This window comes from Pandoraea soli (assembly GCF_902459595.1).
GTDB lineage: Bacteria > Pseudomonadota > Gammaproteobacteria > Burkholderiales > Burkholderiaceae > Pandoraea > Pandoraea cepalis.
The window spans coordinates 1-57,671 of sequence record NZ_CABPSG010000016.1 but is presented as its reverse complement, the minus strand read 5'-3'; the positions used below and the strand labels follow the sequence as shown (position 1 = coordinate 57,671).

General features: G+C 62.0%; 52 protein-coding genes, 1 tRNA gene and 1 pseudogene. 37 read left to right on the top strand and 17 right to left on the bottom strand.

The genetic code is table 11. From position 1 onward, the window contains the following. The first annotated feature begins 16 nt into the window (after positions 1-16). Positions 17-607, top strand: coding sequence for a MarR family winged helix-turn-helix transcriptional regulator (locus PSO31014_RS19980; RefSeq protein WP_026131495.1), 591 nt, complete (start codon positions 17-19; stop codon positions 605-607). Positions 608-739: 132 nt separating this feature from the next. Next, positions 740-1,585: a carboxylating nicotinate-nucleotide diphosphorylase gene (nadC, locus tag PSO31014_RS19975; RefSeq protein ID WP_150553210.1), complete on the top strand. Its 846-nt coding sequence runs from the start codon at positions 740-742 to the stop codon at positions 1,583-1,585. 171 nt (positions 1,586-1,756) lie between these two features. Here the strand turns inward: nadC and PSO31014_RS19970 are convergent, their stop codons facing one another. Both PSO31014_RS19970 and PSO31014_RS19965 read right to left on the bottom strand, forming a co-directional pair. Next, positions 1,757-2,932, bottom strand: a complete 1,176-nt coding sequence (locus PSO31014_RS19970) for a Gfo/Idh/MocA family protein (RefSeq protein ID WP_150553209.1) — start codon at positions 2,930-2,932, stop codon at positions 1,757-1,759. A 16-nt stretch (positions 2,933-2,948) separates the two neighbouring features. After that, the gene (locus tag PSO31014_RS19965; protein WP_150553208.1) at positions 2,949-4,280 is read right to left on the bottom strand and encodes a Rieske 2Fe-2S domain-containing protein; all 1,332 of its coding nucleotides are present in this window, start codon (positions 4,278-4,280) and stop codon (positions 2,949-2,951) included. A 411-nt stretch (positions 4,281-4,691) separates the two neighbouring features. Here PSO31014_RS19965 and PSO31014_RS19960 point away from each other — a divergent pair, with 411 nt between their 5' ends. From PSO31014_RS19960 to PSO31014_RS19945, 4 genes are all read left to right on the top strand, one after another. Next, on the top strand, positions 4,692-5,495 hold the full coding sequence (locus PSO31014_RS19960; protein ID WP_150553207.1) for a transporter substrate-binding domain-containing protein: 804 nt from the start codon (positions 4,692-4,694) through the stop codon (positions 5,493-5,495). 70 nt (positions 5,496-5,565) lie between these two features. Beyond that, on the top strand, positions 5,566-6,225 hold the full coding sequence (locus PSO31014_RS19955) for an amino acid ABC transporter permease (RefSeq protein ID WP_017231447.1): 660 nt from the start codon (positions 5,566-5,568) through the stop codon (positions 6,223-6,225). A 35-nt stretch (positions 6,226-6,260) separates the two neighbouring features. Further along, positions 6,261-6,986: an amino acid ABC transporter ATP-binding protein gene (locus tag PSO31014_RS19950; protein WP_150553206.1), complete on the top strand. Its 726-nt coding sequence runs from the start codon at positions 6,261-6,263 to the stop codon at positions 6,984-6,986. Between the two features lie 58 nt (positions 6,987-7,044). Beyond that, positions 7,045-8,061 carry a D-cysteine desulfhydrase gene (locus PSO31014_RS19945; RefSeq protein ID WP_150553205.1) on the top strand — a complete coding sequence of 339 codons (1,017 nt, stop codon included), beginning with the start codon at positions 7,045-7,047 and terminating at the stop codon, positions 8,059-8,061. 93 nt (positions 8,062-8,154) lie between these two features. Here the strand turns inward: PSO31014_RS19945 and PSO31014_RS19940 are convergent, their stop codons facing one another. After that, positions 8,155-8,622 (bottom strand): Lrp/AsnC family transcriptional regulator, encoded by a 468-nt coding sequence (locus PSO31014_RS19940; protein WP_150553204.1) that lies wholly within the window; start codon positions 8,620-8,622, stop codon positions 8,155-8,157. Positions 8,623-8,790: 168 nt separating this feature from the next. Here PSO31014_RS19940 and metC (PSO31014_RS19935) point away from each other — a divergent pair, with 168 nt between their 5' ends. Beyond that, positions 8,791-9,978, top strand: a complete 1,188-nt coding sequence (gene metC, locus PSO31014_RS19935; protein ID WP_150553203.1) for a cystathionine beta-lyase — start codon at positions 8,791-8,793, stop codon at positions 9,976-9,978. A gap of 126 nt (positions 9,979-10,104) precedes the next feature. Then, the gene (locus PSO31014_RS19930) at positions 10,105-10,449 is read left to right on the top strand and encodes a DUF3088 domain-containing protein (RefSeq protein ID WP_150553202.1); all 345 of its coding nucleotides are present in this window, start codon (positions 10,105-10,107) and stop codon (positions 10,447-10,449) included. A 350-nt stretch (positions 10,450-10,799) separates the two neighbouring features. Here PSO31014_RS19930 and PSO31014_RS19925 read toward each other — a convergent pair whose 3' ends face one another. After that, positions 10,800-11,663 carry an alpha/beta fold hydrolase gene (locus PSO31014_RS19925; protein ID WP_150553201.1) on the bottom strand — a complete coding sequence of 288 codons (864 nt, stop codon included), beginning with the start codon at positions 11,661-11,663 and terminating at the stop codon, positions 10,800-10,802. 122 nt (positions 11,664-11,785) lie between these two features. Between PSO31014_RS19925 and PSO31014_RS19920 the strand changes: the two genes are divergently transcribed. Continuing rightward, positions 11,786-12,637 (top strand): LysR substrate-binding domain-containing protein, encoded by an 852-nt coding sequence (locus tag PSO31014_RS19920; RefSeq protein ID WP_174976594.1) that lies wholly within the window; start codon positions 11,786-11,788, stop codon positions 12,635-12,637. A gap of 262 nt (positions 12,638-12,899) precedes the next feature. On the opposite strand, the gene PSO31014_RS19915 is transcribed toward PSO31014_RS19920, so the two are convergent. After that, complete coding sequence (locus PSO31014_RS19915; RefSeq protein WP_150553199.1) at positions 12,900-14,024, bottom strand: porin; 1,125 nt, start codon at positions 14,022-14,024, stop codon at positions 12,900-12,902. A gap of 404 nt (positions 14,025-14,428) precedes the next feature. Beyond that, a complete protein-coding gene (locus PSO31014_RS19910; RefSeq protein WP_150553198.1) occupies positions 14,429-15,355 on the bottom strand; it encodes a LysR substrate-binding domain-containing protein in 927 nt (308 codons plus the stop codon). Between the two features lie 111 nt (positions 15,356-15,466). On the opposite strand from PSO31014_RS19910, the gene PSO31014_RS19905 reads away from it, so the two are divergent. The 9 genes and pseudogenes from PSO31014_RS19905 (at position 15,467) to PSO31014_RS22755 (ending at position 24,473) form a co-directional block, all read left to right on the top strand. Further along, on the top strand, positions 15,467-16,078 hold the full coding sequence (locus PSO31014_RS19905) for a cysteine dioxygenase family protein (RefSeq protein ID WP_150553197.1): 612 nt from the start codon (positions 15,467-15,469) through the stop codon (positions 16,076-16,078). 73 nt (positions 16,079-16,151) lie between these two features. After that, on the top strand, positions 16,152-16,760 hold the full coding sequence (locus PSO31014_RS19900) for a glutathione S-transferase family protein (protein ID WP_150553196.1): 609 nt from the start codon (positions 16,152-16,154) through the stop codon (positions 16,758-16,760). A 147-nt stretch (positions 16,761-16,907) separates the two neighbouring features. Further along, positions 16,908-18,074, top strand: a complete 1,167-nt coding sequence (gene metC / locus PSO31014_RS19895; protein ID WP_150553195.1) for a cystathionine beta-lyase — start codon at positions 16,908-16,910, stop codon at positions 18,072-18,074. Positions 18,075-18,106: 32 nt separating this feature from the next. Beyond that, positions 18,107-18,943: a transporter substrate-binding domain-containing protein gene (locus PSO31014_RS19890; RefSeq protein WP_150553194.1), complete on the top strand. Its 837-nt coding sequence runs from the start codon at positions 18,107-18,109 to the stop codon at positions 18,941-18,943. A gap of 17 nt (positions 18,944-18,960) precedes the next feature. Then, complete coding sequence (locus PSO31014_RS19885) at positions 18,961-19,656, top strand: amino acid ABC transporter permease (protein ID WP_150553193.1); 696 nt, start codon at positions 18,961-18,963, stop codon at positions 19,654-19,656. A gap of 83 nt (positions 19,657-19,739) precedes the next feature. Beyond that, complete coding sequence (locus PSO31014_RS19880) at positions 19,740-20,351, top strand: amino acid ABC transporter permease (RefSeq protein ID WP_343039591.1); 612 nt, start codon at positions 19,740-19,742, stop codon at positions 20,349-20,351. 40 nt (positions 20,352-20,391) lie between these two features. Next, the gene (locus PSO31014_RS19875) at positions 20,392-21,168 is read left to right on the top strand and encodes an amino acid ABC transporter ATP-binding protein (RefSeq protein ID WP_150553220.1); all 777 of its coding nucleotides are present in this window, start codon (positions 20,392-20,394) and stop codon (positions 21,166-21,168) included. 44 nt (positions 21,169-21,212) lie between these two features. Continuing rightward, positions 21,213-22,265, top strand: a pseudogene (locus PSO31014_RS22885) (rhodanese-like domain-containing protein); the annotation flags it as partial. Positions 22,266-22,859: 594 nt separating this feature from the next. Then, positions 22,860-24,473: a rhodanese-like domain-containing protein gene (locus PSO31014_RS22755; RefSeq protein ID WP_246176885.1), complete on the top strand. Its 1,614-nt coding sequence runs from the start codon at positions 22,860-22,862 to the stop codon at positions 24,471-24,473. Positions 24,474-24,673: 200 nt separating this feature from the next. Here PSO31014_RS22755 and acnB read toward each other — a convergent pair whose 3' ends face one another. The 5 genes from acnB to PSO31014_RS19845 form a co-directional block, all read right to left on the bottom strand. Then, positions 24,674-27,259 (bottom strand): bifunctional aconitate hydratase 2/2-methylisocitrate dehydratase, encoded by a 2,586-nt coding sequence (gene acnB / locus PSO31014_RS19865; RefSeq protein WP_150553219.1) that lies wholly within the window; start codon positions 27,257-27,259, stop codon positions 24,674-24,676. A 398-nt stretch (positions 27,260-27,657) separates the two neighbouring features. Continuing rightward, positions 27,658-28,656, bottom strand: coding sequence for a methyltransferase (locus tag PSO31014_RS19860; RefSeq protein WP_150553190.1), 999 nt, complete (start codon positions 28,654-28,656; stop codon positions 27,658-27,660). 286 nt (positions 28,657-28,942) lie between these two features. Then, positions 28,943-29,593 (bottom strand): Crp/Fnr family transcriptional regulator, encoded by a 651-nt coding sequence (locus tag PSO31014_RS19855; RefSeq protein WP_150553189.1) that lies wholly within the window; start codon positions 29,591-29,593, stop codon positions 28,943-28,945. Between the two features lie 25 nt (positions 29,594-29,618). Then, on the bottom strand, positions 29,619-30,167 hold the full coding sequence (locus tag PSO31014_RS19850; protein WP_150553188.1) for an aspartate carbamoyltransferase: 549 nt from the start codon (positions 30,165-30,167) through the stop codon (positions 29,619-29,621). 134 nt (positions 30,168-30,301) lie between these two features. After that, positions 30,302-31,210: a LysR family transcriptional regulator gene (locus tag PSO31014_RS19845; RefSeq protein WP_150553187.1), complete on the bottom strand. Its 909-nt coding sequence runs from the start codon at positions 31,208-31,210 to the stop codon at positions 30,302-30,304. Positions 31,211-31,354: 144 nt separating this feature from the next. On the opposite strand from PSO31014_RS19845, the gene PSO31014_RS19840 reads away from it, so the two are divergent. The 12 genes from PSO31014_RS19840 to PSO31014_RS19785 all read left to right on the top strand — a co-directional run bounded on the left by PSO31014_RS19840 (position 31,355) and on the right by PSO31014_RS19785 (position 43,958). Further along, a complete protein-coding gene (locus PSO31014_RS19840) occupies positions 31,355-32,305 on the top strand; it encodes a hydroxymethylglutaryl-CoA lyase (RefSeq protein ID WP_150553186.1) in 951 nt (316 codons plus the stop codon). Between the two features lie 11 nt (positions 32,306-32,316). Continuing rightward, on the top strand, positions 32,317-33,468 hold the full coding sequence (locus PSO31014_RS19835; RefSeq protein WP_150553218.1) for a CaiB/BaiF CoA transferase family protein: 1,152 nt from the start codon (positions 32,317-32,319) through the stop codon (positions 33,466-33,468). 125 nt (positions 33,469-33,593) lie between these two features. Then, entirely contained in the window at positions 33,594-35,033 is a 1,440-nt protein-coding gene (locus PSO31014_RS19830) for an MFS transporter (RefSeq protein ID WP_150553185.1), read from the top strand. A 144-nt stretch (positions 35,034-35,177) separates the two neighbouring features. Further along, the gene (locus PSO31014_RS19825; RefSeq protein WP_150553217.1) at positions 35,178-37,550 is read left to right on the top strand and encodes a plasma-membrane proton-efflux P-type ATPase; all 2,373 of its coding nucleotides are present in this window, start codon (positions 35,178-35,180) and stop codon (positions 37,548-37,550) included. A 177-nt stretch (positions 37,551-37,727) separates the two neighbouring features. Further along, on the top strand, positions 37,728-38,138 hold the full coding sequence (locus PSO31014_RS19820; protein WP_150553184.1) for a DUF4148 domain-containing protein: 411 nt from the start codon (positions 37,728-37,730) through the stop codon (positions 38,136-38,138). Between the two features lie 165 nt (positions 38,139-38,303). Then, on the top strand, positions 38,304-38,864 hold the full coding sequence (locus tag PSO31014_RS19815) for a cytochrome b (protein WP_150553183.1): 561 nt from the start codon (positions 38,304-38,306) through the stop codon (positions 38,862-38,864). Positions 38,865-39,132: 268 nt separating this feature from the next. Then, on the top strand, positions 39,133-39,729 hold the full coding sequence (locus tag PSO31014_RS19810; RefSeq protein WP_150553182.1) for an undecaprenyl-diphosphatase: 597 nt from the start codon (positions 39,133-39,135) through the stop codon (positions 39,727-39,729). Positions 39,730-39,813: 84 nt separating this feature from the next. Further along, the gene (locus tag PSO31014_RS19805; protein ID WP_150553181.1) at positions 39,814-40,590 is read left to right on the top strand and encodes a COG4705 family protein; all 777 of its coding nucleotides are present in this window, start codon (positions 39,814-39,816) and stop codon (positions 40,588-40,590) included. Positions 40,591-40,613: 23 nt separating this feature from the next. Then, complete coding sequence (locus PSO31014_RS19800) at positions 40,614-41,372, top strand: COG4705 family protein (protein ID WP_026131502.1); 759 nt, start codon at positions 40,614-40,616, stop codon at positions 41,370-41,372. A 23-nt stretch (positions 41,373-41,395) separates the two neighbouring features. Further along, positions 41,396-42,061 (top strand): response regulator transcription factor, encoded by a 666-nt coding sequence (locus tag PSO31014_RS19795; protein ID WP_017231474.1) that lies wholly within the window; start codon positions 41,396-41,398, stop codon positions 42,059-42,061. Further along, entirely contained in the window at positions 42,037-43,434 is a 1,398-nt protein-coding gene (locus PSO31014_RS19790; protein WP_150553180.1) for an ATP-binding protein, read from the top strand. The genes PSO31014_RS19795 and PSO31014_RS19790 overlap by 25 nt, the downstream gene beginning before the upstream one ends. After that, on the top strand, positions 43,434-43,958 hold the full coding sequence (locus tag PSO31014_RS19785; protein WP_150553216.1) for a DUF2127 domain-containing protein: 525 nt from the start codon (positions 43,434-43,436) through the stop codon (positions 43,956-43,958). Before PSO31014_RS19790 ends, PSO31014_RS19785 begins: the two co-directional genes overlap by 1 nt. A gap of 78 nt (positions 43,959-44,036) precedes the next feature. Here PSO31014_RS19785 and PSO31014_RS19780 read toward each other — a convergent pair. The 5 genes from PSO31014_RS19780 to PSO31014_RS19760 form a co-directional block, all read right to left on the bottom strand. Further along, positions 44,037-44,121, bottom strand: a tRNA-Leu gene (locus tag PSO31014_RS19780). A gap of 56 nt (positions 44,122-44,177) precedes the next feature. Then, positions 44,178-46,046, bottom strand: a complete 1,869-nt coding sequence (locus PSO31014_RS19775; RefSeq protein ID WP_150553179.1) for a methyl-accepting chemotaxis protein — start codon at positions 46,044-46,046, stop codon at positions 44,178-44,180. A 199-nt stretch (positions 46,047-46,245) separates the two neighbouring features. Further along, positions 46,246-46,875 (bottom strand): ABC transporter ATP-binding protein, encoded by a 630-nt coding sequence (locus PSO31014_RS19770; RefSeq protein ID WP_150553178.1) that lies wholly within the window; start codon positions 46,873-46,875, stop codon positions 46,246-46,248. 13 nt (positions 46,876-46,888) lie between these two features. After that, a complete protein-coding gene (locus PSO31014_RS19765) occupies positions 46,889-47,158 on the bottom strand; it encodes a metal/formaldehyde-sensitive transcriptional repressor (protein ID WP_150553177.1) in 270 nt (89 codons plus the stop codon). 114 nt (positions 47,159-47,272) lie between these two features. After that, positions 47,273-48,151: a LysR substrate-binding domain-containing protein gene (locus PSO31014_RS19760; protein ID WP_017231480.1), complete on the bottom strand. Its 879-nt coding sequence runs from the start codon at positions 48,149-48,151 to the stop codon at positions 47,273-47,275. Between the two features lie 187 nt (positions 48,152-48,338). Here PSO31014_RS19760 and PSO31014_RS19755 point away from each other — a divergent pair, with 187 nt between their 5' ends. The 7 genes from PSO31014_RS19755 to metC (PSO31014_RS19725) all read left to right on the top strand — a co-directional run bounded on the left by PSO31014_RS19755 (position 48,339) and on the right by metC (PSO31014_RS19725) (position 55,132). Next, positions 48,339-49,163, top strand: a complete 825-nt coding sequence (locus PSO31014_RS19755) for a transporter substrate-binding domain-containing protein (RefSeq protein ID WP_150553176.1) — start codon at positions 48,339-48,341, stop codon at positions 49,161-49,163. 15 nt (positions 49,164-49,178) lie between these two features. Beyond that, the gene (locus tag PSO31014_RS19750) at positions 49,179-49,871 is read left to right on the top strand and encodes an amino acid ABC transporter permease (RefSeq protein WP_150553175.1); all 693 of its coding nucleotides are present in this window, start codon (positions 49,179-49,181) and stop codon (positions 49,869-49,871) included. A gap of 4 nt (positions 49,872-49,875) precedes the next feature. Next, entirely contained in the window at positions 49,876-50,568 is a 693-nt protein-coding gene (locus PSO31014_RS19745) for an amino acid ABC transporter permease (protein ID WP_017231483.1), read from the top strand. Positions 50,569-50,603: 35 nt separating this feature from the next. After that, positions 50,604-51,371, top strand: a complete 768-nt coding sequence (locus tag PSO31014_RS19740) for an amino acid ABC transporter ATP-binding protein (protein ID WP_150553215.1) — start codon at positions 50,604-50,606, stop codon at positions 51,369-51,371. Positions 51,372-51,479: 108 nt separating this feature from the next. After that, positions 51,480-52,076: a cysteine dioxygenase family protein gene (locus PSO31014_RS19735; RefSeq protein ID WP_150553174.1), complete on the top strand. Its 597-nt coding sequence runs from the start codon at positions 51,480-51,482 to the stop codon at positions 52,074-52,076. 158 nt (positions 52,077-52,234) lie between these two features. Beyond that, on the top strand, positions 52,235-53,836 hold the full coding sequence (locus PSO31014_RS19730; RefSeq protein ID WP_150553173.1) for a rhodanese-like domain-containing protein: 1,602 nt from the start codon (positions 52,235-52,237) through the stop codon (positions 53,834-53,836). Positions 53,837-53,941: 105 nt separating this feature from the next. Further along, on the top strand, positions 53,942-55,132 hold the full coding sequence (metC, locus tag PSO31014_RS19725) for a cystathionine beta-lyase (RefSeq protein WP_150553172.1): 1,191 nt from the start codon (positions 53,942-53,944) through the stop codon (positions 55,130-55,132). Between the two features lie 155 nt (positions 55,133-55,287). Here the strand turns inward: metC (PSO31014_RS19725) and blaPNC are convergent, their stop codons facing one another. Beyond that, positions 55,288-56,514: a PNC family class C beta-lactamase gene (gene blaPNC, locus PSO31014_RS19720; protein ID WP_150553171.1), complete on the bottom strand. Its 1,227-nt coding sequence runs from the start codon at positions 56,512-56,514 to the stop codon at positions 55,288-55,290. Positions 56,515-57,671: the final 1,157 nt, after the last annotated feature.

Sequence of the window (57,671 nt, the reverse complement as noted above, 5' to 3'; positions counted from 1 at the left end):
ACGGGATGAGGAAGGTATGGCAACAGCACGCTCCCTTGGCAAATCCGGGGCACAAAGCACAGATCCCATTCTCCGGCACTGGCGCGAGGCGGTGCCCGACGATCGTCTCGCCCACCTGATCAAGGATGCCGCCCGCGCGATGGTGCGCGGACTGCAAATGCGCCTCGCGCAACATGAGGTGTCGTTTGGCCACTGGGCTTTCCTGCGCGTTCTCTGGGTCAACGACGGGCTCACGCAAAAGGAACTCAGCGACGAGACCGGAACCACGACGCCCACCACCTTCAGCGCGGTGCAGGCGATGGAAAAGCTCGGTTATGTCGAGCGCCGTTATGCGCCCGGCAACCGCAAGAACACGCACGTCTACCTCACGCCACGCGGCCGGAACCTCAAGAAAAAGCTCGTTCCGCTTGCAGAAGAAGTCAATGAGATCAGTGTTGACGGTTTAAAGGCGACCGAGATTAACGTCGCGCGCAAGGTTCTGCTGACGATCATCGAGAACATGGCACGCGACGAATCCGAGTCTAACGATCCGTCGCGTCGCATTCCGTCGACGCGCGAGGTAGGTAATCTCATCGCGGCACGCGCCGAAGCGTCCGAACACGATTGACGCGCAGCGCGACACTTCAGACCATTCCCAGCTGGCCATATTATTATAGATCTAATAATATTGGTGACCGTGCCCACGCACGATGGCAGGCCACTGCATGCTGCTTTCCCGCTCAAGAATACGGATACTGGAATGGATGAAATGACCCGCGCGGCGATGTTGCGCAACGTCCGCGATGCGCTTGCGGAAGATGTCGGAAACGCCGACTGGACGTCGCAGCTGATCAACCCCGACGCCTCAGCCGAGGCTGTCCTGACCGTGCGGGAGCCCGCACGGCTGTGTGGCAGGCCGTGGTTTGACGAAACCCTCCGGCAGGTGGACCCGCGTATTGCGATTGAGTGGTTTGTCGGCGAAGGCGAAGGAATGCACGAAGGGCAGATCGTTTGCCGGATCACCGGTCCAGCCCGAGGCATGCTCGTTGCCGAGCGCACGGCGCTCAACTTCCTTCAGTTGCTTTCGGGTGTCGCCACCGAGACGAGTGCGATGGTGCGCATCGTCGAGGGCATGGCGGCGCGCATCCTCGACACCAGAAAAACGCTTCCGGGCTTGCGCCTCGCGCAAAAATACGCGGTGCGAATCGGCGGTGGCGAAAACCATCGTCGTGGACTGTACGACGGCATCCTGATCAAGGAAAACCATATCGCGGCCGGGGGCGGCATTGCCTCCACGATTCGGGCGGCGCAGGCTCTGGGGGCGGGCGTACCGGTGCAGGTCGAGGTGGAAACGCTCGCTGAGTTAAACGAAGCGTTGGCCGCGGGCGCCACCGCGATTCTGCTCGACAATTTCTCGCTCGACGCGATGCGCGAGGCCGTGGATGTCACCGCGGGGCGCGCAGAGCTGGAAGTGTCGGGTGGCGTTACGGAGGACACCCTGCGCGCCATTGCGGAGACCGGCGTGGACCGAATTTCGTTAGGCAAGCTGACGAAGAACGTCGCGGCGACCGATTTTTCGTTGCGCTTTGCGGCGTTCGCCGGATAGCGCAGTCGGGCGCACATAGACGCCCCGCAGAAGTCGCGGGGCCGTTTTGAGCTTTCCAGTTTTCCAACTGTCGGGCTTGCCGGAAGCGCCGATAAAAAACCCCTCATTTTAACTGTACTTGGCTCAGTTCAAAACGAGGGTAACAAGGGATCTTGCGCTTTCCTCGAGCGATCAAAGGGTTACATCTGCGCCCGTTTCGCTCGACTTCAGAATCGCGATGCAGATTTCCAGCGTGCCTTTCGCCCATTCGCCATCGTGCAGCGGTCTGCGTCCGTCGACGACCGCGCCATACAACTCGTCGATGACCTCGGCGCGCGGCACGGCGGGCGCAGGCAGCGGCAGCGTTTGGCGCTGTTCGTCGCCGTAGATGACGATCGAATCGGGCAGCGGGCGCAGGTCCGCATGCTCGCACGACACGATGATCGGGCCGAAATGCTGATGGAATCGTTGTGGCTCGTCCGCGGCGGCGGTGGGTGGTTTGTATGCCGACCCGCCGTAGGTGCCGGCAGCTTTGAGGTCGGCCTCGTCATCCGAGGACGCAAGCGTCTTCAGACGGCGGCGGGCGCTACCGTACGTGTCCGGGCTCGTACGATCGCCCATTTCGCCGATCCAGCCGCTCCACTCTTCGGTGTTGAAGTGGCCGTACCCGTTGTATGAGAGCGCGGCATAGGCGCCGTTTTCGAACCAGATCATCGCCGAATAGGCACCTTCGGTCGGGCGTGACGGATCCCACCGTCCCACGCTTGCGCGCAGACGCGTCGCGCGTGAGCCGGCCAGCATGCGCACGATGTCGATCTGGTGCGCCGCCTGGCTGAAGACGGCGCCGCCGCCTTCAGTCGTCGCCAGCTCCTCGGGCCGGCGTGGGCGGTACAGGTAGTCGGTGTAGTTGATGGCCTGGATCATCTTCACCGCGCCGAATTCGCCGAGACGGATCAACTCTCGCGTGCGCAGGTACGGTGTATCGAAGCTGTGGCAATGGCCGACGATCAGATGCACGCCTGCGGCACGGCATGCGGCGATCATGCGGTCGCAATCGGCAGCGCCGAGCGCCATGGGTTTCTCGACCAGTACGTGTTTGCCTTTTGCCGCGGCAATTTCCGTGTGCTGCGCGTGGAACTGGTGCGGACTCGCAACGTAGATGATCTCGACGTTATCGTCATCCGCCAACTCCGCCACGTCCGCATAGGTGGGCGCCGAGAAGTCGGCGGCGAACTGCCGCCGCGCTTCGTCACGCGGATCGCACGCAGCGACGAGCTGGACTCTGGGGTCGCGCAGGAAGGTCGGCAGCATCAGCGAGAATGCCCGCCCCAGTCCTGCAACCCCGATGCGCAAACGGCGCTGCTCCATAACCGTGTGCCTCCCGTTATTGCTTGACCTGGTAGTCCGTTGCGAGCGCGGCCGGCTGGTCGGCGAGTTCCGGGTTCCGCTTGCTGACGTAACGCGCGGCATACGTGCGCCAGTCGATTTCCTTCGGCACGACGGCTTGGTACGAGCATGTGTCCTGGGGAATCGCCTTCGCACCGGTGCCAATGGCGTTGCCGTCCTTCTCGAATTCAGCGAGGGCGTCGAGCATGCGGCGCCGGAATTCGACGATCGCGAGATCGCTTGCCCCAAGACGCTCGTCTGAGCGGTCAGCGATTGGACCCATCGTGACCCACATGGCGATGTCCTGGTTGGGGAAGCCCGAAATGCCTGTGAAATTGCCGGCCTTCATCGCCTGGCGGTCCTGCCAGAAGCGGTTGTCGTGATTGCGCAGCGAGCGATAGTGCTGGTCGAGATCGATGCCGACCTGCTGACGCAGGAACTTGCGCCAGGTTTCAGTTTCCGGTGTCGTCTCCGGATCGCCCCAGGCGATGAAGTAGAACGCCGTGTTCGTATCGTCCATCGGCACGTTGATGTTCGCGACGTTGTAGAGATTGTTTGGCGGAATCAGCACCGTGCCCGGCGCCACGAACACCGTCGAGCGCACGTAGTCGTGCGTGCCGGCGTTGAAGATTGGGCGGCGCAGCGCGGCATAACGGAAGCCGTAGTCGGTACGCTCGACCTGCAGGCGCGGGGCCTTGTCGGTGGAGGGGCGCAGCCAGTTCTTGTCGGTCGCCTCGGCGCCGCCGACGCGTGCCGGCACGAAGTCGGACGAATGCAGGCTGGAGCTATGTGCGGAGTCGATCGCGCCTTCGAGGATCTGCGCCCAGTTGCACGGCAACAGTGCTTTCGCGATGCTTACGCGGGTATTAGCGGTCGGTGCCCAGGCCGGCGGCAGGAAGTCGGGGATGGCGTCCTGCGGGCCCATGTACGCCCACACCATGCCGCCCCATTCCCGCACCGGGTAGGCCTTGTGCTTGACCTTGTTGGCCATGCAGCTCGTTGCCGGCTCGGACACCATTTCGAGCACGTTGCCCCCGATGTCGAACTTCCAGCCGTGATACAGGCAGCGCAGGCCGGCGTCTTCATTGCGGCCGTAGACGAGCGATGCGCGACGGTGCGGGCAGTACTCGTCCAGCACCCCAACGCGGCCTTCCGAGTCACGGAATACGACGAGATCCTCGCCAAATACGCGCGCTTTGACCGGCGCGCCATCCGGCTCGGCGACTTCTTCGATCAGGCAAACCGGCGTCCAGTGTCGGCGCATCAGTTGGCCCATCGGGGCATCGCCCTCGACGCGGCATAGCAATTCGTTCTCTTGGTGGGTCAGCATGTCATGTCTCCCGGCGATTGGTCGCCTTCATCAGCAAGTTTTGCTAACTATATTAGATATCTAGTTAAATTGGCAAGAGACTTGCTGGCGCACCCGGGAAAGTACGCATGGCGGATAGCGCTGCTCAACGGTGACACCCGACGTCATTTCGTTGCAACCGCAGCAGAGGGGTTTTGCAACATTGTCCGGCGCTAGAAAATATTCCTCACGAAGCGCGCGAAGTCCGCATGTTTTTGGAAACACTTTCCATTTTGACAGAATTAAGCTTGTCTTCAGTCGATCGACATTTGCGATTGCCGAATGGACTGACCGCCGCGCCGGCTTGACTGTGTCTCTGCTCCTCACGAACACGGCTGTTGACGCAATGCCGCTCGCCGAACAATTAAACAAACTACATCAACGGAGACAAAAATGAAGGGACTCAAGTCGCGGTTCAAGCCAGCGCTTGCCGCCACGCTTCTCTGCTGCGTCGTGGCCACCTCCGCCCATGCAACCGATCTGCTCGATACCGTCAAGCATGCTGGCGTCTTGCGGATCGCAATGGAAGGCACCTACCCACCTTTCGACTACCGCAACAACGATGGGCAACTTGAGGGATTCGACGTCGAGGTGGCGAAGGCAGTCGCGGCTCGCCTCGGCGTCAAGCCCGAATTCATCACGACGGAATGGAGCGGGATACTCGCTGGTCTGCAGGCCGGTAAGTTCGATGTGATTGTCAACCAGGTCGGGATTACCCCGGCTCGCAAGCAGGTGCTCGACTTCAGTGAGCCGTACATCTACTCGGCGGCAACGCTCCTGCAGCGGCGAAACGATACGCGCCAGTTCAAATCGCTTGAGGACCTGAAAGGTCTCAAAGTCGGCGTAACGATGGGTAGCAATTACGTCGACCTCGTGAAGACCAATCGCGCGGTCAATCTGCAGGTCTACCCGGGTACACCCGAAAATCTCAGCGATCTGGCTGCCGGTCGAATCGACGCGGCGCTCAACGACCGCCTGATGATCAAATACCTGATCAAGAATTCTCATCTGCCATTGCGTCCAGGCGAAAGCATTCCCGGAGGCGAGACTGAGATGGGCATTCCGTTCCGCAAGGGCAATCCAAAATTTGCGAAAGCGGTCAACGACGCAATCAGCACGATGCGCCAGGATGGCACGCTGAAGAAGCTTTCCATGCAGTGGTTCGGCACCGACACATCGACTCCGACGCCGCAATAACCCATCAGATATGTACGCGCATCTGCACGTGCCATGCAGATGCGTCTAACAATGGCCAGGAGACAAATTCATGGATGCCTTCCATCTGATCGTGCATATGCTCCCCGTTATGGCGATGGGCGCTGTACTCACGTTGAAGTTCGCCGTCGCTTCGATGGTGCTGGGATTGATCGTAGGACTCGTGGTCGCCATCATGCGGATCGGTAACAGTCGGACCTTGTCCGGCATCGCACAAGGCTACGTCAGCTTGATGCGCGGCACGCCGCTGCTCGTGCAGATTTTCGTCGTGTACTACGGCCTTCCCGATATCGGTATTTCGCTCGACCCAACCACGGCCGGCATCCTTACGCTAACGCTCAATACCGGCGCCTATCTGTCCGAGAGCATGCGTGGCGCGATCCTCGGGATCGGCCGCGGCCAGTGGGCCGCGTCGCACAGCCTCGGCCTCACCCACCTGCAGACGCTGCGCCACGTGGTGTGCCCGCAGGCGCTACGCCTTGCCGTGCCGAGCCTCGGCAATACGCTCATCAGCCTGATCAAGGATACGTCGCTCGTCTCGGTCATCACGGTAACGGAATTGCTGCGCTCGACCCAGGAAGCCATCGCGTCGACGTTCCAGCCGCTGCCGCTCTATTTGACTGCCGCTGCGATTTACTGGGTACTGAGTACGGTGCTTGCCCGGCTGCAAGGCGTGGTCGAAGCGCGCTGCGCGCTACCTTCAAGCCACTGAATCCGTAAGTTCAGCCAATGACTAAGAGTTCGAACATGATTTCTCTCGACAGCGTATCCAAGTGGTATGGCAAGCATCAGGTCCTCGAAGATTGCAGCGCCGAGGTCTCGAAAGGCGAAGTTGTCGTCGTCTGCGGCCCGTCTGGGTCGGGCAAGTCGACGCTCATCAAAACCATCAATGGCCTCGAACCATTCCAGAAGGGCTGCATCACCGTCGACGGTGTGCGTCTCGACGATCCGGCGGTCAAACTGTCGAAGCTGAGAGCGCGGGTCGGCATGGTGTTTCAGCATTTCGAGTTGTTTCCGCACCTGTCCGTGCTCGACAATCTCACGCTCGCCCAGACCAAGGTGCTGCGCCGGTCGCGAGATGAGGCCCACAGCACCGGACTATCGCTGCTAGAGCGCGTCGGACTTAAGGCACACGCGCAGAAATACCCGGGCCAACTGTCGGGTGGCCAACAACAGCGCGTGGCAATTGCTCGCGCGTTGTCGATGAATCCGGTGGCGATGCTGTTCGATGAACCGACGTCTGCACTCGATCCGGAAATGATCAACGAGGTGCTCGACGTGATGGTCGAGCTCGCACGCGACGGGATGACGATGATATGCGTCACACACGAGATGGGCTTCGCCCGCAAGGTCGCGCACCGCGTGCTCTTCATGGATCGCGGCGTAATCGTCGAAGATGCGACGAGCGATGCGTTCTTCAATACGCCGCGTGCCGAGCGGGCGCGGGACTTTCTGGACAAGATTCTGCATTGACTCGCCGAACGCCGTCGGCCGCCAGCCCGCGTCACCCCCACACCGTGCCGTTCCCCGTATGAAAACGACAAATCTTTCCGCCAGACTCGATACCTTTGCCCGCTTGAACCTGATCGAAACGGCAACGCCTCTCCAGCGGCTATCGCGTCTCTCAGCCCGCTTGGGTCGCGACATCTACGTCAAGCGCGATGACTTCACGTCGCTCGCCATGGGCGGCAACAAACTGCGCAAGCTTGAGTTTCTCGCGGCTGATGCGATCCGGCGGAAGGCCGATGTGTTGGTGACCGCCGGGGCCATCCAATCGAACCACGTCAGGCAGACCGCGGCGCTTGCCGCACAGCTCGGCCTCGATTGCGTCGCACTATTGGAGAATCCGATCGGGACCGATCGCGACGACTACTTGCGCAGCGGTAATCGCCTGCTGCTCGATCTGTTTCGCGTTCGCGTCATCGACGTTGACGGCCTCGACGACGCGGACCGACTGCTCGAAGCGACGGCACAGCGCCTGCGGGATGAAGGTCGCCGTCCGTACGTGATTCCGATCGGAGGGTCGAATGCGCTCGGCGCACTCGGCTACGTGCGCGCAGGTCTCGAACTCGAGCAACAGATAACCGCAACCGGGCTCACGTTCTCGAGCGTCGTGCTGGCGTCTGGCAGTGCCGGCACGCACGCGGGCCTCGCGGTTGCGCTCGCGCATGCGCTTCCGGCGACACCCGTGGTCGGTGTCACCGTGTCGCGCACGGACGCAGCACAGCGTCCGAAGGTGCAAAATCTCATCGAGCGCACGAGCGAATTGCTCGACGTCGAGACGCCGCCCGACACGCGTATCAATCTATGGGACGAGTACTTCGCGCCACGCTACGGCGAACCGAACGATGCCTGCATCGACGCGGTCAGACTGCTCGCCGAAACGGAAGGACTACTACTCGACCCCGTCTACACTGGCAAGGCAATGGCCGGCCTGATCGACGGAATCGCGCGCGGCCGTTTTGACGGAAGCGATCCGGTGCTGTTCCTGCATACCGGCGGCGCACCAGCGCTGTTCGCCTATCGCGACGCCTTGCGAGCAGGCTGACGCGCAGTATTCTTGACACATACCCGGCAGCCTCACGGCCATCGTGGGGGGGGCGCCGTCTGTCGACAAACATCGACAGACGGCGCGTTCGTGTCAGGCCCCCGGAACGTAACTGAGCGGAAGCGCGGTCGTCCGTTTAATGACCTCCATCGCGAACGCCGAGCTCACGTCCATCATTTCGACGCACTTGATCAGCCGCTTGTAGACGCTGTCATATCCGGCGATATCCGGCACGACAACCTTCAGCAGGTAATCCACATCGCCGCTCATCCGATAGATCTCGACGATCTCCGGAATCGAGCACACGCCTTCGACGAAACGCCTTGTCCACGCGTCGCCATGCTGGTTGGAGCGTACGGTCACAAACGCGGTCAGTCCCAGATTCAGCTTTGCCGGATCGCACAGCACGACCTGCTGCTGAATTACACCTTCATCGCGAAGCTTTTGCAGCCGACGCCAGCATGGCGTTGGCGACAGGCTCACTGCCTTGGCCAAGTCATTCAGACCAATCGTCGCGTCTTTCTGAAGCATCGTGAGAATTTGAACATCGCGTTTGTCCATGTTGTCCCCTATCTAGAAATAATTTCCAATCATAGCGACATTGACGACATTTTTTAAAAACAATTTCCGTCTGCGCGCAATTAACATGGCTTCAAGAGCAGCGGTGGCGGCGATGCGCTTTCACCACGCCGTTTTCCCCGACCGAACAGATGAACAGAGGATGGCGCCTTGAACACCCAGCACTCAACCGACACAATCCTGGCCCACGAAGGCCGCGCGCACAGCCAACTAGGCGCACCGGTGAATCCGCCCGTCTACCGGCAGTCGACGTTGCTCTTTGAGAGCATCGAAGCGCTGAAGGTGGCAAGCGGTACGCCGAACGCTTATGGGCGCGGTGGCAGCCCGACTACGCGCTCGCTCGAGCGCACGCTCGCCCGCCTCGAAGGGGCGCACCGCGCCCTGCTCACGCCGAGCGGACTCAGCGCAATCACGACGGCGCTGCTTGCCGTGCTCAATCCCGGCGATCATCTGCTGATGACGGACTCGGTCTATGATCCAACCCGCTCGTTCTGTGCGGGGACGCTCGCCCGCCTTGGTATCGAGACGACGTACTACGATCCAGCGATTGGCGCGAACATTGACGCTTTGATGCGTCCGAACACGCGTGCGGTATTCGTCGAGTCGCCAGGCTCGCTGACGTTCGAGGTACAGGACATCCCGGCGATCAGCCAGATCGCGCATCGGCACGACGCGATCGTGATGATGGACAACACTTGGGCCACGCCGCTGCATTTCCGCTCGTTCGAGCACGGCGTTGACGTCTCTATTCATGCAGCGACCAAGTACATCAGCGGACACTCCGACGTGATGATGGGCGCGATTCTTACAACCGAAGCGCTGTATCCGAAGATCAACCATCTCTACCGGCAGCTCGGCATGACCGTGAGCGGCGATGACGCATATCTCGCGTTGCGCGGCCTGCGCACGTTGTCCGTCCGGCTCGAGCGGCACCAGCGCAACGCGCACGCGGTGACCGAGTGGCTTGCAAAGCAACCGGAAGTCGCCGAGATCCTTTATCCCGCCCGACCGGGCTCGCCTGGGCATGCCCTATGGCGACGCGACTTCACGGGGGCGTGTGGCCTGTTCGGCGTCGTGCTGCATCCGCAATCCGATGAATCGATTCGGTCGATGCTCGATGGCATGACCTGTTTCGGCATGGGCTATAGCTGGGGCGGCTTCGAAAGCCTGATCCTTCGTTCCAGCCCGTCGAGCTATCGCACGGCGACAACGTGGCCGTGGAAGGGGCCACTGCTGCGGATTCACGCAGGCCTCGAAGATCCCGACGACATGATTGCCGACCTGGCGGCCGGATTCGAGAGGCTGCGCGTCGCCACCCTGACACAAATGGATGCCTGAACTGTCGCGATACCGCTCGGGCGCCGGGGAATGTGCGTATCGATTCTTCCGTTTGTGACACGGCATGCGGGCGCATCGCTTCACCCATGACTGCAATTTTTTACATCCACCTACAGCGAGACAACCATGAAAGACAAACTGTTCATTCTTCGTCCGGGCTTTTTCAAGGAGGCTGAGGGCCCGTTCTATTGCGGCGACTCGGTATCTGTCGAGGGTTTGTTGAGTTTCTGTCCCCAGCTGCGCGAGTCGGTTGATGTGGAGTACATCGATGCGCCGCGCCCGCGCAAGGCGATCATCGAACTGATCGGCGCAGACAACCAATCGGCTCCCGTGATCGTGCTTGGCGAAGGGCGGGCTCCGAAGGACGGGGGCGTCGCCGTTCAGGATTACAACGGGACACGCTTCATCAATGCGCCTGACGATATCCGGCGTTACCTGTCCTCACAGTATGACGTCGCTCAAGCATCGTGACAGTTGACGAGCCGCCTGATTCATCAGGCAGGCGCGTCTGACCGCGTTGCTCCGCGAGTGCGCTGCGCGACCCAGAGAATTCCTCTGCCGGTGCACAAGCTCACAATTTATTAACGCGCCGCTGGCCAATGGGGGACACGCCCGCGGCGCGATTGAGGATTCGCGAGGCGAGGATAACGAGGAACGGCGAAAGAATTCTCTGGGCGGATTAACGCACACAATCTATGTCCAGAGATATCTAGCCCAAGGCGCTTTTCTAAGCGCGGGGAAGCCCCGCCACGACGCACACCAGGTGCTCAGCAAGCCGGCCTGTCGGCCGTGCATGCCGCTGATAGCTATGCTTGGGATCACTACCCCGCCAATTGCACAAGCGCCCGATTAAACGCGCCAGGGTTAGCGATGTTCATGCCGTGCGAGGCGCCAGCGATGGTTTGACGCTCGGCGTGTCCGATCCACTGCTGAAGTCGCTCGACGGTGTTCCGGAACATGCGCGGGCTCTTCTGCCCATCGATCAACAGTGTCCGGCACTGGATTTCGCGGGCCGCTTCAGGGGTATAGGCGGGCAGTGGATCACGCAACTGCTTCGGCAGCGTTACCGCATTGTCCAACGCCATCCTGCGGAAGCTCTGGGTGCTCTTGCTCCAGAAGCCCGGCATGGTGACCGAGTCCACAAACAGGTTCAGGCCGGCGTCGAATTTGCCTTGCTCGATCAACTCGGCGGCCGTGGCTCTCAGCAATTGCGTCGCGGGCGGCAATTTACCGGTCTCCGCGTTCGGCGTCATCTGCAACGGACCGCCGGGGTCGGCCAGCGTGAGCGTCTTCACCAGATGCGGGTATTGTCGGGCCAGATGAAACGCCACGCAGCCGCCACGCGAGTGGCCAACCAGATGCACGGCGCCAAGGCCCAACGCCTTGATGAACTCCGCCATTTCCATCACGTGCGCGTCCCAACTGAAGTCGCCGTGCCCGAACGCGTGCGTTTCCGGCCAATAGTGCCCCAGGCTCGGCGCGAAACAGTGGAAGTGCGCCGACAACGCGGCAAGCTGAGGATCCCAGTAGCGGTAATCGCACAACGATCCGTGCACAAAGACCATCGGCTCGCCGCTTCCGGCTTCCACGTAGGGCACCGAGGCGCCTGACGCAATGGCCGCAAAATTGGGTTGCGGCTGCACACCGGCAAGGGCCAGCGTCGTCAGGGGCGTGTGGGCATTCATGGTCAAGACTCCGTTTTCCCAAACTTTGCGCCAATGCGATGGAAAAGAAAATCGCATAATATTGATGCAATCTTTCAGTTTTTCTGATGCATCTACGCGAGCCAATACCCATGAGTACCGAGATGAAAGCCCTCGATGTTGGCGTGCTCACCATGATCGTTGCCGTTGCCGATACGGGCACGATCAGCCGAGCGGCCGATCTGGTTCACCGCTCGCAATCGGCGGTGAGCATGCAGATCAAGGCGCTGGAGTCGGCGCTTGGCAAAGCGCTCTTCGTGCGTAAGCCGCGCAGTGTGGTGCCGACGCAGGACGGCGAGGTGCTGCTGGCATACGCGCGACGGATCATTGCGCTGCGCGACGAGGCCTGGGCCGCGGTTGTGCGGCCGGACGTGACGGGCCGCGTGGTGATCGGCGTGCCGGACGATTACGCGTCGTCGCTCTTCCCGCCGATTCTCAAGAAATTCTCGGCGAGCTTCCCCAAGGTCGAAATCCAGGTGATTGGCCTGCCCAGCGTTGCGCTGGCGCCGATGCTGCGCGACGGCACGGTGGACCTCGTGTGTGCAACGCGAGTCAAAGGACTGACCGGCGAATTCTTGCGGCACGAGCCGATGGTATGGGCCGCCGCCCCGGGCGCGACGGACATTTGGCGAGAGCGGCCACTGCCCATCGCGGTGTTCTTGCCGGGCAGCGTGGCACGCGAGAAGGCGATTCGGAGTCTGGAGCGCGCAAAGATCGCCTATCGAACGTCGTATGAGAGTCCGAGCCTGCTGGGCCTGCTGACGATGGCCCGAGCCGGCCTCGCCATTACGCCGCTGGCGCGATGTGCCGTGCCGTCCGATTTCACGTTGCTCGGAGCGGCGCATGGCCTGCCCGAGATCGGCACGCTCGAGATCGTGCTCGCGCGAAGTGTGACGTCCAACCGACAACCCTGCGATTTTCTCGCGGAGCGCATCATCGCCGAATTGAATGCGTGAGTGCGCTGAGTTGAGCCCCGCCTGCCTTTGTCCGCGGCAGCGACGTGACCGAAAGTGCTGCCTCGAGACGGATAATCTGCTGACTAAGCGCGGAGGTCCCAACGCCTAGTTCGGAGGCGCCCCGGGCCATCTGAGAGCGAATGGCGCACGCGACCTGCGAGCGTGCGCCGCCACGCGCATTTTTGATGGACGCTATGTGGCTGCCCATTCTTGTTTTCGCGCGCTTGTACCGGCATGACGCCGGTTACCCGTTTCGATGCAATTAAAACCGGTGGCGAAGGCCGACGGTCACGGCCGTCTGATTGTTTGTGGACGACGCCGTCAGTCCGTCGATGTCGGCCGTAATGCCAGATCGCCCGGTGCCGCTGACATGCTGATAGATGGTCTGCAGATAGACGTCGGTTCGCTTTGACAGCAGATGATCCAGCTCGACGTTCACTTGGTTGAACTTCGGCGACACACCATTGAAATTTGCGTCAGTGAACGTGTACGAACTAAGCAGCAGCCATGCTGGTGTTATGTTGTAACGCACGTTGACTTCGTAGTTCGTGAAGCGCGCGCTGCTTCCCGCGAGTGCGAGATTGCCGGAACGTCCAGACGCCGAGCCGCTGATGGAGACTGGGTTGTCAAGGCGCGTTTGCGTAAACACCAGGCCGACGGTCGTCTTGCCGAACGCGTAATTGAGCCCGGCACCATAGGTGCGCTGACGTTCCGCAGTAAAAGGAGCATCGTCGCTCACAGCGCCGCTGGGATTGACGGAGGTTCCGCCGTGATTGACGAACAAATACGAAGTAGCAAATCTCAGCGATCCATACGCGTAATCCACACCAAGATTCCACGTGCGATTCGCGCTGAAACCTCCTGCTTGGTTCGAGAAGCCATAAATGCCGCCGAATCGTAATCCGCCATACGTCGGGCTCTGATACTTCACAGAGTTATTGACGCGGAAAGAGTTGTTGAGATTGTCGTTGTCGTATGGGTGATTGGACCAGGAGCCAGCGGGAAGCGACATCGGACCGAGGTAGTCGACGATGTTGCTTGTCTGCCGCCCTACCGTTACGGTGCCGTATTGCGTGCTCGCCAGACCGACGAACGCTTGGCGTCCGAATTGTCTGCCACCCTGTTTTAGCTTGCCATCGAGAATGCCGTACCCGCTCTCTATTGTGAACAGCGCAGACAATCCCCCGCCGAGATCTTCGACACCTTTCAAGCCCCAGCGGTTGCCGTTGAGGCTGCCCGCGGACGTCTGCACATTGTGCGAACCCCCTTGATTGCTGACGAAGGTAATTCCGGTGTCGATGAGGCCATAAAGCGTCACTGCACTTTGCGCATGGGCGAGCGATGTCGTTGCGGACAGAATGCCCGCAAAAAGGAGTTCTTTTCTCAAGATTCAATTCCCTGTAGATGTGAGGGTATTCGACACGAATCAGCAAGCATCGTTGACATGCAAAAATGCCTGATTTGCCGAATGCCAAACGCTATTTCATCGCCATTGGCCAGATGGGTATTGAGTAACTCGTGCCGAAAATTACCAAGTCAATTTCGGATTTGAAATTAATTTTTTCTTATGCTGCATAACTGCGACGAATTGTTCACGCGTGAGCGCGCGACATGTCGACACTTATCTCTGAGGGGGGAGTGATGCAGCAATGCGACGGCGATGACGAGCCGCTCGCTATCGAGCCGTCGATCCGATCTGGGGGAGTCGATGTGGTAACGCGAAGGCCAGGCGAGGACCTGTATCCCAGCCATCACATGGCGAAGGAGCGCTGTCCTTCTTTGTCATGACGCTTATATGCTCGACGGCGTGCATGCCTTCTGAACGATATCGCGGCACAGTTGAGGGGCGAGCATCGTGATGAACGCGTAAGTGTATGGCCGCAGGTAATGCTTGCTGTTCAGTACGAGGTAGGTGGTGCTCTCTGGGAACAAATGATCGACGTTGATTGCGCGCAAGCCGAAATCACGGTGCGGATCGAACGCGATGTCGGGTAACACGGTAACGCCGAGTCCATGTTCAACATACGCTTTGACGACGTCTGCATTGGTGCCCTGCAGCAGCGTCGGTGACCTGAGCTGCAGTCGATCAAGCTCGCGCAGCAGTGTCGTGCGCGAGTTCGACGGCTCGAAAACCACGATCGGATAGCGTGCGATGTCTTCGAGGGTAGGTCGCGCCACGTCGAGGAGTGCATGCCCGACGGGAACCAGCAACACCCGCCGGTACGTGTGGAAGGGAAGCGCCACGAGACCCACGGGCAGCGAGTCGAATGTACTGAGCACGCCAATGTCCGCGCGACCGGTTATGATCGCGTCGAGAATTGCTTTGCCACTCTCGGGCCGGATGGTAATTTGCACCTTCGGGTATTCCCGAGTGAATGTGCTGAGTACCGTGGGCAGACGAAAGCGCGCCTGAGTGTGACTCGCTGCAATGGCGAGAGTCCCGTTCTCATCGGTGCGATGCGCCCGCCCAAGTTGTCGGATGTCGTCGATCTCCATCAACGCGCGCTGGGCTCGCTCGATTACCAGTGCACCATCACTACTGATCGCAACGAGGCGGCTGCGCTGCCGGACGAAGATTGCGAAGCCGAGTTCCTCTTCCAACTGTCGGATCTGCGTGCTTACACCAGGTTGCGACGTATTCAACGTCTCGGCGGCTTTGGAAACATTGAGATCCTGGCGGGCCACCTCGCAAATGCAGCGTAGTTGCTGAACGTTCATGGTGGACCTCCCCCTGCATGTATAAAAAAATCGTATAGCACATTATAGAGAGTTACTTCCTCTGCAAAAAATGAATTGGTAACGTTTCTCCATCAAACAGGAGAAATAGATATGGATCGTCGCACCAAACGCCACGCCCTTGTGCAGGAAACAATGGCGCAGATCATCGAACGAGTTGGGCAGCGCACTCCTGATCGCGCGTTACTGAGCGAAGTGAGCCGGATCCTGCAACGCCTCACCGCAGCGCAGGACCTATTCCCATTAGAAGATTTTCCGGCCCCGGAGATCGGTGCTCCGCAGACATCGCTGCGTTATCTGCTGAACGAGTCGCAGGATCATGGCTTTGCGCTGTACGTGAATTCGATCGTGCCGGGCAAGCGCACTGCGCCGCATAACCACGGCACTTGGGCCGTTATCGTCGCCTTGGCGGGAGAAGAGCTGAACCGCATCTACCGGCGCGTCGACGACGGTAGCGACCCGGAGCGCGCGCAGCTCGAACTGGATCGGGAATACGTCGTGCGACCGGGTGCACCCATCGAGTTCATGCCGGACGATATCCACAGCATCCACGTTGACGGCGCCAGCACCGTGCGACATCTGCACTTGTATGGCCGTGCTCTCGAAACATTGAGTGATCGAATTGGCTTTGATCTGGAGACCGGTCGGGTCCTCAACTACAACCAGAATTTCATGCGGCCGACCGTCGGCAAGGATTTCGCGTGATCCACGCGAAGTCAATGGAGCGCTCGCGCAACGGTAAGCGCGGGCGACACGGATATTCGCACGGGGGTCGTCAATGATTGAAGTATGGGGACGCAACACGTCATCCAATGTCGCGAAGGTGGTATGGGCGCTGAAGGAGCTCGATGTGCCGTTCGAACTTCACCTTGCGGGTGGAGACTTCGGGTCGCTGCGCTCTGAAGAATACGTGTCGCTCAATCCCAACGCTCGAATTCCGACGCTGCGCGATGGCGCGTTGGTGTTGTGGGAATCGAACGCGATCGTCCGCTATCTTGCCGCGCGCTATGGTGACGGCGCGCTGTGGCCGGTTGATCCTGGTGCGCGCGCGGCCAGCGACAAATGGATGGATTGGGCGTCGCTAAATCTCGTCCCGGCGTTGCGGGCGCTTCGTGAGGCTCTGAAGCAGTCGGCCCCGATCGATCATCGACGTGCGCTGGGCAATCGCGTTGTCGCGACAGCGAAGATCCTGGATGCGAGCCTGGGCGAAGGGCCGTTCATAGCCGGCGCCCGGCTCACGATTGGGGACATCGCACTCGCGCCGCACGTTCACCGGCTATCGCTCGTTGACGATGTGCTCGCCGAACTGCCATCGGTTGAGCGTTATCGCGCGGCGCTGAGCGCAAACATTGGCTATCGCGAATGCGTCGAAGCGCATATCACATGAGTTGAGGCAAGGTCAGCGCGCGCCGAGCATCGCCAGGAACGAACGTATGAATCGTCTGGATCGCTCGTCTCGCGTTTGCGCAACCGACCTCGTTGAGGCGGCGCATCGCCCGTCATTGAGCCATAACGTAAACGGACAAACTATTTCATGAAACGAGCAGATACGGTATTGACCCATGCCGGTCGTAGCCCCGCCGACCACGCGGGGACGGTCAACCCGCCCGTATATCGAACATCGACGGTGATCTTTCCGACGCTGGCATCGTATGAAAAGCGGCACGAATTGGGTGACCACGGCGTGCGCTACGGTCGGCATGGCACGCCCACGACATTTGCTTTCGAGCGCGCTGTCGCCGAGCTGGAGGGTGGCTACCGCTCTGTGGCGCTACCCAATGGTCTGGCTGCTATCGCATCAACGCTTCTGGCCCTTGCCGCGCCGGGCAGCCATGTATTGGTGCCTGATACGGTGTACGCGCCCGCGCGCAAATTTTGCATGCGGCGACTCATGCCGCTCGGCATCGATGTGCAGTTTTACGACCCAGGGATCGGTGCCGGCATCGCAGCGTTGATTCGCCCGGAGACGGCCGTTGTGTACTGCGAATCGCCTGGATCGATGACGTTCGAGATGCAGGACATTCCGGCGATTGCGAAGGCGGCGCGGGCCGCAGGCTGCGCGGTCGTCGCCGATAACACATGGGCTACCCCCTACTTCTACTCGCCGTTCGAACATGGCGTCGACGTATCGATACACGCCGCCACCAAGTATATCGGTGGTCATTCCGATTTGATGATGGGCGTGATCACGACCAATGAACGCTACTGGCGTGTGGTGCGCGATGCGGTGAGCGATTTTGGCTATGGCGTGAGTCCCGACGACTGCTACCTCGCGCTGCGAGGACTGCGCACGATGGGAGTGCGATTGAAGCAGCAAATGGAGAGTGCACTGGCCGTTGCGCGCTGGTTGCAGGCGCGACCGGAAGTCAGCCGCGTGCTTTATCCCGCGCTACCCGAAGACCCGGGACACGCGCTGTGGAAGCGCGATTTTCGCGGGGCGGCGTCGTTGTTCGCCATCGTGGTGCGCGAAGAGTGCACAAACGTACGAGGCTTCGTAGACGCGCTTCGGCTATTCGGGATTGGGTCGAGCTGGGGCGGCTACGAAAGCCTGGTCAACGTCGTCCACGCCGAAGCGGTGCGGACCGTGAACGCGTGGCGGCCGGAGGGGGCAGTGATCCGTCTTCACGTTGGTTTGGAGGACGTTGCGGATCTGATCGGCGATCTGGAGCAAGCAATGCCTGCGCTGCAGAGCGCGTGTTGACATGCAATTTTGACGAAGAGAAGGGGACAAATATGAGTAAAGGCATCGTCTGGAAAATCGCGGCTTTGTTCGCAGTACTGACGTCATCGGTGCTGATGACGGGCGCGCACGCCGCCACGCTCGCGGAAATCAAAGCGCGCGGCAAGTTGATTTGCGGCACGCAGAACGCGACCGCTCCGTATGCGTATCAGGATCCAAAGACCCGCACTTTCGTTGGCTACGACGTCGATATGTGTCACGCGCTCGCCACCGGGCTCGGCGTTGCACTGGAACACAAACCAATGTCGACCGAGGCGAGAATTGCGGAGTTGGACATGGGGCGCGTTGACGTGGTCGCGGGCTCGATGACTTATCTGCCACAACGCGCGCAACAAGTCGACTATAGCCTGCAGTACCTCCAGGACGCGATCCGTGTCCTGGTCAAGAAGAAGTCCGGCGTCACCGACATTTCGCAGCTCAAGGGTGCTCGCGTGTGCGCGACCAGCGGATCTGGTTCCGCCGCCGTTGCAGGCCGGGTGCTCAAGCAGGCAAAAATCATTACGTTTAACGACATCGCCGCATGTTATCTCGCGCTGCAGGACGAGAAGGTGGATGGTGTGGTGGGCGGTGAATTGGGTTTGATCCGCTTTGAGAACAGTGCCAAAAACGGGGACGACCCGACCGTGCTGCTGCCGCAACCCGTATTCATCGAACATATGGGAATCGTAGTGAAGAAGGGCAATACCTCGCTCCTGGCGGCGATTAACCAAGTGATTACTCAAATGGATCGCAGCGGTGCGCTCAGTGCGACATACGACAAGTGGCTGGGGTCGCAGTCGATCTACAAGCTGACTCGCACCTTCAAGGTCGAACCCGTCGATCAGCCCTGATTTGGCCCAATTGAACGATGCAATTTAATCTTTCGTTCCTCCTGACAAACGGTTTTGCCGACATGCTCCTCTCTGGCGCGCGCACCACTTTGTCGCTGTTCGCGTGCGCGTGGGTCGGAAGCTTCATCGTTGCGCTGGTGATCGTCGTGCTGCGGGTGGTGCCCGCCAGGCCGGTCACCGCGTTGATGAGCGCGTTCGTCGTATACCACCGCAACGTGCCAACCGTCGTGCAAATCATGGTTTGGTATTTCGGTATGCCACAGATGCTGCCTCGTGCCATCCAGATCTGGATCAACCACCACGACAGCGAGTTCCTGTTGGCTGCCATTGCACTGTCTCTTAACGCCGCCGCGTATTTCTCGGAGGACATTCGCTCGGGGCTGCGCTCGGTCCCGTACGGGCAAATTGAAGCGGCGCGCTCAATCGGCCTGAGTGCTGGCGGGTCGATGCGATACGTGCTGTTGCCGCAGGCGCTGCGCATCGGTTTGCCTTCGCTGCTCAACCGCTCGCTGATCCTGTTCAAGGACACGAGCCTTTCGATGGTGATCGGAGTGGCGGAAATGACGTATCAAGTGCATGCCATCGAAAACCAAACGTTTCGCGCGTTCGAAGTGTTCGCGGTATCGACGGTGTTTTATCTAGTGTCCTGTTGGCTTTTGATGGGCCTGGGCGCGTGGTTGTCCCGGCGCTACGCGCCGGCGCCTAGGGGGTGAGCGCGATGTTCGACATTCTGCATCGATACCTGCTGGTCTTTCTGGTGGGCGGCTGGCCGAGCGGGCCGATCGGCGGCTTCGCGTTGACGCTGATCCTTGCGGTCCTCGGCTTGGGGCTGGCGTTTCCGGTCGCACTTGTGCTCGGGCTGGCCCGAATGAGTCCTTGGCGCGTACTACGTTGGCCCGCATTTGCCTGGGTTTACACGCTGCGTGGGATCCCGCTACTGATGATTGTGTTTTGGGCTTACTACGTGATTCCGCTTGCCACCGGGCGGACGATTTCAGCGTTTCACACAGCGCTTGCAGCAATCGTCGCCTACGAGGCGGCGTTTCTCAGCGAGATCGTGCGGGCCGGATTACTCGCATTGCCGCGCGGACAAGCCGAGGCAGCCCGCGCGTCAGGTTTGTCGTACCTGCAGTCACTACGGCACGTGTTGTTGCCGCAGGCGCTGGTGAACATGATTCCTTCGTTCGTCAATCAGTTCGTGTCGACGATCAAGGCAACCTCGATCGTGTATGTGATCGGCGTGCAGGAAGTGACGTTTTCGGCGCAACAGGTGAACAGCATGGAAACGACGAATGCGCTGCAGGTTTTTCTGGTGTTGGCCGGGTTTTACCTGTTGGCCTGTGCATCGCTTTCGGCGCTCGCGAGAACGCTGGACAGACGTATCCAGCGACGACGCGCGGCGCAATGAGCATTCGGCAAGAGATGAGAAAGGATTGGAGATGGACGCGATGATCGAGTTCGACAACGTACAGAAATGGTATGGCAAGTATCACGCGCTGAACGGCGTCAGCGGGAGCGTGAACAAAGGTGAAGTGGTCGTCGTCTGCGGGCCATCTGGCTCCGGCAAGTCGACATTGATCCGCACGGTGAATCGCTTGGAAGACATCGGCGGGGGCAAGATCTACGTTGACGGCAACGATATCCACGCCACGGGGCGGCGTCTGAACGCACTGCGCGCCGGAATTGGCTTCGTATTTCAGCAGTTTAATTTGTTCCCGCACTTGTCGGCACTCCAGAACGTCATGCTGGCGCAGATCAAGGTGGCCGGAATGCCGCGGCGGGACGCCGAGCAGCGTGCAATGGCGCTGCTGGAACGGGTTGGACTCGGCCATCGCGCGGACGCGATGCCGAGCATGTTGTCGGGAGGGCAGCAGCAGCGCGTTGCGATCGCGCGCGCGTTGGCGCTGCAACCCCCGCTGATCCTGTTTGACGAGCCAACCAGTGCACTGGACCCTGAGATGGTGAGCGAGGTGCTGGGCGTCATGAAGACACTCGCGGCGGACGGCATGACCATGGTGGTTGTCACACATGAGATGGGCTTCGCGGCTGATGTGGCTGACCGGATTTGGTTCATGGATGCCGGCACGCTCCTCGAAGATGCGACGCCGCAACAATTCTTTTCGGCGCCGCGCCACCCGCGTGCACGCCAATTTCTATCAGACGTGGTACGGCCTCAGCCGTTGGCTGATTCCCTTCCTGTTTTGCACCCGGCCGCGGGCGCATGAGTGCGTCTTCGTAGCGCCACCGTATCGACATTGGAGAAAGGTAGATGATGCATCTCGACGACGTCTCGATCGAGCAATTGAAGCAATGGTTGGCGGGTAGCGACGAGTTCGCGCTCATCGACGTCGGCGAGGAGGGCGAATTCGGACTCGGCCATTTGCTGCGGGCGATTAACGTCCCATATAGCCGGCTCGAACTGCTGGTGCCGCCGCTTGTACCGCGTCGCACTTGTCCGATCCTGCTGATCGATCACGGAAACGACATTGCGTCGCGCGCGCGTGAACGACTGCATGCGCTCGACTATACGCAGGTAGGCGTAGTGCGGGGCGGCGTACCTGCGTGGCGTGCGGCCGGCAATCAGGTGTTTCAAGGCATTTATGTTCCCAGCAAGGCCTTTGGCGAGTGGGTTGAGCATACTTTCGGCACGCCGTCGATCGATGCAGGTCAGTTGGCGGAATTGTTGGATGCGAACGCCGAGGTGATCGTGCTTGACCCGCGCACGGAAGCGGAGCACGCCGCCCGCCATGTACCGTCCGCCGTGTCTTGCCCGGGCGGGGAACTGGTCTATCGATTCGACGATCTCGTGTCGTCGCCTGATACGCTGGTTGTCGTTGCGTGTGGTGGACGCACGCGTGGCATCGTCGGTGCTCAGACGCTGATCAACTCCGGCGTGCCTAATCGTGTCGTTGCGCTTGCGGATGGCAACCACGGTTGGCGCCTTGCGGGTTTCGAGCTGGAAGTCGGTATGCACCGCCGCTTCCCTTCAGTGAGCGAGGCGGGTAGCGCACGCGCGGCCGAGCGCGCGCGGGAAGTCGCTCGCCGTTTTGACATCGCAAGCATTGATCGCTCGACGTTCGACGACTGGATGTCCGAAGCACAACAGGCGTGTCGCACGACGTACGCGTTCGACGTCCGCACGCCGCAGGAATTCGCAAGCGGCCGCCTTCCCTGCACGCGGTCGGCACCGGGTGGACAGTTGATTCAGGCGACCGATCAATGGCTCGGCACTTTGAACGCTCGTGTCGTGCTGATCGATTCAGACAACGCGCGTGCGACGATGACCGCGCACTGGCTCAAGCATATGGGCTGGGACGTCTATGTGCTGACGGACGCCTTCGGCGTAGATGCGCCGTCTTCGAACGCGGCTCAGGTTAACGGCTACGCCGTTGGTGCCGACGCGGCAGATCAAGCTGCGCGAGTTGAGCGCGAATGGAGCACTGGCGTTCGGGGGGCTCCTGAAATTTCGCCGGCGGATGCGATGGATCGAATTCGAGACGGCGCACTCGCGGTTTCGTTCGATTCGAGTGCGGACTATCTCGCCGCACATCCACCCGGCGCGGTGTGGGCGAATCGTGCGCGGCTGGAGGCGATCAAGACGCATGTTCGAGATGGCCGGCCGCTCGTGCTTTTTTCGAGCGATGCGGCTACCGCCCATCTGGCCGCGCTCGATCTGGCCGAAATCGCGGGCGAAGGCGTATCGATTGCCGTTGTGGCCGGCGGGCTGCGCGCCTGGCGTGACCAAGACCTTCCAATCGAGATATCTCCCGAAAACGCATTGTCGCAAGCCGCGCGTGTCGATGTGCTGTACTGGGCGAACGATCGTCGCCAAGGTAATGCTGACGCGATGCGCGCGTATCTCGATTGGGAGAAGCATCTGCTTGCGCAAGTTGCCGCGGACGGCCATTCCTTCGGCATGGGTGCAAGATCGATCGACGCGCCAACGCTGAAGCGGTGGCTGCACGACGGTGACGAAATTGCGCTGTTCGACGTTCGCGAGCATGGTCAATATGGCGAAGGACATCCGCTCTTCGCAGTGTCGCTGCCATACAGCCGGCTCGAAACCGACGTCGAACGGCTCGCACCGAAAAAGGACGTCAGGCTGGTTGTATTCGACAGCGGTAGTGAGAGCGGCGACGACGGCGCGCCGCCGATCGCTGCGCGGGCCTCGCAAAGGCTGACCGCGCTCGGATACACGCAAGTTCATGTCCTCAGCGGAGGCATGCGTGCGTGGCGAGACGCCGGGCTCAACGTGTTTAGCGGCGTGAACGTCCCGTCGAAGGTCTTCGGGGAACTGATCGAGCATGCATACAACACGCCGCGCGTCGGTCCGGACGAGCTCGTGGCTTGGCGTGCTGGTGGGCGCAATGTGCTGCTGCTCGATGGACGTCCCATCGACGAACACCGAAAGATGTCGGTACCCGGGTCAATTTGCGTGCCAAACGGCGAATTGGCGCTGCGTGTCGATGATTTGCCGGGCAGTAACGATGCGATCCTCGTTGTCCACTGCGCAGGACGTACCCGCAGCATTGTGGGTGCCCAAACCTTGATCAATCTGGGCTGGCCCAAGGACCGCGTTTTAGCGCTCGAGAACGGAACGCAGGGCTGGTATTTGGCCGACCACGCGCTTGAACACGGAGACGAACAGCGTTATTCGGACACCGTGTCGCCTGCCGCGCTTGCCGCGGCGCAAGTTGCAAGCGCGGCGCTCGCGGAGCGCTTCGAGGTGCCGAGCATCGATGCTGACGCCGTCGTGCGATGGCAGGCAGAAGGCGAACATTCCCTATTTCTATTCGACGTGCGGACGGCGGACGAATACGCCGCTGGCAGTCTTCCCGGCGCGCGCCACGCGCCAGGCGGGCAGCTGGTGCACGCAACGGACCGCTACGTCGGTGTGCGCCATGCGAAGGTGATCGTGTTTGACGACGACGGCGTTCGGGCACCCGTCATCGCTAGTTGGCTGCGGCAACTTGGCCACGACGCCTACATTCTGTCGGCCGGCTTGCGTAGCGGGCTGTCGCTGCCGCGCCCGGACGGGTGGCGAGCACAGGCGCTGCCCGCCATTGACGCGAGCGAGCTATCGGCGCGGCGGTACGATGCGAAGGTCTGCGTGATTGATGTCCGCTCGAGCATGGCGTTCAGGCGCGCGCACGTGGCGGGAGCCATTTGGTCGATTCGACCGCGTCTCGCGACGGTCCCGTTACCGTCCGATCGCACGGATGTTGTGCTCGTTGCTGGCGATGACGCGGTTGCCGCGCTAGCGGCGGCCGAATTGCTGGCGCGTTGCGATGTCTCGAGTGTTTCCGTGCTGACGGGCGGTTTCACGGCCTGGGCGGCCGCCGGGCTGCCTTGCGAAAGCTCACCGGATCGGCCGTCAGATCAGGCCTGCATCGATTTCTTATTCTTTGTGCACGACCGGCACGAAGGTAACCGAGACGCGGCGCGGCGCTATCTGGAATGGGAAACCGGACTCATCGCGCAGCTTGACGACGACGAGTTGGCCGAGTTCGACATGCGCGGTGGGCAGTGATCCACCGAGTTCGTCCCTGCCCGTCCCATAGTCCGCCGACCGCTTCATTCATGAACCGGTCGGCGGACTAGCGAATGCCGGCGACTCATCCGCACCGACGAACATAAAAAAATGGCGCCGCGAACCTCCAGTTCGCGGCGCCATTTCACTGTGCTTCCCGCATTACGGCCCAACCAACGTACCGTAACGCGCCATCAAACTTACATCTGCACCGTGTCGGCGACTTCCTTGAAGTCTTCGATTTGGTCGAAGTTCATGTACTTGTAGATCTTGTCGCCGTTGGTGGCGAGCACACCCATGTCGGCCATGTACTCTTCCTTGCTCGGAATCTTGCCCAGACGCGAGCAGATCGCCGCCAGTTCCGCCGAGCCGAGATACACGTTCGTGTTCTTGCCAAGACGGTTCGGGAAGTTGCGGGTCGACGTCGACATGACCGTTGCACCTTCGCGCACCTGTGCCTGGTTACCCATGCACAGCGAGCAGCCCGGCATTTCCGTACGCGCACCCGCCGTACCGAACACGCCGTAGTGACCTTCTTCGGTCAACTGCTTCTGGTCCATCTTCGTCGGCGGCGCCACCCACAGCTTGACCGGAATGTCGCGCTTGCCTTCGAGCAGCTTGGAGGCCGCACGGAAGTGACCGATGTTGGTCATGCACGAACCGATGAACACTTCGTCGATCTTCGCGCCGGCCACGTCCGACAGGGTCTTCACGTCGTCCGGATCGTTCGGGCAGGCCACGATCGGTTCGTGGATGTCGGCCAGATCGATCTCGATGACCGCGGCGTACTCGGCATCGGCGTCCGGCGACAGCAGTTGCGGATCGGCTAGCCACTGCTCCATGGCCGCGATACGGCGCTGCAGGCTGCGCGGATCCTGGTAGCCCTGCGCAATCATCCACTTCAGCAGCGTGACGTTGCTGTTGAGGTACTCGATGATCGGTTCCTTGTTCAGGTGCACCGTGCAACCGGCGGCCGAACGTTCTGCTGAGGCATCCGAGAGTTCGAACGCTTGCTCGACCTTCAGATCGGGCAGGCCTTCGATTTCGAGCACGCGGCCGGAGAAGATGTTCTTCTTGCCCTGCTTGGCCACCGTCAGCATGCCTTGTTTGATGGCGTACAGCGGAATCGCGTTGACGAGATCGCGCAACGTGACGCCCGGCTGCATCTTGCCCTTGAAGCGCACGAGCACCGATTCCGGCATGTCCAGCGGCATCGTGCCGGTGGCAGCGGCGAAGGCGACCAATCCCGAGCCTGCCGGGAAGCTGATGCCGATCGGGAAGCGCGTATGCGAGTCGCCGCCGGTACCGACGGTGTCCGGCAGCAGCATGCGGTTGAGCCACGAGTGGATCACGCCGTCGCCCGGACGCAGCGCAATGCCGCCGCGCGTGCTGATGAAGTTCGGCAGGGTCTGGTGCGTCTTCACGTCCACCGGCTTCGGATAGGCGGCGGTGTGGCAGAACGACTGCATGACGAGATCGGCCGAGAAGCCGAGGCAGGCCAGATCCTTGAGTTCGTCACGGGTCATCGGACCGGTGGTGTCCTGCGAGCCGACCGAGGTCATCTTCGGTTCGCAGTACGTGCCCGGGCGGATCCCCTGGCCTTCGGGCAGACCGCAGGCACGGCCGACCATCTTTTGCGCCAGCGAGAAGCCGCGGCCGTTGTCGACCGGTTGCTGCGGCAGACGGAACAGAGTCGACGCGGGCAAGCCCAGCGCTTCACGTGCCTTGGCCGTGAGGCCGCGGCCGATGATCAGCGGAATACGGCCGCCGGCGCGCACTTCGTCGAACAGCACGTCCGACTTGACCTGGAATTCGGCGATCACTTCACCGTTCTTGAGGGCCTTGCCTTCGTACGGGCGCAGTTCGACCACATCGCCCATTTCCATCTTCGACACATCGAGTTCGATCGGCAGCGCGCCGGCATCTTCCATCGTGTTGTAGAAGATCGGAGCAATCTTGCTGCCCAGGCACACGCCGCCGAAGCGCTTGTTCGGGATGAAGGGGATGTCTTCGCCCGTGAACCACAGCACCGAGTTGGTGGCCGACTTGCGCGAGGAGCCGGTGCCGACCACGTCGCCCACATAGGCGACGAGATGGCCCTTTTCCTTGAGCGACTCGATGAACTTGATCGGGCCGCGCTTGCCGTCTTCTTCCGGGGTGATGCCGGGGCGCGCGTTCTTGAGCATCGCCAGCGCGTGCATCGGAATATCCGGGCGGGTGGTGGCGTCCGGTGCCGGCGACAAGTCGTCGGTGTTGGTTTCGCCCGTCACCTTGAATACGGTGATGGTCAGGCTCTGCGGCACTTCCGGACGGCTCGTGAACCATTCGGCGTCGGCCCAGCTTTGCAACACAGCGCGGGCGTTGGCGTTGCCCTTGTCGGCCAGTTCCTTGACATCGTGGAACTGATCGAACATCAGGAGCGTTTTCTTGAGGGCGTCGGCGGCGACGGTGCCGACTTCGGCGTCGGCCAGCAGCTCGATGAGCGGCTGGATGTTGTAACCACCCAGCATGGTGCCGAGCAGTTCGGTCGCACGGGCGCGCGAGATGAGCGAGCAGGCGGTCTCACCCTTGGCGACGGCGGCGAGGAAGCCCGCCTTCACGCGAGCGGCTTCGTCCACCCCGGCCGGAACACGGTTCGTGATGAGGTCGACCAGCGTTTCGGCTTCACCCGCCGGCGGATTGATCAGCAGCTCGACCAGTTCAGCGGTCTGCTGTGCCGTCAGCGGCAGGGGCGGAATACCAAGCGCGGCGCGGGCGGCCACGTGAACACGATAGTTTTCGAGCATGAGAAGACCTGCTGGCATTGCGTTTCGGGGGAGGGTTTCGGCCCTCCGAGGCTTGTTCCAATACTGCGTCTAGCGCGATTTTAGTCCCTATATCGGGCAAGGTCAAACGTCTTATGTCTTATGTCTTATATAAGACTTTGCGAGATGCGCAAATAAGCGGTTCCGCCGCGATATCAGCGCGGCGAGTTTTCGGTATGGCAAGGGCGATACGGAAGACGTCTCTTCCGCCCGAAGGAGGGGCAACGGGCTATGGCGTACGGTGCAACGTACCGTGAAGGGAAGCGCTGACGGTCAGACGTCGACCTCGCAATCGAGAGAGGCGGCATTCCCTTCCTTGGCCTGGGCACTGCCGGCGGCTGCGCAAATCCTGGCGCCAGCGACGACAGGTAATCAGGCCATCACTCAAATACGACGAGGCTCTCAGGCGAAGGCGGGAGGGGCGCTACGCGCATCTTTGAAAAACCAGCGTCGCGGCCCATCTCCTCGAGTTCACGTGCGGTGTAAGCATCGCCTCGCGGCGTTGATCCGAGCATCATGAAGGAGAATGCCGCGGCGAAGGGCGGCGAGACGCGATCGTCGTCGGGCACGAACTCCACCGCGAGCACTCGCCCTCCGGCCCTGAGGCTCTTGCGTACTTTCGAGAGCAGTCCCACACAGGTGGGCGGATCGAAGTGGTGCAGGAAATTCGAGATCAGAACAAGATCGAAGTCCGTTCCCCAATCGACGTCAAACGCGCTGCCCTCGATCGTCCGATAGCGCGCGCTTACGCCGGCCGCCACAGCGTTCTCCTTCGCGACCTCCAATACCGCCCGCCAGTCGGTTGCCACAACGTCCGCCGCGGGAAAGGCGTTAGCGATCGCAATGCCAAAGACGCCGTGCCCGGCGGCAATGTCGAGCACGCGTTTCGGTGCTTCAGGCCATGTGCCGACGTGCTCGGCCACCGCCCGCGCGGTTGGCGCCACAAAGGGCACCATTGCGCGCGCGAATTTCACCCAGACGGGGTTGTCAGGCGACATGTTGCCTAGCCCTACGGAGCCGCCGTTTCGAACGAACGCAACGGGATCCTCCAGCCATAGCGCCGTCATTTCGGGGGCCGCAAGAAAATCAGTAACGCTTCCCATCCAAGCCGGCGAGGACGTCGTGAGGAACGTCGCGGTCGACGGCGTCAACAGATACCGCCCCATCTGCTTCTGCAGCAGCCCCAGCACGGTCAGGTAATCGCACAGAATGCGAACGCCGCGCACGGAGGCATGCACGCGCTTCGCTATGGGCTCAAGTTCGCCTTTTTCGTTCTCGATCGCGGTGAACAGATCGAGCGCGACGGCGGCTTTCACCGCAGCGGTCTTCTGATATCCGAGTAAGGCATCTACGAAGGCTTGCGGAGAGATGTCGTCCATGAACAAAGTCCTTTCGAGAAATACCGCTGCAAGCGGCCTTGCCGATGAGGACGGGCGGTCATGCCCCACAGGGCGACGGGCTGACGGCTCCGGGAATCTGTTCGAGTATAGGAAATTCGCCGCCAGGTACCAGCGTTTTAATTCCACCTACGTCGCCTCGCCATTGCGTGGGCGGGGCGAGTGTGTGGGTGCGCCGTTTTCGTACCGATGTCGCGACATGCGGTAGCCGGAGGCGGAGCCAACGAGACGCCGGTGTCGACCACAAAGCACGGCACGCAGCACCCGCTTATGTCTTCGAGCCGTTGCTCCGATGCGAGACCTCTCGAATCTCGATCCCGTCACGCACGATCGTTCCGTCGTGTTCCAGTTGGGCCAACGTGCGATAGAGGGTTTCATGGGCGATGCCTAGGGTGGCGGCCCACTGCATGAGCGTTCCGGGCGGTTTGAACCGTCCCTGGTCGTCGCACTCCAGGCGCAGGCAATGGAGCACACGCTCGCGAGGCGAGCGTAGTGTCAGACGTTCCGCGCGGGCACGGCTGCGCACGAGTTGCCGCGACAGCAGCCGGATCCAATCGATGGCAAACCCGGCATCGCGCTGCAGACACAACAGCAGGGTCTTCGCTGGAAAGGCCAGCAATTCGCTCGCACTGCCGCTAAACGCGTCACAGTGATAGTACGAGCTGAACAGGCTCGCCTCGGCCAGGAAATCGCCAGGCCCTCCGGTTTGCAGCGTGATGGATTCGCCGTGCGCTTCGTCACGTCGCAACAGCACCTGCCCCGTTTGAATCAGATACACCGACTCGACGCGCTGTCCGCGCTTGAACACGTAAGTGTTCGCCTCGTACCGGCACAACCGGGCCGATTCACGCAGTGCGTCCGGCCACGTTGGCGGACACGAGACCGATCCAGGGGCGAGGGCATCGGAGAGATCGGCCATGCGTGTCCCGGTGGGTATGCGCGACTTACTTCGCCATCGAAGCGTTCATCGGATGGTGGCGCATCATGCCGGGATCGTGTCCCGCCATGGCGTCATGACCATGATCGGACACCTGCGCGTCAAACCATGTGTGCAGCGCGTCGACCAGACGCGGCTCGTTTGCGCGATAGACGATTTCACCGCCATTTGGCAAGTCGCGATAGCTGACCTTCAGTTCGCCCGGCGGCGCGTCTTGCAACGTCTGCAGACCCGGCATGTCGCTGCCGTGAATCGTCTCGGGCGCCCCGAAGTTGCCCGCCGCGAATTGTCGCGCGATGACGGTCATATGTTCGCGGATCAGCGCGACCTGCTTCGGGTCGCGATGCTTCGTGACAACCTTCTGCACGCCGCCCGTGGTCGTTTTCGTAAAGACATGGCTCGTCGCGGCCAACGAGAACGGCATCACCTCCGCCCCGTGCTGCGCCACCGTCGCCTGGCGCGCGGTGAGGTCGGCCAAGGCGACCGATGAGAAAACTACGCCACCGAACAGGGCGGCGGTCGCGGCCCCAACTAACAACACTGAAGGGCGTTTCATGGATCACTCCAATCGAAAGTGCATTCGAAGTCTACCGGCGGCAAGCCACGCTGACCATGACTGAAATCATACGTCGCGCCATACCACTCAAACCGGTCAATACTGTGCGATGCCTCGGAAATACCGTCGCGTAGTCACGATTGGGTGCGAGCCCGTTCCACCAGGTGTTCGACCATTCGCTGCGCTGCGGGCGGTAACGCTTCGAAGTCGCGATAGCAGATGATGAAGCGTCGGCGGGCCCAGCTGTCTGTCAGCGGGATCGTCTTGATCTTCATGCTGGATTGGTAGATCTCTCCGACTTCGGCGGGAATCACGCTGATGCCCAGGTTGGCGGCAACGACGCGCAAAGCGGCGTCGAAGCTTGACACCACCGCGCGATAGGTCACGGTGCGCCCGACGCTCGCGGCGGCTCGCTGCAGCAACGTATGCACCGCCGTCGCCGGGGGCATGCCTACGTGGTCGTAGTCCAGCGATTGGTGAAACGACAGCGAGCGGCGCTCGGCCAACGGGTGCGCCGGATGCACCGCCAAGGCCAGCGAATCCTCGCGGTACGGCACCGCCTGCAAGCCGTCCAGCGCAACGTTGTCCCAACAGACGCCGACTGACGCGGCGCCCTCGCGAATGCGCCGGACCAGATCGACCGATAACCGCTCCTCGACATCCACCCGGATGTCGGCGTGGGCCGGGATCGACATGAAGTCGGAGATATCGTCCAACAGCGATTCCGCAATGGCCGACGCGGACGCACACAGGCTCACCCGCCCCTTCAAGCCACCCCCGAACGACGCCGCGTCGGACGCGATTCGCTCCATCGTGAACAGCACGCTGCGCGCATTTTCCAGCACCGCCAGCCCGGCGGCCGTGGGCTGTACCCCACGGCGCGTGCGGGTCAACAGCGTCACGCCGAGATCCGACTCCATCTGCGCAATTCGCTTGCTGATCGCCGACGGCTCGATATGCGCCTCGCTCGCCGCCCGTCCGATGTTGTTGTGGTCGCACACGGCCACAAACAAGCGCAAGGTCTTCAAATCAATGTCGCGCACAACGCCTCCTCGGTCCGCCTGATTCTGACATTCCTGAATGGAACGCCAAAGCTGCCTTTTCTTCTCTTTATTTCCATTCAGGAATGACTAAAGTTAGCACAAAAGCCGGAGGTTCAGACCGGCACCGATAACTCTGGAGATGCCATGTCCCTGTATCCACCGCGCGTCATGCTGCGCGAGGTCGGTATGCGCGACGGGCTGCAAAGCCTGTCCAGCGTGCTGCCCACCGAACGCAAGATCGAGTGGATCGACGCCGCCTACGCCGCCGGTTTGCGCGAAATCGAGGTCGGCTCGTTCGTGCCGCCCGAGCGGTTGCCGCAACTCGCCGACACGCCCGCACTCGTAGCGCACGCCCGCACCCTTCCCGGCTTGTCCGTCAGCGCGCTGGTGCCGAACCTGAAAGGTGCAGAACGCGCATTGGCCTGCGGCGTCGACCGCTTGCTCGTCCCCCTCTCGGCGAGCCACGCACACAGTCTCGCCAACCTGCGCAAAACGCCCGATGACGTTATCGCGGAGGTCGGGCGCATTCGTGCCGCACGCGACGCCGCTGGCGTCAAAACAAAGATCGAAGGCGGCGTGGGCACGGCCTTCGGCTGCACGCTGCAGGGGGTCGTGCCGGAAGCCGAGGTAATGCGCTGTCTCGCCGCGTTGCTCGACGTTGGCGCCGACGACGTCAGCCTGGCGGATACGGTGGGTTACGCCGGCCCCGGCGCGGTGAGCCGGCTGTTCACGCAAGCGCGCAAGCTGGCCGGTGAGCGCCTGTGGTGCGGTCACTTCCATGACACGCGCGGATTGGCGCTGGCCAACGTCATCGCGGCACTCGGCACCGGTGTCGATCGCTTCGATACGTCCCTTGGCGGCATCGGCGGATGTCCGCACGCGCCGGGCGCAAGCGGCAACGCCGCCACAGAAGATCTGGCCTTTATGCTGGACGACATGCAAATCGCGACGGGGCTCGATATCGACGCGCTCCTCTCCCTCCGCGCACGCCTGACCACATGGCTGCCCGGCGAAACGTTCCACGGTGCGCTCGCGCGCGTCGGACGCCCCCTATTGACCGGCACGTCGTGCACGACGCTGCCGACCGCTGCCTGAGGATCGACATGATGTCCCAAGAAAATCGTTTGCCGCTCGACGGTGTGCGAGTCGTTGAGTTCACCCACATGGTGATGGGCCCGACCTGCGGGATGATTCTCGCGGACCTGGGCGCCGAGGTCATCAAGGTCGAACCACCCGGCGGCGACAAGACACGCAAGTTGCCGGGATTGGGCATCGGATTCTTCCGCGCCTTCAATCGCAACAAGAAAAGCGTCGTCATCGACATCAATACCGCTGAGGGCCGCGAGACGGCGGCCGACCTCATCGGCGCGTGCGACATCGTGATAGAGAACTTCCGCCCCGGCCTGATGGCGGCGTGCGGCCTCGATTACGCGACACTGTCCCGTGAACACCCGCGCCTCATCTACGTGTCGCACAAGGGCTTCCTGCCTGGGCCGTACGAGAAGCGTCTGGCGCTGGATGAAGTGGTGCAGATGATGGGCGGACTCTCCTACATGACGGGCCCTGTAGGCCGCCCGCTTCGCGCCGGCACATCGGTCAACGACATCATGGGCGGCATGTTCGGCGCGATCGGCGTGCTGGCCGCCCTGCGCGAGCGCGATGCGACAGGCCGGGGCCAGGAGGTGCAGAGCGCGTTGTTCGAGAACTGCGTTTTCCTCAGCTCACAGCACATGCAACAGTACTCGATGACGGGCGAAGCCCCGCCGCCGATGCCCGCCCGCGTGTCGGCCTGGAGCGTCTACGACGTGTTCACGCTCGCCCACGACGAGCAGCTCTTCATCGGCGCGGTCAGCGACAAGCAGTTCCTCAAGCTTTGCGATGTGCTCGGCTGCCCCGAGTTCGCCGCCGAACCGCAATTCGCCACGAACGCCGACCGCGTCGCCGTGCGACCGCATCTGCTGGAGCGACTCGGCACCGTGCTTCGCCATCACGACATGCAGGCGCTGATGCCTCAACTCGAAGCGGCGGGCATTCCGTTCGCGCCGATCGTGCGTCCCGAACAGTTGCTCGACGATCCCCATCTTCGCGCCAGCGGCGGCATTGCGCCGATGGAGACCGACGACGGCACCGTCACCGATGTCGTGCTCCTGCCGATCACGTTGGGTGGGCGCCGTCCCGGCGTCAGGCAGGCGCTCGCAAAAGTCGGTGAGCACACGCAGCAAATCCTCGGACGCCTGACTCGCAAGGTCGGCGCCTGACATAAGCGCACCCTCGCACCCCCGCGTCATCGCACCTCTGGCGAAGTCCGCCAGCGATACGCGCTTAAACGATGTCGCGGTGCCATAACAAAACCCATGCCGCGATGGACACTCTGGAGACAAGCATGACAACAGGTCTGACCGCGGGCGCACCGCCCACTGCAGAAAATCACGTTCCCGCCGACATTCACCCAGCCGCCGAAATTGCGGCCCGAATGGACCGGCTGCCCGTCACCGGTTATCTCTGGAAGCTCGTTCTGCTGATTTCGCTGGGCGGCTTCTTCGAAATCTACGACCTGATTTTCACCGGGTACATTGCGCCCGGCATGGCGAAGAGCGGACTGCTGAGCGCCACTACACATTCGCTGTTCGGATTGCATGGCATCGCGGGCTTCATCGCCGCGACATTCGCCGGCTTGTTCGTCGGCACATTCTGTTTCGGCGGGTTGCCGGATCGCTTCGGCCGCCGTGCCGTATTCACGTATTCACTGCTGTGGTACTCGGTTTGCTCGGCCATCATGGCGCTGTCGAACTCACCGGAGACGCTGATTATCTGGCGCTTCATCGCCGGGATCGGCGTCGGTGTGGAAATCGTCACGATCGACAGTTACGTGACCGAACTGATGCCACAACACATGCGCGGACGTGCGATGGCGTTCAACCAGATGGTCATGTTCGCGGCTGCGCCGGTCGCGGCACTGCTGTCCTACTGGTTGGTGCCGACCACTCTGTTCGGACTCGACGGATGGCGTTGGGTGGTGCTCGCGGGTTCGGTGGGCGCCGTGCTGGTCTGGTTTGTGCGACGCGCCGTGCCGGAAAGCCCGCGTTGGCTCGCCATGAATGGTCGCGCCGACAAAGCCGACGCGATTGTCTCGCACATGGAGCAAGCCGTGATGCGCGAGACGGGTTCGCCGTTACCGGCGCCGGCTGACGTCGTCCAACTGCCGCCGCAACGCCGGGCAACGTTTGCGGAACTGCTTCAGCCGCCGTACCGCTCGCGTCTGTTGATGCTGATCGCGTTCAACTTCTGTCAGGCCATCGGGTACTACGGATTCGCCAACTGGGTGCCGACGCTGCTGATTGGTCAGGGTATTACCGTGACGAAGAGCCTGCTGTATTCCTTCATCATCGCGTTTGCGCTACCGCTCGGACCGGCGCTGACCCTCCTCTTCGCCGACAGAATCGAGCGCAAGTGGCTCATCGTCGGCTCCGCCGCGGCCGTCGTGGTATTCGGACTTACGTTCGCCCGCTTGACCAGCGTGCCGGGGCTGATCGTGTGTGGCATCGTGATCAGCCTGTTCGGCCAGATCATCTCGGTTTGCTATCACGCCTATCAGGCCGAGCTTTTCCCGACGGCGATTCGATGCCGCGCCAACGGGATCGTGTATTCGGCCAGTCGGGCGGGCGCCATGCTTTCCGGCTTCCTCATCGCGGCATTGCTGCGCGACTTCGGTGTGCCCGGCGTCTTTACCGGCATTACGGTCTGCATGGTGATCGTCATGATTTCCATCGGGGCGTTCGGACCGAAGACGAATGGCGTACGTCTGGAAGTGCTGTCGCACTGACGTCGATGTTCCCGCGTTGATGGCCGGGCAATAAGGCGTACGATTTCCATTGCGTCCCGGTCACCCGACGGGGACCGGGCAGGCCCATCGCGCAGGCGATGGGTTACCGAGAGGACTACGTCTATGGGTACGCCTTCCCAGGTCATGTCATCTGCCGTTCATCCCGAAGCGGAGGACCCGCTGCCGCCCACCGACCCCGCGAAAGGGCTGACGACTCCCGAGGCGCAGGATCGGCTGCAACGGTTCGGCGCCAATGTCATCGAGGATGTGCAACTCCCCGCCTGGCGCCAGTTCGTAGGCAAATTCTGGGGGGCGGTGCCGTGGATGCTGGAAGCGGTCGTTGTGCTTCAAGTGGCGCTGGGCAGACCTCAGGAGGCCCTCGTCATCCTGTTTCTGTTGGCTTTCAATGCGGCCGTCGCATTTGTCCAGGAACGTCGCGCCAAGGACGCGCTGGCACTGCTGCGTCGCCAGTTGCAAGTCAGTGCGCGCGTGGTGCGCGACGCGCAATGGATGCGGCTATCGGCCACCCAACTCGTGCCGGGAGATGTCGTCCACGTGCGCGCCGGCGACATCGTGCCCGCCGACCTCAAGTTGTTCGACGGCGACGTATCGCTCGATCAATCGGTGCTCACGGGCGAGTCGCTGGCCGTTGGCGCCGGTCCGGGGCAGCCGGCCTACACCGGGTCGATCGTGCGTCAGGGGGAAGGCAGTGGCGAGGTCACTGCCACCGGGGCATGCACTTACTTCGGCCGGACTGCTGAACTGGTGCGCACCTCGAATGCACCGAGTCACATGCAGCGCACCATTTTCGCGATCGTCAAACGCCTCGTCGCTTTCGACGCCGTGCTGGTCGTTCTGGTGATTCTCTACGCTGTGACGCACGGACTTCCCATGACGGAGACGGCGATCTTCGCGCTGCTGCTGCTCGTGGCGTCCGTGCCGGTCGCGCTCCCGGCCACCTACACGTTGGCCACCGCGATGGCGAGTGCCGCGTTGGCCAAGCAAGGCGTGCTGGTCACGAGACTGCCGGCGGTTGAAGAGGCTGCGGCGATGGACACGTTGCTCTCCGATAAGACCGGCACGTTGACGAAGAACGAGTTGTCGGTCGCGAAAGTGACCGCCTTCGAGGGTTTCGATGACATGGCCGTGCTGCGCGCGGCCTCGCTGGCGAGCGACGATGCTTCGCAAGACCCCCTGGACCTCGCTATTCTTGCGGCCCATCGTGGCCAACCCGGTGCGCAAGCGCTCCCAGTGCGCAAAGCCTTCCGTCCTTTCGATCCCGCGACGCGCTTCAGCGAGGGCGTCTATCTCGTCGATGGCACCGAATGGTATGCGCTGAAGGGCGCGACCCATGCCGTGCTGGCACAGTGCGGCGCGTCGCCCGCGCAACCCGATGCGATTACCGAAGCGGAACGGCTGTTGGAGGGCGCCGGCGCGCGCGTGCTGGCTGTTGCGCAAGGGGGCGCGGGCGCTATCCGGATGGTGGGCCTCGTAGCGTTGTCGGACCCGCCCAGAGAAGATGCCCACGATCTCATCGTCAAGCTGGGCAACCTGGGTGTGCGGGTGTGCATGGCCACAGGTGACGCGCTGGAAACGGCGAAGGCCATCGGACAACGGCTTGGCCTTGGTGCGCGCGTATGCTCCGCGCATGCCGACGATCTGCGTCACCCCGAGCAATGCGACATCTTTGCGCGCGTGTTGCCTGAAGAGAAGCATGCCATCGTTGCCGCGCTGCAAGCGGCGGGACACGTGACCGGCATGACCGGGGATGGCGTGAACGATGCCCCCGCGTTGCGTCAGGCGGAACTCGGCATCGCCGTCGCCAGCGCGACCGACGTGGCCAAGGCGGCGGCAGGCGTCGTGCTGACCGATCCAGGTCTCGAGGGCGTATTGTCGGTGGTCGCGGCGGGACGGGAAGTGCATCGCCGAATGCTGACGTACATCCTTAACAAAGTCGTCAAGACGCTGGAAATCGTCGTGTTCCTGACGCTCGGTCTGTGGTTCACGCACGGCTTCGTGATCTCGTCGCCGTTGATCGTGCTGCTGCTGTTTGCGAGTGACTTTGTCACGATGAGTATCGCCGCCGACAGGACGCTGCCGGCAAGCCGACCGCAGCGCTGGCAAGTAGGACAACTCATCAGTGCGGCAGCTGTTCTGGCGGCGGTGTCGCTCGCGTTCTCGCTGTCGCTCTATGCGACGATGCGCAGCCGGCTCGGCTTGGATCTCGCGCAGATGCAGACGTTGGTATTTCTCTTGTTGGTCTTCACGACGCAGGCCAACGTCTATGTGCTGCGCACCGACGGGCGGATCGGATCGTTGGCGCCCAGCCGGGTCCTCGTGGTGGCGAGCGTGAGCGCTGTGTCCATCGTCAGTGGCATGGCCGCGAGCGGAACGTTGATGGCGGCTGTGCCGATAACGCTCATCGGCATGCTCCTGGTCGCCGTGACCGTGTTCGCATTCGTTCTGGATGCGATCAAAGGCGTTGTGTTCAGGCACAGCCGTCTCGTCGAGCGGTAGCGAAATCGTCGTTTCGTACACTGAACTGTACTCACGCGCGTGTGACGAATGACCGAGGGGCAACGCGCGATCGCGCTAAGGGTTCGCTAAGGCAGCGCGCCTACGATCAATGTGAAGGTTGCGCGATGGCCGAGTCATCGCCCCTTCACACTCATCGTCACCCTTAGGAGTTCGATCATGAAGACCTCATATGTTGCTGCGCTCGTTGCCGTGGCGGGATTGCTTGGTGCAGTACAAATCAACGCGCAAGCGGCACAAAGCCAATCCGTGATGTCCAGCGGTGCTCCGTCCTCGTCACTCACACGTGCGCAGGTGTATGCGCAACTCGTAAGCGCGGAAAAGCACGGACTGATGCAGCAAGGCGACACCGTCTATCCTGAGACCGCGATGCTCCATCGTCCTCAAATGCACGTCACGCGGCTTGCCGTCGAGCAAAGCCTGAGCCGGGCCGAGCAACACGGCTTGCTCACGCAGTCACGTAACGCCTATCCCGTGGTTCACCTGACGGCCCGCACACACACGGCGTGGACACCGAAGATGCAGGTCGCGAGTGAGACGTCGATCGAGCGTCAGTATGCGAATCCGTAATCGCCATGCGCCGTCAGACCGTTCGACATTGACGATTCGGTCGCGAAATTCGCACTTGCTAAGTCTTCGCTAAGTGTCGCGCCCCAGAATTCTGATCCATGGGGCACGGCGCTTGGCGATCGTGTCAGCCGGATTACGTTTTCAATCAGTGGCGAAGAGGCTTCGATGAAACAAACCATTACCCGTTACGATGCGGCATCCCGCTATCTGCACTGGCTTACTGCAGCCTTGTTGGCTGCGCAATTCGTTGTCGCCTTGACGATGCCCGATATCACGCGCAACACGCCTGCCATCGGACTTGTCGCGTGGCATCTCTCGCTGGGCGTCACGATTCTGGGACTCACCGCGATTCGACTGGTGTGGTCGCGCTGTCGCAGCACGCCGACGAAAGACAAGAAGTCGATCTTGCACATGTTCGCGTCCGTTGCGCACAAGGGCTTGTATGCGCTGTTGGTGGTCGTGCCCGTCCTGGGCTGGATCAACGCGTCGGCACGGGGCTACGGACTGAAGTTGCTGGGCGTGGTGCCGTTGCCCGCGTTGTCGACGCAGGGATCGTCTTTCGGCCACTCGATGGGCGACGTGCACTCGTTCCTTGCCTACGTGTTGCTTGGCGCGATCGGGATGCATATCTGTGCCGCGCTTTACCATCACTGGGTGCTGCGTGACGGCACCTTGCACAAGATGCTCCCTGTGCAGAACCAGCCGGAACCCAGCACGACCCGCTAACGGCCGGTTTGTCGCGCGACGCTGTCTGATCGCCGTCGCGCGACACGAATTTCCGCAGCAAACACATTCGCCCGCCCACCGTTCCCGGTGGCTGCGGGCGAATTCGTTTGTCGACGCAAGCGGGCCTTCATGCGCCGCCACCATCATCGCCCCGAAACCGCGCAGATAACGACAGTTTCTAATGCGTGGCTAAGAGTGGGGGCATAGGCTTCGTTTTGCGCGAATTCCCGCGTCACTTTAAGCCATCTCATTTCAAGGAAGACGCCGCATGGAGCGCCTGAATGACACGTTGTTTCTCATGCTCAATGCGTCGGCATTACCCACGCCCCCGGTATTCGGCATGGCGGTTTTCTTTGCGCAGTACTTGATTCTGACGGTGCCTGTGGCAATGGGGCTGATGTGGCTGCGCGCCGACGAGGCGCAGCGCCGGTCGCTGATTGCCGCCGCCATGGCCGGCGCCATCGGCCTCGCCGTCAATCAGGCGATTGGCTGGGTGTGGCAACATCCGCGCCCGTTTGTCGTTGGCATCGGACACACCTATCTGGCGCACGCGGCAGACAGTTCATTTCCGAGCGATCACTTCACGCTGATCTGGTCCGTCGCCAGCGCGCTCCTGTTGGACAACCGAACCCGAACGGTGGGCATTGCCGTCGCACTGCTCGGCCTCCCCGTGGCGTGGGCGCGCATTTTCCTCGGCGTGCATTACCCGATGGATATGGCGGGATCGGCAGTTGTTGCGGGCATTTCCGCTTGGCTTGCCACGCGGCAAATGCGCTGGCTTCGAACAGCAGCCTACCGTCTGGCCATGGCGATTCACCAGAAGCTTTTCGCGCGTTTGATCGAACGTGGATGGGTTCGGGCATGAGCAACATGCCGTGCGGCGGACTAAGGGTGAGCTAATCGTTTTGTTAGACAATTCACATGTTATCTAACGAACCCGGAGGCAAGCATGAATCGTGTCAATGCATCTAGCCCGGTATGGTTAAACAAAGTGCCTGAAGTGACCTTGACGTTCTGGCTCATCAAAATGATGTCAACGACGGTCGGAGAGACGGCGGCCGACTTCTTGAACGTCAATCTTGGGTTCGGATTGACCGGTACGTCTGCCGTGATGGGTTTGCTTCTGGCGATCTTCCTGGGACTGCAAATCAATGCGCGCCGATACATCCCATGGCGCTATTGGAGCACCGTCGTATTTGTCAGTGTTTTCGGAACGCTCGTCACCGACAACTTGAGCGACAACCTTGGCGTACCGCTTGCAGTGTCGACGCTTGCATTTTCGGCCGCGTTGCTCACGACATTCGGGATTTGGTATGCGAAGGAGCGGACGTTGTCGATTCATTCGATCGACACGATCAAACGTGAGCTTTTCTATTGGACCGCGATTTTGCTCACCTTCGCACTGGGCACGGCAGCGGGCGACTGGGTGGCCGAAGGCCTAAATCTTGGGTACGCGAATTCCGCTTTGGTGTTCGGTGCGCTGATCGGCCTGGCCGCCATTGCGAGATTTGTGTTTCGGCGAAACGCTGTCACCACGTTCTGGATCGCCTATATCCTGACTCGCCCGTTCGGCGCCTCGTGTGGTGATCTTCTGTCGCAACCCATTTCCAATGGTGGTCTGGGCCTGGGTGTTGTCGGCACGAGCGCCGTATTCGTTACGGCAATCGTAGCGCTGGTCCTGTATCTCTCCATTGCCGAGCGCAATGCAGCGCGTCAGCAAGTCTGAATTTTTAGAGGACTCTTCCAACCGTGAATACAACCGTACAGAAAACACTTAGCAAGGTCCCCGAGGTCACCCTCTTGTTCTGGGTGATCAAGATCGCCGCCACGACCCTGGGCGAGACCGGAGGCGATGCCGTCTCGATGTCGATGAATCTCGGCTACCTTGTCGGCACCGCGATCTTCGCGGTGGTGTTCGCCATTGCCGTCTCGGCGCAGATTCGTGCAAAGGCATTTTCGCCCGCGTTGTACTGGGTGACGATCATTGCCACGACGACGGTCGGCACCACACTCGCGGACTTCGCCGATCGGTCGCTTGGCATCGGCTACGCCGGAGGCTCGTCGATCCTGCTCGCCTTGCTGCTTGGCTCTCTGTGGCTCTGGTACCGAACGATGGGCTCCGTGTCCGTGCATTCGATCCACTCGCCCAAGGCCGAAGCGTTTTATTGGGTTACGATCATGTTTTCCCAGACGCTGGGCACCGCATTGGGTGACTGGACTGCGGACACCGCGGGGCTCGGCTATACGGGCGCGGCCGTGGTGTTCGGCGCGCTCCTGTTGATTCTCGTCGGTGCGTATTTGTGGACACGCACGTCGCGCACGTTCCTGTTCTGGGCGGCGTTCATCCTGACGCGTCCGCTGGGTGCCGTTGTCGGTGATTTTCTGGACAAGCCGGTCAGCGCCGGTGGACTTGCCCTGAGCCGGTACTCGGCGTCGTTTGCCCTGCTTGCATTTATTCTGACGAGTCTGCTCTTGTTCCGGCAACGCGCCGCGGCGAAAGCGCATTGATCCGTCGCTAGAAAGGAAATGACATGCGCATCTTGCTCGTCGAAGACGATCCGATGATCGGCAGTGTTGTTCGCGATTCGCTCAAGGATGCGACATTCGCCGTGGATTGGGTTACCGACGGGCAGGCGGCGCTGGCGGCAGCCGACTGCCAGCATTACGACCTGGTACTGCTGGATCTGGGCCTACCGGGCAAAGACGGTCACGCGGTGCTGCAAAGCCTGAGATCGCGAGGGCATCAGGTTCCCATCATCATTGTCACGGCGCGCGATACACTGCCGGAACGATTAAAGGGCCTCGACGCCGGCGCTGACGACTACGTGCTGAAGCCTTTCGAGATGGCGGAATTGCTCGCCCGCATCCGGGCCGTCATGCGGCGTCAGGCGGGACAGGCGCTGCCGGTGATGTCGAATGGCATCGTCACCCTCGATCCGGGCACCCGGCAAGCCCATACGTCGGACGTTGCACCAGTGCAATTGTCGAATCGGGAGTTCGCCTTGCTGCAGGCGTTGCTGACGCGGCCCGGGGCCATCCTGTCCAGAAGCGATCTGGAAGACCGGATTTACGGGTGGGGGGACGAGGTCGAGAGCAATGCCATCGAATTTCTCATTCACTCGCTTCGCAAGAAGCTCGGCTCGAGCATCATTAAAAACGTGAGGGGAGCGGGATGGATGGTATTAAAGGGCGATTGAGCGATTCCATTCGCCTGCGCCTGAGCCTGTGGCTCTCGGTGGCGATCCTCGTCTTTGCCGTGATCGCCGGGGTCATTTCGTTCGCCGCAGCGTTCGACGAAGCCCATGAACTGCAGGACGATGTGCTGCGTCAGGTCGCGGCCCTCGTCGATAACAACCATCTGCAGACCAGCGAATTTCGCAATCTTCAGGCGCCTCAGGCGCCGCAGGCGAGCGGTGAGGAGGCCCGCGTGGTCGTTCAGCCGCTCGGGGTGGCAACGCGTCCGGGCGCGGGCGACGGCGACGACAAGCTGCCGCTGTCGCTGCCGGTGACGATGGCCGACGGCCTGTCGACCGTCACCGTGGGCAAGGAGCCGTATCGGGTGCTGGTCAAGACACTGCAATCCGGCGCGCGTATCGCGGTGGCGCAAGAGACGGACGTGCGCGACCAGATCGCCCGGACCAGCGCGATCCGGACCATCATGCCGCTCGTGGCATTCGTTCCCGTGTTGCTGCTGGTGGTCGGTTGGCTGGTGCGCAGGATATTCCGGCCGGTGGCGAGCCTGTCGAGCGAGATCGACAGGCGTCAATACAGCGAGCTGCATCCGGTGTCGACCGAGCATCTGCCGAACGAGATTCGTCCGTTTCTGCGGGCCATCAACAACCTGTTGTCGCGCGTGTCGACGTCGGTGGACGCGCAGCACCGCTTCGTGGCCGACGCCGCGCATGAATTGCGCACGCCGTTGACGGCGCTTTCGCTTCAGGCAGAGCGCCTTGCCGAGGCGGATATGTCCGCGACGGCAAGGGAGCGCCTGGTGGAATTGCGCCAAGGCATCGAGCGCGGTCGACACATGCTCGAGCACCTTCTGACGTTGTCCAGCGTGCAGGCGACGCAGAGCGACGGGCATGCCACCACCGACTCCGTCCTGCGCGTCTTCCGTCAAACGCTGGAAACGCTGTACCCGCTGGCCGAAGCCAAGGGAATCGACCTTGGCATCGAGGCGGTTGAGGACGCGTCGCTACCGATGAGCGAGGCGGACCTGAGCATGCTGATCAAGAACCTGGTCGACAACGCCATTCGCTATACGCCGGCCGGGGGGCGGGTGGACATGATGCTCGCGTCGGGCAAGGGGCAGACGGTTCTGTGCGTCAAGGACACCGGTCCGGGCATTGCACCGAAGGAGCGCGATCGTGTTTTCGATGCGTTCTACCGAGGGCTGGGCACCAGCGAAGTGGGATCGGGCCTTGGGCTGTCGATCGTGAAAGCCATTGCCGAGAAGGCCGGCGCCGATGTGCGCCTTGCCTACGCGGATGAAGGCGCGCGAACGGGCCTGAGCGTGACCGTCGTCGTGCCAGGCGCATCGACCAATGTGCATGAGGGGGGCGGCGCGTGATGGGCTTCTCCGACGTCTACGAGAAGCGGCTCCATTTCATCTTCGAGGCGAGCCTGTGGATAAAGGCGCTCTTCGCCGTTGCCGAGATCGTCGGCGGCGTCGTGGCGTACTTTATCCCCCGGCATTTCCTGCTGTCGACCGTGCTTTGGGTGACGGGGAACGAGATTGCGGAAGATCCGCACGATGTCGTCGCCCGCTTTTTGCTGCATACGGTGCAGCATCTTTCCGTCAGCTCGCAGAAGTTCGCGGCGGCTTACCTGCTCGCGCACGGCGTGATCAAGTTATGGCTGATCATCGGCTTGCTGCGCGACAAGCTCTGGTATTTCCCCGTTTCGATGGTCGCGTTCGCCCTGTTCGTCGTCTACCAGCTCTACCGATTCACGTTCACCCATTCGCCATGGTTGCTGGTCCTCACGGTACTCGACATTGCCATCATTGGGCTCACATGGCACGAATATCGCCTCTCGAAGACGCTCCATGCGCGTGGGAACGCCGGAACCGTCACGCGCAGTTCGCGCAGTTGACGGCCTCGCGGCGTCAGTGAAACAGGCTGGTAAAACAAAAAGGCAGACGAACTCGCGTTCATCTGCCTTTTGAATGCCTGGTGCCCAGGGCGGGACTCGAACCCGCACGCCTCTCGGCGCTACCCCCTCAAGATAGTGCGTCTACCAATTCCGCCACCTGGGCAGGGGACGGCGATTGTAACGGGAAAATCGAGTTTTGTGAACGGCCGCTACGGTCCCTCAAGCCGCTCGACGTTTCGTCGACCCCACCACCGACAACGACGGCGCGTGCGGCACCGCGTGCTGCCCATCGCGCAGACGGAAGCGCGCCACTGTCTCCGCCAGCATACGAGCCTGCTCGCTCAGCATGGCCGACGCGGCCGCCGATTCTTCCACCAGCGCGGCGTTCTGCTGCGTGGCCTGATCCATCTCCGAGACAGAGCGGTCGATCTGGCTGATGCCCGTGCTCTGCTCGGTCATGGCGCCGTTGATCTCGCTCACCAGACGCTGCACGCGCGTAATCCCGTCGACGATTTCGTTCATCGTCGTGCCCGCCGCCTGCACCCGCTCCGTACCGCTCTTGACGTTCTGCACCGACGTCTCGATCAGGGCCTTGATTTCCTGCGCGGCCGCCGCACTGCGCTGGGCCAGCGTGCGAACCTCGCCCGCCACCACGGCGAAGCCGCGCCCCTGCTCGCCCGCACGTGCCGCTTCCACGGCCGCGTTGAGCGCCAGGATATTGGTTTGGAACGCGATACCGTCGATCACGCTGATGATCTCCGTGATGCGTTCCGACGACTGCGTGATCGCCGCCATCGTGCCGACCGCATCGGTGACGACCTGACCGCCACGCGCGGCGGCGGCGCTCGCATCGTTGGCCAGACGCGTGGCATGCTCGGCGGTCTCGGCCGTCTGCTTGACGCTGGACGTCATCTCCGTGAGCGCCGACGACGTCTCCTGCAACGACCCCGCCGAAGCTTCCGTACGCTGCGACAGATCGCGGTTGCCCATCTCGATCTCGCTGGTGGCCGACGTCATCGACGACACGCCCGAGCGCACGTCGAGCATCACCGAACTGATCTTGTCGACGAATGCGTTGAACGACTTCGAGATTTGCGCCACCTCGTCCTGCCCGATGACATCGAGACGCTGCGTCAGGTCGCCGTCGCCCGAGCCGATGGTGTCCATGGCGTCGCGCACGATCGACAAACGCTTGAACGCGCGCGACGTAAAGATGGAGGCGATGACCAGTGCGATCAACGTCAGCACCACGAGCGTGATACCCGTTGCGCCCAGCACATGCGTCAGGCCCGCCGTGGCTTCCGTGCGGTCGAGCGCCACCACCAGATACCAGTCCGTGCCCGGAATGCGCTTGGCCTTGAGCAGCTTGGGTGCGCCGGAGAGTTCCATCGCGACCGGTGCGGCGCCGTCGGCAGCCATGCCCGGCAGCGAGTCGGCGGTGAGCGCGGGGGCGACGTCCGTCGACGGCTTGAGCGAGAATTTGCTGTCCGGGTGAGCGATCACCTGACCGTCGCTCGCCACCACCAGCGCGAGGCTCGACGGGGTGGGATGCACGGCCTTGATGATGTCCTGAACGCCAGTGAGCGCCACGGCGCCGCTGACCACGCCGGTGGTCTGGCCGTCACGCAGGATCGGCGCGGTGAAGGCGACATACGGAATGCCCGTCGACGAATCGCCATACGGCTTGGTGACGGTGAGCTTACCCGCCGCCAGGGCGCTCTTGTACCACGGGCGCGCCGTCGGGTCGTAGTCCGGCGGCGTGGGCGCGGTGGAGAAGAATGTTTTGTCCGACCAGCCGATGCTCGTGATCGGGAAGTCGTTGGTCTTGCCCATGAGCTTCACGAGCCCGGCCGGATCTCCTTTCTCGACGACTTGCGACGTCGCCACGACCGCCTGCGCCTTGTCGGCGGACCAGCGCTCGATGGTGCCCGCGTTCCCGTCGGCCACGGCCGACAGCGTGTCGGCGATGCTCGACATCATGCTGTCACGCACGATGACGTAAGTCGTGATGCCAGAGAGAATCAGCGCGCCCACCACCGTCAGGCAGGAAATGAGCAGAATCCGGGTTCGCAACGAAGTGACTTTCATGAGCTTTCATCGGTAGGCCCGCGCGCGGACCGTTGAATGGGGGGGGCCGACAGGCCGGGCAATACCGCCCGCGCCGTCGCATCGATACATTGCTGCTTTACTCTCTGCCCTTACGGCCGGGGAAGGCCGAAACTTTAATGAGTGCAGATCAATGAACGCATGAGGGCGCCTTGCGGCGCATGGGAAAACGAACGGAAAATCAGAGGGCGCTGGCGCGCGTGAGATCGGGGAAGCCGAGCGAAGTCGCTTGGCAGCCGTCTGCCAGCGCATCGTCGTGGGTCGAGAAGAAGACGCAGCGATCCTTGCCGAGGGTCGTGAACCAGTCGATCAGCACGGCGCGCGAGGCGGCATCGAGTCCGCCACTGGGCTCGTCCGCGAGAATCACGCGCGGCGTGCCGAAGTGCGTGGCGGTCAAATAGAATTTGCGACGTGTGCCGAGCGACATCTGGTCGAAGCGTTTTTCCATATGCGGCATCAGGCCGAACCGCTCGGCCAGATCGAGCACGCTGGCACTCACGTGCGTTTGCCTGTCGGCGGCGCGCTGTTCGAGAAAGCCTCGTCCGGTTTGCGACGGCTCGCCCAGGCAGTCGAACGGCACTACGGCGAGCGCTGCCTTGGCCTCGGCGGGGGCGTCGTGCATGGCGTGTCCGTCAATCCAGACCTGGCCGTCGTCGGGCACGACAGTGCCCGCGAGCATGCCGAGCAGTGTGGTCTTGCCGCCGCCCCCTTCGTCGCGCAGAGCAAAGCATCCGCGCTCGGCGTGGAAGCTCAGGTGCTCGAAAAGCGTGAAAGTGCCGAAGCGTTTGGCAAGATTCTCGAAACGAAGCATGGGCGTGTGACGGCTACTTCAGATAGGCCTTGATGACGTGAAGCATGGGGGCCAGTTCGGCCTCGCGATGCGCCTGCTCGGACTCGTTGACGAGGTGATCGACGAGATGCCCCTCGATGACCGCGCCCATCAAGCCGTTGACCGCCCCGCGAATCGCCGCGATCTGCTGGAGAATCTCGATACAGTCGCCCTCTTCGCTCAACTGACGCTCCAACGCCTGCGCCTGTCCCTGAATGCGACGTACGCGTGCCAGCAACTTGTGCTTTTCCCGAATCGTGTGCACGGTCTGTCGCGCTCCTGTCTGTGTCGATCAAATGGCCGAAAATGTTAGCACGTACATACTAGGGGGCAGTATATCCCCGATTCGGCTTCCCGCGGATCGGGGGCGCGCCGCCGATTACTCGCCGATCAGAAACGGCGGACCGAAGCGCGTGGCGATGTGCTCTGTCGACTCGAACAACTCGCGCAGGACCTGACTCGTACACGTCGGCTGCACGTAAAGATAGAACGCGACGTCGGGCAAGCGCGGCAGGCCGTCGGCTTCGGAGAGCACGCGCATGTTCGCATCGAGAAGCTCGGTGGTGCGAGCCGTCACCCCGAGGCCCGCGCTGATCGCCGCCCTGATGCCGGTGAGCGTTGGCGAGATGAAGCTCGTGCGCCAGGCGATGCCCGCCGCGTTGAGCCGTTCGATGGACAGGCGGCGAAACAGGCTCAGCTCGTCGGCCATCACCAGCGGCACGGGCGCGGACGAATTGAAGATGAAGTCGTCGGCGCAGATCCAAACCATTGGCGAAGTGCGCAGCTTGATGCCGGGGAAGGCTTCGTCGTAGCGTGTCGAGATCGCCAGATCGAGCTCCTTGTCGCGCAGGGCATCCATCAAATGCGGGCTGCGTCCGACGATGATCTCCAACTGCAATTCCGCCGAGAGCTTCGATAGCCGTCGCAACATACTCGGCAGAATCGAGTCGGCCACGTCATGCGGCGACCCGATGCGCAGCTTTTCCACCGGCCCGCGCGTTTGCATGACCTGCACGGCCTGATCGTTGAGCGCCAGAATCTTGTTCGCGTAGGCAACCAGCCGCACGCCGTCGGCGGTCATCGCTTTCTGACGGCCCTGCTTTTCGAACAGCGCACACCCCATCTCCTGTTCGAGCCGCTGCATCTGCTGGGTGATCGCGGACTGCGTGCGTCCCACGCGCGTGGCGGCCGCCGCAAAGGTCTCATGCTGCGCAATCGCCACGAAAGTGCGCAGCAGATCAATATCGAGATTTCGCATGGGTTTTGGGTCGATACTTCAGGCTGGCTAATGTGTTCGAGATAAAAATTAAATTGTTCTCGGGAATTTTGGTCGATAACCTGCCTGACACTCAAGCAATATTTATGTAATCGGTGGGAGGCCGGCGTTGACCGGCCCCCCCGATCATCGATTCGCCCTTCGGTCGAACTCAAGGAGACTCAGGATCATGTGGCAACGACACTTTGCAGCCGCGCTGTTCGCGACACTCGCCATCACGGGCATCGCACACGCTGACCAACTGGCCGACATCAAGGCGCGCGGCACGCTTGTTTGCGGCACGCAGAACGCCAGCGAGCCGTATGCGTTTCCCGACGCGGCCACGCGCAAGATCGTCGGATTCGACGTTGACGTGTGCAACGCGATCGCGAAGGGGTTGGGCGTGAAGCTCGAACACCGTGCGCTGTCGACCGACGCCCGCATCCCCGAACTCAAGACGCATCGCGTCGACGTGCTGGCCGCCGCCGTCGCCTGGATGCCGGCCCGTGCCGCCCAGGTTGACTTCAGCGACCAGTACTTCGTTGCCCCGATTCGCGTGCTGGTGCGCGCCGACTCGCCGGTACAGACGCTCGAGCAGCTCGCCGGCAAGAAAATCGCGGCGTCCGAGGGGTCCAGCTCGGCCGCCGTGTCGGTCACGCGCCTACCCGATTCGAACCTGCTTACCTTCCACGACATTTCGTCGGCGTTCCTCGCGCTGCAGCAGGGTAAGGTCGAGGGACTGGTGGCGGGTCAACTGATTCTGGCGCGCTTCGCCAACGAAGCTGCCGCCAAGGGCGGTCAGCAATACCGACTGCTCACCAAGTCGGTCTTCGAAGAACGTTGGGGCGTGGTGACCAACAAGAACGAACCCGCGTTGCTCGCCGCCGTGAACAAAATCCTGGTCGACTACGACAAGTCGAATGGTTTGCAGGACAGCTTCGACAAGTGGCTCGGCAACAAGTCGGTCTACAAGTTCACGCGCGACTATAAGGTCGAGCCGATCAAGGTGCAGTAAGCGAGACGCGGCGTAATGTTCGAACTTTCGTTTCTGCTCGAAGACGGCTACCTGAAGCTGTTTCGCGACGGGGTGCTGACCACGCTCCAACTGTTCGTGGTCTCGGGGCTGCTAGCCATCGTGGTGGGCGTGGTGCTCACCACGCTGCGCGCCCTGCCGGTCAAGTTCTTCAAGGGCTTCGTGATCGTGGTGGTGGAATATCACCGCAACGTGCCGGTGCTGGTGCAGATTCTCGTGTGGTACTTCGGCGTGCCGCAACTGCTGCCCGAGGGCCTGCGCGACTGGATCAACGCGGGCAACACCGAGTTCGTCTTCGCAACGCTGGCCCTGGCGCTCAATGCCGGTGCGTTCATCTCCGAAGACCTGCGCTCGGGGCTGCGCGCGATTCCGCACACGCAGCAGGAGGCCGCGTGGTCTATCGGTCTCACGTACTTGCAGTCGTTCCGTTATGTCGTGCTGCCGCAGGGCATTCGCGTGGCGACGCCCGCGTTGCTCAATCAGGCGCTGCTGCTCTTCAAGAACAGCTCGCTGGCGATGGCGATTGGCGTGCACGAACTGATGTATCGCACGCGTCAGATCGACAACCTGACGTTCCGCACGTTCGATGTGTTCATGGTGGCGACGATCCTGTATCTGATCGGCACGCTGGCCTTGATGGCGCTCTCCGAGCACGTTGCCAAACGCCGTACGGCACCCTCGGGAGTTTGAGACGATGTACGAGATCCTGCATGACTATCTCGCGCTGTTCCTCGTCGGGAGCTGGCCCAACGGCCCGCTTGGCGGCGTGGCGATCACGCTCATTCTCTCGGCGCTCGGGCTGGTGATGTCGTTTCCCATCGCGGTGGTGATCGGCATGGCGCAAGTCTCGCCGCTGCGCTGGCTGCGACGTGCGGCCGGTGTATGGACGCGACTGGTGCGCGGCATTCCGCTGCTGATGATTATCTTCTGGGCATACTTTGCTGTGCCGCTGCTCGTGGGCGCCGAGGTATCGGCATTCACCACGGCCGTGTGCGCGATCATCGTCTACGAGAGCGCCTTCCTGTCGCAGATCGTGCGTGCTGGCCTTGAAGGCCTGCCGCGCGGCCAGATGGAAGCGGCGCGCTCGAACGGGCTGTCGTGGCTGCAAAGCATGCGTTACGTGCAATTGCCGCAAGCGCTCGCGAACATGTTGCCGTCGATCGTCAACCAGTTCGTGTCGATCATCAAGGCGACATCGCTCGCCTATGTGATCGGGGTGCCCGAGCTGACGTACTCGGCCGCGCAGGTCAATACGATCGTGCTGACCAAGCCGCTGCAGACGTTCCTCGTGCTCGCAGCTTTCTATTTCGTGTTGTGTTTCGCCATTTCGCGTTTCGCTGGCTGGCTCGAGCGTCGTATCGCCCGTCAGCGTGCGGGATTGGCCTAAGTGCAGAATTCAAGAAGGAGAACGCGATCATGACCATGCTCGCATTCGAGAAGGTCGATAAGTATTACGGCGAACATCACGTCCTCAAGGGGATCGATGCCACCATCGGGCGCGGCGAAGTCGTAGTCGTGTGCGGTCCGTCGGGCTCCGGCAAGTCGACGCTGATTCGTACCGTCACGCGGCTCGAAGCCATCCAGAAAGGCCGCATCCTTTTCGAGGGCAAGGACGTCACCGCGCGCGACGTCAGGCTCAATCAATTGCGTGCCCGGATCGGCTTCGTGTTCCAGAGCTTCAATCTGTTTCAGAACCTCTCGGTGCGCCAGAACCTGATGCTCGGACCGACGAAGGTGCTCGGCATGTCGCGCGACGAAGCGACGGCTCAAGCCGAGACGTTGCTCGCTAAGGTTGGCCTCGCCCACAAGATCGACGCCATGCCGGCGAACCTCTCGGGCGGTCAGCAGCAACGTGTGGCCATTGCCCGCGCGCTCGCCATGAAGCCGCCGCTCATGCTGTTTGACGAGCCGACGAGCGCCCTCGATCCCGAAATGGTGCAGGAGGTTTTGCAGGTCATGCGCTCGCTGGCGGAAGAGGGGCTGACAATGATGATCGTCACGCACGAGATGGGCTTTGCGCGCGATGTGTCGAGCCGCGTCTGGTTCATGGACCAGGGACAGTTGCTCGAAGACGCGCCGCCGGCGGAATTCTTCAGCCAGCCGAAGCACGCGCGCGCGCAGCGATTCCTGCAGGACGTGCTGCGTCCGTCGCCGATGATCGGCGTGCCGCGCGACGCCGTGCCGGCCTGAGGCCGTCCCGACAAGCACGACGCACGCGACACTTACGCCATACCCGAACACGCGACCGCGCCTCAGCCGGGGCCCGTCGCGAAACAGATCCTACGGAGAAGACTTCACATGTCCACGCCCACCCTAGCCGAACAACGTCAGGCCGCCGTCGGCGACGCCATTGCAGCCATGAAGGCGTCGCTGGCCCCTGAGGGCGAGACGCGCCACGCGCTGGCCGCCGTACTCGATCAGGTCAAATCGCTCGCCGCCCGTAACGCGCTGTGGAACGAGGCCGACTTCCCGCCGCCGGCCGATGGCGAACTGCAAGCGCGTTATCTGATTCATGAAGATGCTGACAAGACCTACGCGCTGTACCTGAACGTTATGCGTCCGGGCAAGAAGATCACGCCGCACAACCATACGACGTGGGCCTGCATCGCGGCGGTCGAAGGCGTTGAGTACAACTACGTCTACCGTCGCACCGATGACGGCAAGACACCTGGCGTCGGCACACTGGAAGTGAGCGACACCGTCGTGGTCGACCCGGGCCACGGCATTGCGCTGGCGTCGGACGACATTCATGCCGTCGAGATCCAGGGCGACGCGCCGATTCGCCACCTGCACATGTACGGCCGTGCGCTGGAAACGCTGACTGAGCGCATCACGTTCGATCTCGCCAAGGGCACGTATCAAGTCATGGATATCGGCGTGAAGACCCGCCGCTAACAGCGCAGTGACCGCCGGCGACGCCCGGCGGCGAACTCCCTGACGGCGCGAGCGTTCCTCGCGCCCCCCTTTCACATCGCCCACGCCGGGCGGTGCGGGCCTGTTCATCCCTACGCATTGGGTATGACCGGGCGGAACCTGACAACAAACGCAACGCTATGACCTCGTTTACTCCTCACTTTGTGCCGCCCGCCCGTCTCAAGGAATGGCTGCATGATGGCGCCGAGATCGCCGTGTTCGACGTGCGCGAGCATGGCGAGTACGGCGAAGCGCACCTCTTCTATGGCGTGACGCTGCCCTACAGCCGCCTCGAACTCGACATCGTGCGGCTTGCGCCGAGACGCGACGCCCGCGTGGTGCTCTATGACACCGACGCGAGTGTCGCAGTGCAGGCGGCGCAGCGTCTGGCCGCGCTCGGTTATACCGACGTGCACGTGCTCGAAGGCGGTACACAGGCTTGGCAACAAGCGGGCTTTCGTCTGTTCGCCGGTGTGAACGTGCCGTCGAAGACCTTCGGTGAGTTGGTGGAGATGGCGTATCACACGCCTCGCGTGACGGCGCGTGAGCTGGCCGCCATGCGCGAGCGCGGCGACGACGTGGTGATTCTCGACGGACGTCCCGTAAGCGAATACTTGAAGATGACGATTCCGTCGTCGATTTGCTGCCCGAACGGAGAACTCGGCTACCGCATTCGCGAGCTGGTGCCGAACCCCACCACGCCCATCGTCGTGAACTGCGCCGGACGCACGCGCAGCATCATCGGCGCCCAGACGCTCATCAACCTCGGCATTCCCAACCCGGTGATGGCGCTGGAGAACGGCACGCAGGGCTGGTATCTGGAAGATTTGCCGCTGGAGCATGGCAGCACGCGCCGCTATCCAGACGCGGTCGCGCCGTCGAGTCTCGCGCAGATGCGCGAAGCGAGTGGCGCGTTGGCCGAGCGCTTCTCTGTGCCCGAGGTGGATGCCGCGACGTTTGCGCAATGGGCAACCGACACGTCGCGCACGCTGTTCCTGTGCGACGTGCGCACGCCGGAAGAATTCGCCGCCGGGTCGCTACCTGGTGCGCAACATACGCCGGGCGGCCAGTTGATTCAGGCGACGGATCAATACGTGGGCGTGCGTCATGCCCGGGTGGTGCTGTTCGACAACGATGGGGTGCGCGCGCCGATCGTCGCGAGCTGGCTGCGTCAGTTGGGTCATGATGCCTACGTGTTGCGCGACGGACTCGTCAGCGGCGCGTCGTTGCCGGCATGTGGGTCGGCCGTCGACGCGACGCTGCCCGAGATCGATGTCGCAGCGCTCGCCGTGGCACTTGCCGACGGTAGCGTCACGGTCGTCGACCTGCGGCCGAGCATGAGCTACCGTCGCGAGCATGTGCCGGGCGCGCAGTGGGCGATTCGCCCGCGGCTGCCGAGCCTGCCTGCGTCGCGTACCATCGTGCTCATCGCGGACGAGCGCGGCATCGCGGAACTGTTCGCGGCCGATTGGCGGCGTGCGCATGCCAACGACGCGCGCACGGTTTCGCTGCTTGCGGGCGGCTTCAAGGCTTGGGCCGCGGCTGGCCAGCCGGTGCAGAGCACGCCCGAATTGCCGGCGGACGCCGAATGCATCGACTATCTGTTCTTCGTGCACGATCGTCACGACGGCAACAAGGCGGCGGCGCGCCAGTATCTGGCGTGGGAGACGGGATTGCTGGCCCAGCTCGACGACCGGGAGCGCGGTGCGTTCCGTATCGGTGAGCCTGCCGCCGCGAAGTAAGTGCAGTCGCTGGCGTGCGTGACCGTTGCGCACGCCGTGCGTTATCTTCTGACTCGTTCGAATCGTTTGAATCGTTCGAAACCTTATCCCCCCCAACGTCCCATCATGTCCCGACAATCGACCCCCAAACGTCTCGCTACCCGTCTGGTCAAGGGCGGCACGCACACCGCCGTGGTTGGCGGTCGCGCCGTCAATCCGCCCGTGGTGCGCGCATCTACCGTGCTGTTCGAAACGATGGACGACCTGAACGACGCGCGCCGCCGTCGCGGCACCGAGCGCATGTTCACCTACGGGGCGCGAGGCAATCCGACGGGCTTCGCGCTGGAGGATGTCGTCGCAGAGCTGGAGGGCGGCTATCGCACGCGTCTCTTCCCGACGGGGCTCGCGGCGATCTCGATGGTGTTTCTCGCTTACGTGCGCCCAGGCGATCATGTGCTGATTTCGGACTGCGTGTATCAGCCGCTGCGTCACTTCGTGGAGACGTTCCTCAAGCCGTGGGGCGTGCACGTCACCTACTTCCGCGCCGATGGCAGCGACGCGGCCGAGCACATGACGGCGCGTACGAAGATGATCTACGTGGAGACGCCGGGCTCACTTGTCTATGAAATGTGCGACATCCCGGCGCTGGCCGATCTGGCGCATCGTCATGGGGCGCTGCTCGTGGCGGACAACACGTGGGGCTCGGGCGTGCAGTGCCGTCCGCTCATGTTGGGGGCTGACGTCTCGGTGATGGCGGCGACGAAATATCTGAGCGGGCACTCCGACGTCATGATGGGGACGGTGACCACAACGCAGGACGTCTGGCAAACGCTCTCCAAAATGGCGGATGCGCAGGGCGTGGCCGTGAGTCCGGACGACGCGTATCTCGTGCTGCGCGGCACGCGCACGCTGGGGGCGCGCTTGCAGATGCATGAGCGTCATGCGCTGGAAGTTGCGCATTGGCTCGGCAGTCTGCCGGACGTGGCGCGCGTGTTCTGCCCGGCGCTGCCGACGCATCCCGGGCATGCGCTGTGGCAACGGGATTGCGTGGGCACGAACGGCCTGATTTCGTTCGAATTCGCCAACGCCACGATGGCACAGGCGGACCGCTTCGTCGATGCGCTAGAGCTGTTCGGCATCGGCGCGTCGTGGGGCGGCTTCGAGAGTCTGGCGACGGTGTCGAACGTGGCGGGCACGCGCACGTGCGAGGACTGGACGTCCGCCGGCCCGATCGTGCGTCTGCATATCGGTCTGGAAGACCCGCAGGATCTGATCGAGGATATGGCGGCGGCGCTTGAGCAGGTGTTTGGGCAGTGAGGTGTTGGGGAGTTAAGACGCCAGGGCATTCAGGCGTTTGGACGTGTGGGCGTTTGCGTGATGTCGCGTTACGGCGCTAAAGCCTACGGGGCTTCAGCGCCGTGCCTGAATCACGACGAAGGCGCGGGCGAGGACGCCCGCCGCCGCGTACGTCGTTACTTCCCGGCGGGGGACGCGTGTGCACCCCCGTCGAGGGTGGTCAGAATGTCGTGCGCCGCGCGGATGCGCTCGTCCATCGCGTAGTTCTTGTTCGCAAGCAGTACGATGCCCATCTGCTTCGACGGGACGAGGGCGACATAAGCGCCGAACCCATTCGTCGAGCCCGTCTTGTTGATCCAGGCGACGGGCGTGGGGGCCATCGGAGGCGCAAGTTCACGAACGGCTGTCGGCTCGTACGCCATCCGGGCCGAGTTGCCATCAAGCAGTGCATCGATGCTGACTGGATACGGGTACTGCTCCCAAATCAGGTCCTGCGTGATCGGCTTGTCGAAGAAATAGCCGGTGTGGGTCGCGTTGATCGCTTGGCGCAGCCGGTCGTCCTGCACTGGCTGTCCGAGGTTGGCGCGAACGAACCGCAGCAGGTCGCTCGCCGTTGTCTTCACGCCATACGCCTCTTGATCGAACACACCTGGTGAGACGCGAATCGGCTTGCCATCCTTCCCATATCCCCACGCGTAGTTGGCCTGCTGATCTTTCGGCACCCGGAGGTAGGTGTGCTGCATGTCGAGTGGCTTGAAGACGTGCTCGGTCACGAGTGTTGCGAAGTCACCGTGCATGGCGCGTGCGGTGATCCAGCCGAGGGCACCGATGCTCACGTTCGAATAGGTGCGCACCGTGCCGGTGGGTTTCGCCGGCTTCCACGACTTGAGGTATTGCAGGATGTCGTGGGTGCTATGAACGTTGTCCGGCACTTGAAGCGGCATGCCGCCGGTCGTGTGCGTGCCGAGATTGACGAGTTTCACGTCGCCGAAAGGCGTGCCTGCAAGTTCGGGGACGAAGCGGCTGGTCTTGTCGGTGAGCGAGAGGGCACCGACGCTTTGCGCATAGGCGGTGAGTGTCGCCGTGAAGGTCTTGCTGACCGAACCTAGCTCGAAAAGCGTGTCGGCCGTGACGGGCGTGTTGGCCTTCTTGTCGGCCACGCCGTAATTGAAGACGTAGGCATGCCCGTCGAAAACGATGCCAACGGCCATGCCGGGAATGTCCTGTCGGGCCATCAACGGGGTGATGGTCCTGTCGACCAGCGATTTGATTTCGTCTTGCCGGGGATTGGTCTGCACCTGGGCTTGCGGCTCGGCGGCGTAACTCCGTGCGCTGAACGTCATCCAGGTGATGGCGGCGGTCGCCGCGAGTGCGGCAAAAACGGTGAGATAGGGCTTTGTCATCTAGGGTCGTCTCCGTGTGGGCGGGCGCTTGGGACGCATGAGGCACAAAGGCACGGCAGGCCGGTTGCGCCTCATGGTAAAGCGCGGTGATTCATGCCCGGAAGCGTAATCGCAAATCGATGCGCATTCGCGGTGCGACGACGTAACGGACGTAACCGATGTAATGGATGCAACCGGAGCGCGTGAGGGGCGGCGGGCTCGCTAAGCTTGGCGGACGGGAGTGGTGCGTCGGCCGGAAAGTCGCCTTTCTGACGTCAAGCGCTATTCCAATCGACGATGCCGGCAACGTTGACGAGATGGACGCGGAAGATGAAAAACCCAACTGAGGCATTCGCGTTATGCCGCTTAACCTGAGCGGGTGCCGCTAGGTCATTACACTTGTCCGTCGAACACTAGGACGACATCAACGCAGACTTTGCGTGTGCCCGTTTGCTTAAAATAAAAATCGCTTCAGAAGCAACCCTACAAAAACGGAAAAAATGATACCGAAGCATGTCCAATAGATAATCTTCCCGCGTGACGTGAAGTTCTTGTATTCCTCTTCGGACGGACCACGAACCATCGCATGCCTCCATTGACTTATTTTCGCCGTTGCCGACTGGCGTTGCTCGAATCCACGGGACGACGCTGAAGCCCACGCAGCCAGGACTGCCTACACCAAGCTCGATTGCAGTATTTAGTGGCCTAATGCTTCCGACACTGATTTAGGCGAGAACGCTCGCCATGAAGAGGTGTCTGATGACCAAGCAACGACGTACGTTTTTCCCGGATTTCAAATAGCAGGCCGTGTGCCGGATGCTCGACCGGGGCCATAGCCATATGGAGGTAAACCGTTCGGGTGGCGTCGGTGAGACGGTGGTGCGTCGCCGGGTACGGCAGCTCCAAGGAACGTCAAGGCGTCGAGCCGCGGGGCATTTCCGTTGACCTTCGGTCGTTGCGAGTGCCAACTTTAAGTGGATGAGGGGGCATCGCGATGCCACGTGCGTGGTTGAGTTGCGGCCATTAATTATCTACAGGCCTTGAGAGTTGCCGCGTTGTACTTCATGGATATGAGAACGGTTGGGATGTTTTCGTAATCCCGGGGGTGTCAGAATTTCCGTGTTCAAGGCGAGTTGAGAATTACACGGACGGTCGAACGAATCGATCCGCGTAAAGGA

Coding starts and splice junctions, on each gene's coding strand:
- PSO31014_RS19980 (WP_026131495.1), top strand. CDS start 17: ATGGCAACAGCACGCTCCCTTGGCAAATCCGGGGCACAAAGCACAGAT.
- nadC (WP_150553210.1), top strand. CDS start 740: ATGGATGAAATGACCCGCGCGGCGATGTTGCGCAACGTCCGCGATGCG.
- PSO31014_RS19970 (WP_150553209.1), bottom strand. CDS start 2,932: ATGGAGCAGCGCCGTTTGCGCATCGGGGTTGCAGGACTGGGGCGGGCA.
- PSO31014_RS19965 (WP_150553208.1), bottom strand. CDS start 4,280: ATGCTGACCCACCAAGAGAACGAATTGCTATGCCGCGTCGAGGGCGAT.
- PSO31014_RS19960 (WP_150553207.1), top strand. CDS start 4,692: ATGAAGGGACTCAAGTCGCGGTTCAAGCCAGCGCTTGCCGCCACGCTT.
- PSO31014_RS19955 (WP_017231447.1), top strand. CDS start 5,566: ATGGATGCCTTCCATCTGATCGTGCATATGCTCCCCGTTATGGCGATG.
- PSO31014_RS19950 (WP_150553206.1), top strand. CDS start 6,261: ATGATTTCTCTCGACAGCGTATCCAAGTGGTATGGCAAGCATCAGGTC.
- PSO31014_RS19945 (WP_150553205.1), top strand. CDS start 7,045: ATGAAAACGACAAATCTTTCCGCCAGACTCGATACCTTTGCCCGCTTG.
- PSO31014_RS19940 (WP_150553204.1), bottom strand. CDS start 8,622: ATGGACAAACGCGATGTTCAAATTCTCACGATGCTTCAGAAAGACGCG.
- PSO31014_RS19930 (WP_150553202.1), top strand. CDS start 10,105: ATGAAAGACAAACTGTTCATTCTTCGTCCGGGCTTTTTCAAGGAGGCT.
- PSO31014_RS19925 (WP_150553201.1), bottom strand. CDS start 11,663: ATGAATGCCCACACGCCCCTGACGACGCTGGCCCTTGCCGGTGTGCAG.
- PSO31014_RS19920 (WP_174976594.1), top strand. CDS start 11,786: ATGAAAGCCCTCGATGTTGGCGTGCTCACCATGATCGTTGCCGTTGCC.
- PSO31014_RS19910 (WP_150553198.1), bottom strand. CDS start 15,355: ATGAACGTTCAGCAACTACGCTGCATTTGCGAGGTGGCCCGCCAGGAT.
- PSO31014_RS19905 (WP_150553197.1), top strand. CDS start 15,467: ATGGATCGTCGCACCAAACGCCACGCCCTTGTGCAGGAAACAATGGCG.
- PSO31014_RS19900 (WP_150553196.1), top strand. CDS start 16,152: ATGATTGAAGTATGGGGACGCAACACGTCATCCAATGTCGCGAAGGTG.
- metC (WP_150553195.1), top strand. CDS start 16,908: ATGAAACGAGCAGATACGGTATTGACCCATGCCGGTCGTAGCCCCGCC.
- PSO31014_RS19890 (WP_150553194.1), top strand. CDS start 18,107: ATGAGTAAAGGCATCGTCTGGAAAATCGCGGCTTTGTTCGCAGTACTG.
- PSO31014_RS19885 (WP_150553193.1), top strand. CDS start 18,961: ATGCAATTTAATCTTTCGTTCCTCCTGACAAACGGTTTTGCCGACATG.
- PSO31014_RS19875 (WP_150553220.1), top strand. CDS start 20,392: ATGATCGAGTTCGACAACGTACAGAAATGGTATGGCAAGTATCACGCG.
- PSO31014_RS22755 (WP_246176885.1), top strand. CDS start 22,860: ATGGGTGCAAGATCGATCGACGCGCCAACGCTGAAGCGGTGGCTGCAC.
- acnB (WP_150553219.1), bottom strand. CDS start 27,259: ATGCTCGAAAACTATCGTGTTCACGTGGCCGCCCGCGCCGCGCTTGGT.
- PSO31014_RS19860 (WP_150553190.1), bottom strand. CDS start 28,656: ATGGACGACATCTCTCCGCAAGCCTTCGTAGATGCCTTACTCGGATAT.
- PSO31014_RS19855 (WP_150553189.1), bottom strand. CDS start 29,593: ATGGCCGATCTCTCCGATGCCCTCGCCCCTGGATCGGTCTCGTGTCCG.
- PSO31014_RS19850 (WP_150553188.1), bottom strand. CDS start 30,167: ATGAAACGCCCTTCAGTGTTGTTAGTTGGGGCCGCGACCGCCGCCCTG.
- PSO31014_RS19840 (WP_150553186.1), top strand. CDS start 31,355: ATGTCCCTGTATCCACCGCGCGTCATGCTGCGCGAGGTCGGTATGCGC.
- PSO31014_RS19835 (WP_150553218.1), top strand. CDS start 32,317: ATGTCCCAAGAAAATCGTTTGCCGCTCGACGGTGTGCGAGTCGTTGAG.
- PSO31014_RS19830 (WP_150553185.1), top strand. CDS start 33,594: ATGACAACAGGTCTGACCGCGGGCGCACCGCCCACTGCAGAAAATCAC.
- PSO31014_RS19825 (WP_150553217.1), top strand. CDS start 35,178: ATGTCATCTGCCGTTCATCCCGAAGCGGAGGACCCGCTGCCGCCCACC.
- PSO31014_RS19820 (WP_150553184.1), top strand. CDS start 37,728: ATGAAGACCTCATATGTTGCTGCGCTCGTTGCCGTGGCGGGATTGCTT.
- PSO31014_RS19815 (WP_150553183.1), top strand. CDS start 38,304: ATGAAACAAACCATTACCCGTTACGATGCGGCATCCCGCTATCTGCAC.
- PSO31014_RS19810 (WP_150553182.1), top strand. CDS start 39,133: ATGGAGCGCCTGAATGACACGTTGTTTCTCATGCTCAATGCGTCGGCA.
- PSO31014_RS19805 (WP_150553181.1), top strand. CDS start 39,814: ATGAATCGTGTCAATGCATCTAGCCCGGTATGGTTAAACAAAGTGCCT.
- PSO31014_RS19795 (WP_017231474.1), top strand. CDS start 41,396: ATGCGCATCTTGCTCGTCGAAGACGATCCGATGATCGGCAGTGTTGTT.
- PSO31014_RS19790 (WP_150553180.1), top strand. CDS start 42,037: ATGGATGGTATTAAAGGGCGATTGAGCGATTCCATTCGCCTGCGCCTG.
- PSO31014_RS19785 (WP_150553216.1), top strand. CDS start 43,434: ATGGGCTTCTCCGACGTCTACGAGAAGCGGCTCCATTTCATCTTCGAG.
- PSO31014_RS19775 (WP_150553179.1), bottom strand. CDS start 46,046: ATGAAAGTCACTTCGTTGCGAACCCGGATTCTGCTCATTTCCTGCCTG.
- PSO31014_RS19770 (WP_150553178.1), bottom strand. CDS start 46,875: ATGCTTCGTTTCGAGAATCTTGCCAAACGCTTCGGCACTTTCACGCTT.
- PSO31014_RS19760 (WP_017231480.1), bottom strand. CDS start 48,151: ATGCGAAATCTCGATATTGATCTGCTGCGCACTTTCGTGGCGATTGCG.
- PSO31014_RS19755 (WP_150553176.1), top strand. CDS start 48,339: ATGTGGCAACGACACTTTGCAGCCGCGCTGTTCGCGACACTCGCCATC.
- PSO31014_RS19750 (WP_150553175.1), top strand. CDS start 49,179: ATGTTCGAACTTTCGTTTCTGCTCGAAGACGGCTACCTGAAGCTGTTT.
- PSO31014_RS19745 (WP_017231483.1), top strand. CDS start 49,876: ATGTACGAGATCCTGCATGACTATCTCGCGCTGTTCCTCGTCGGGAGC.
- PSO31014_RS19740 (WP_150553215.1), top strand. CDS start 50,604: ATGCTCGCATTCGAGAAGGTCGATAAGTATTACGGCGAACATCACGTC.
- PSO31014_RS19735 (WP_150553174.1), top strand. CDS start 51,480: ATGTCCACGCCCACCCTAGCCGAACAACGTCAGGCCGCCGTCGGCGAC.
- PSO31014_RS19730 (WP_150553173.1), top strand. CDS start 52,235: ATGACCTCGTTTACTCCTCACTTTGTGCCGCCCGCCCGTCTCAAGGAA.
- metC (WP_150553172.1), top strand. CDS start 53,942: ATGTCCCGACAATCGACCCCCAAACGTCTCGCTACCCGTCTGGTCAAG.
- blaPNC (WP_150553171.1), bottom strand. CDS start 56,514: ATGACAAAGCCCTATCTCACCGTTTTTGCCGCACTCGCGGCGACCGCC.